Genomic DNA, 55505 nt, shown 5'->3' with positions numbered 1-55505 from the left:
ATGGTCTTGCGGACGCGCTGCTTCAGGTTGGTGGCGGCGACCACCGACAGGTAGACGTCCACCGGCATGCGGCTGGTCTGGCGGTCGCCCTCCGGCGATTCCACCGTCATGGTGAAGTAGTTGACGCGGTCGGCGTCGAGCAGGCCGGCGGCCAGACCGATCTTCTGCTTCCAGCCCGGACCGTATTCCGGGAACAGGCGGCGGATGGCGCTGTCGCGGCGGTCGTAGCAGCCGAGCGCGGTCAGCGGAGCGGTAAGGTTCTCCATGATCGGCTCGATGCCCAGGCTCTCGCAGAGCAACCGGCCCCGGCGGGTGCTGTCGGGCGAGGATTCCTTCTCCGGCATCAGGATGGCCAGGACGCGCTCCGGCCCCAGCGCGCGAACGGCCAACGCCGCGCAGACCGAGCTGTCGATGCCGCCGGACACGCCGAGCACGATGCCCTGGCGCTTCAGGTCGTGGGCGACGGTGCGCTGGATGAACTGTTCGATCTCCCGGGCCGCGGCCGCGCAGTCGAGCGAGAGGGCGTTGGCTCGAAGGGATGCAGGGCGTTCAGCATGGTGTCGGTTTTCCCGGTTGGCGTTGTTGCATCGACTGTGAGAAGGGGCTGTGAAAAGGACTGTGCCTTGGGGACCGCGCCGGTCCGCCGGGTCAGGCGGCAGCGGCGCTGTCCAAATGCTCTTCGAGAATGTGGATGGGCGCGGCGTCCAAGCGGGCGCGGAGCGTCGAGGCCCGGCCCGGCAGCTCGTCCAGCACATTCCGGGCGAGCATCTGGAGGGTGAGCACGCCGACCAGGGCCATCTCCTCGCGCTCGCCGGCCATGCGGCCGTCGGTGCGGTGGGCCTTGGCGGCCAGCGCGGCGACGCCGGCGGCGTCGACCAGCCCGTAGCGGTTCAGCGACTCCTCGGACAGCAGGTCCCGGACATAGGCCGGGGCCTGGGCGCCGAAGAGGGCGGTGGTCATCGGGGCGCGGTAGGGGCGCTTCGGGCGGTGGAAGATCTCCGCCGGCAGCAGGCGCGAGGCGACGCGGCGCAGCGCCAGCTTGTCGCGCAGCCCCAGCATCTTGACCCGGTCGGGCAGGGCGGCGCAGAGGTCGTCCACCTCCGGGTCGAGGAAGGGATAGCGGACCTCGATGCTGTTGGCCATCGCCACCCGGTCGCCCTGGCTGGTCAGCAGGTAGGGCGACATGAAGGCGGCAATCTCCGTCCACTGGGTGCGGGCGAGCGGGCTCCAGCGCGACCAGCCGGCGGGCAGATGGGCGGCGACGACCTCGTCGAAGGCCTGCGCGTTGGCGGTGGAACGCACATCCGGGGCCAGCAGGCGCTGGGTCCAGGCGGTGTTCTGCCAGCGGATGCGGTGGGCGTAGAAGGGATCGTCCGTTTCCGTCATGCCGCGCTTCCAGAAGGCCTGCCAGAGCGGGCTGTCCTTCTGGCCGCTGGTGGCAGCGTAGGGATGGATGCGGCTGAGCAGCTTCGGGCGCGCCGTGGAGTGCGGCTGCCGCGCCCAGAAGCGGCGGACCTTGTCCTCCTTGAAGATGTCGTAGCCGGCCAGCCACTCGTCGGCGCCCTCGCCGGACAGCACGACGCGGATGCCGCTGTCGCGGACGAGGCGGGAGAGCAGGAAGAGCGGCGCCGGGGCGGTGCGGACCAGCGGCGATCGCCGTGCCAGATCACGTCGGGCAGGGCGGCCTGGATGTCCTCCGCCGTGCAGAGAATGTCGTGATGCTCCGTCCCGACATGGCCGGCGACCAGCCGCTGCTGCGGCGTCTCGTCGAAGGCGTTGTCGGCGAAGCGCACGCCAAAGCTGTGCATCTGCGTGGTGTCGAGCTTGCGGGCCAGCGCCGCGATCACCGAGCTGTCCAGCCCGCCGCTGATGTAGACGCCCACCGGCACGTCGGCGCGCAGCCGCAGGCGGATGGCGTCGAGCAGCTTCTCCTCCAGCCGGTCCGCCGCCTCGTCCAGCGAGATGCCGGACAGGGCGGGATCGCCGGCCATGTCCGGCTCCCAGTAGCGGGCCTCATGCAGGCGCAGGTCGGCGTCGATGCGGATGGCGGTGGCCGGCGGCACGCTCTGCACCCCGGCGAAGACGCTGCCCTGGGGGCGACGCTCCAGTGGGTGAAGACCTGGGCGAGGCGGGCGGCGTCGAAGCGCGGCTCGATCCGCCCGCCACCGAACAGGGCCTTGGCCTCCGACGCGAAGGCGAGATGGTCGCCGCTGCGGGCGTAGAACAGCGGCAGGATGCCCAGCCGGTCGCGGACCAGCCACAGCTCGCGCTTCACCGCGTCCCACAGGCCGATGGCGAACTGGCCGTTCAGCTTGGCCCAGGCGGCGGGGCCGTATTCCTCGAAGGCATGGACGATCACCTCGGTGTCGGTGCGGGTGTAGAAGCGGTGCCCGCGCGCCTCCAGGTCACGCCGCAGCTCGACGTGGTTGAAGATCTCGCCGTTGAAGGTGATCCACAGCGTCCGCTCCTCGTTGTGGATCGGCTGGAAGCCGCCGGCCAAGCCGACGATGCTGAGGCGCGCATGGGCGAGCCCGATCCGCCCGTCGCGGTAGAAGCCGTAGCCGTCCGGGCCGCGGTGCCCGATCATGGCGATCATGCGCTTCAGTTCGTCGAGTCCGGCGGGCTCGGCACGCGGCCCGGCGAGAACTCCGGCGACACCACACATCGCACGCTCTCCTGTGTGTCTTGATCCGGCGGGAAAGGGATCGGCGGAAAAGGGTCAGGCGGTTTCGGCGAGCATCGCGCGCTTGATCTTGCCGGACTCGGTCTTCGGCAACTCGTCGCGGATCTCGATGAATTTGGGCACCAGATGGCTTTCCAGACGGCCCCGGCAGTGCTGGCGGATCGCCATCTCGGTCAGGGTGGCGCCGGGACGGACGACCAGATAGGCCTTCACCGCCATGCCGTCGGCGGAGTCGGGCACGCCGAGGACGGCGGCCTCGACCACGGCTTCCAGCTCGTAGAGGGCGTTCTCGACCTCCTTGGGGCTGACCTTCTCGCCGCGGCACTTGAACACGTCGTCCTTGCGGCTGACGAAGTAGAGGCAACCGTCGGCGTCCATGGTGAAGAGGTCGCCGGTGAAGAGCAGGGTCTCGCCCTGCGGCCCGCTGCGCAGGCGCTTGGCGGTTTCCTCCGGGCGGTTCCAGTAGCCGCGCATCAGGTTGGCGCCGCGGACCACCAGCTCGCCGACCTCGCCTGGGGCGGCGCGGTTGCCCAGCTCGTCCACCACATAGGCTTCGCAGTTGGGGATGGCCCGGCCCACCGAGGCGGTCTTGGTGCCGAGGTCCGCGGGTCGAGGTAGCAGATGCGGGTGCAGCATTCCGTCATGCCGTACATCGAGTAGAAGGCGGCATCCGGGAAGCGCTCGCGCAGGCGGTCGATGTGGGCGATTGGCAGGGGGGCCGCCGCGTTGGTCAGGTAGCGCAGCGAGGAGAGGTCGGCGGTCTTCAGCGCCTCCATCCCGAGAAGGGTGGAGAAGAAGGTCGGCACGCCGGGCAGGCCGGTGATGCGGTGCTTCACCATGCGCGCCAGCGTTTCCGCGGGGAAGGCGAAGGAGCGTTCCAGAACCACCGTGAAGCCGACCCGCGCCCCGGTCAGGATCTGCGACAGGCCGTACCCGAAGGTCAGCGGCAGGACGCACATCACGACGTCGTCGGGCGTGTTCTCCAGATAGGTGGAGATCGACCAGGTGGTGTTCACCAGCGCGGCGTGGCTGAGCATCACGCCCTTGGGCCGCCCGGTGGTTCCCGAGGTGTAGAGGATGGCGGCCAGATCCTGGTCGATCAGGCCGCGGTTCTGCGGCTTGGCGCCACCGGACTGGGGGTCCGGGTGGGTGGCCACGATGTCCGTGAAGGAGAGCCCGCCGGCCCCGGCCGGCACGGCGGGCCCAACCCACAGCGTGGTGGCGAGGTGAGGTGCCTCGCCAGCCGCCGGCACAACCTGCCGGGCGAGCGCGGAGGGCGCGATGAGCGCCCGCACGCCGGCGTCGGTCAGGATGTAGGCCAGCTTGTCCGCCTTGGTGGACGGGTTGACGGGGACGTAGACGGCCCCGGCCTTCAGCGCGCCGAACAGGCCCGCGACATACTCGATCGAGTTCTCCAGCATGACCGCCACACGGTCGCCGCGCACCACCCCGGCGGACTGGAGCGCGCAGGCGACGGCGTCGCTCTGGCGGTCCAGCTCGGCGAAGGTGACGGCGTTCTCCCCGCGATCAACGCGGTGTGGTGAGGCCGCCTTGCGGCGGTTTCGCTGAGGAACTGATGAAGCAGGTGCGCCATGACGCTGTTCCCTTGCCTGGCTTCGGTGACTGTCCCGATGGTCCGTTCCGTCCTGGCGGACGGATCAGGCCGCGTCCTTCAGGGTCCGCTTGCGCTCGACGTAGGCGGCGATGCGGCTGACCGACTCGAGGTTGTCGGCCACCATGTCCTCGTCCTCGACGATGATGCCGAAGTGCTCTTCCAGGAAGGCCACGACGTGCATGATGCCGGTGGAGTCGATGATGCCGGTCTCCAGCAGGGATTCGGCGTTGTCGAAGCCGGAGTCGCTGCCGAGCAGGAAGTTCTCCACGATGAAGGCGCGGATTTCCTGGGTGGCGGGTGCGCTCAGGGTCGTCGTCTCGGTGGTGATGGCGGTCCGCATGTCGCTGGCAACTCCTGTGGGTTTGATCGTCGATCCTTGGCCGGCAGTTCGGGACGGTGGTCGACCTCGTTGGGAGTTACTCCAAAGGGGCCGTTCCGTTCCTTTCGGTGTTACCGCCTCGTTGCGTGGGATTGGGAAAGGCATTTCCCGTTCTTTGCGGAGAGGCTTCGGCAACGCCGCCGAGTACGTCATTCTTTATTGCATTCGAATGCGGTGTTTTCGAGAGTGCAAAGGACGATCGGACGGTGAAGACAGTGGCTAACCACTCAGGGTCATTGCAATTGAGCAGGGAATACCTTCTCGTACTCTTGGAGAGCCCTCTCTGACTTGCGGCGTAGGCAGGCCTATCGCTCTCGTCATGGTTGCTGAGGGGCGGGCGTGCTTTCCCTCGCCCCTCCGGGGAGAGGGTGGCCCGAAGGGCCGGGTGAGGGGGTGCCCGTGGCGTCAAGTCCGGCAAGAGCGCAACCCCTCACCCTAACCCCTCTCCCCAGAGGGGAGAGGGGACATCGGAAGCGCTTGTCATAAAGCGAGGATCACGCCGCCGGCAGCGGATCGCCGTGCGTCGGAGCCGGGGCCGGCGTGACGCCGTCGCCTTTGCGCTTGCGCAGCCAAGCGGGAATGCCGGTCACCTGGACCGACAGCCAGTCCACCGCGGCGTCATCGGAAATGGGCACGGCGTGCAGCCGCAGCGGATCGGCCTTCGGGCCGTTCCAGCCCGGATCGATGGTGCGCGCGGTGCGGTAACCGGCCTGCCGGATGATCGCCACCTCGCGGTCGCTGAAATCGCCGTTGGGGAAGGCGAAATGGCGGCAGGGCAGGCCGGTGGCCTCCTCCAGCTCGGTCTTGCACAGCGCGATCTCCTCAGCGCAGCGCTGGTCGTCGCATTGCAGGAGGATCGGGTGGGTGCGGGTGTGGGCACCGTAATCGGTGACGGCGGCCAGATGCCGGACCTCGTCCCAGGTCAGCGACTGGGGGTCGGCGCCTTCCAGGTCGGGATCGTCACCGGCCTCGGCGAGCCGGCGGCGGCGCTCGGGGTCGGGGAGGCGCTTCAGCGTCTCGGTGCCGATTCGCCCGGCGGCGGCGGTCTTCCACCAATAGGGGCGGGCGGTGCCGACCACGCGGCTGCACAGGTAGATGGTTGGACGCACCCCGAATTCCTTGAACAGGGGTTCCAGGCGGGCGTTGTTGCGGTGGCCGTCGTCGAAGGTGACGACAAGCGGATAGGGCGGCAGGTCGCCCCACCGCCCGCTCTCCAGCGCGTCTGCCACCGCGTCCAGCGTGGTGAAGCTGTAGCGTTCGGCGTACCAGGCGAGGTGCGCGCGCATCACCTCCGGGTCCGGATCGTGATACACGACGATGGTCACGTTCCGGCGCGCGAACAGATTTCGGAACAGGGCACCGACTCCCGTCCAGCGCACGATCCGGCCGCGATGGCTTGCTTCATGGGGATTGGACCTCTGCTGTGTGTCCGGTCCTTTGTTCACGGCTGGCAAGGCGGTTGCGGACCGGTTGAAAGGCAGGACGGGCCCGGTTCGGACCGGGCCCGGATCGGCGGGGTCGTCAGCCGGAGCGAGCCCGGCGCGGCCCGATGGATGCCGTGGGCGCCGGCTCGGACATCCAACCGCGGGCGTTGCGGCGGTAGATCTCCACAATGCGTTCCCGGTAGACGGCGATGTCGAACTGGCGTTCGAAGCGGCGGCGGGCGCCCTCGCCCAGCCGGCGGCGCAACTCCGCGTCGTCGATCACGCGGGCCAGCGCCTCGGCCAGGGCCGTCCGGTCGCCCGGCGGCACCAGCAGGCCGGTCTCCTCGTCGGCGATGGCGTCGCCCACGCTGCCGACCGGAGTGGCGACGATGGTCAGACCGTTGGCCATGGCCTCCAGCACCGACATCGGCAGCCCCTCGAACATGGAGGGCTGGACCAGCACATGGGCCTGCACCAGCTCCTTGCGGCAGCCGGTCTGGTCGAGCCAGCCGGTGAAGCGCACGCGCTCCCCAACCCCAGCGCCTTGGCCTGCGCGCGGTAGGCCTCCAGGTCGCCGTCGCCGGCGATGGTCAGTTGCCAGGAGCGGCTGCGGCAGGTCTCCGACGCCAGGGCGTCCAGCAGGACGTCGATGCCCTTCAGCTTGATCAGGCGGCCGAGGAACAGCAGGCGCACCGGCCCGTCCTCCGCGCGCTCCGGGATCGTCTCCGGTCCCGGCACGGCGTTGTGCAGCAGGGTCGCGCGGCGCACGGCCGGGAAGGTGGTGACCACCCAGTTGCGCCAGTATTCGCCCAGCACCACCACCTCGCTGGTCATCTCCATCATGTGGCGGATGGCCCAGCGGGACAGCGGCTTGGCGTCCTCGTAATGCTTCGGGAAACGCCCGCCGTGCAGATGCAGAACGACCGGCACCCGGAACAGCGAGGCCATGGCGACGATCAGCCCCTTGCGCAGCACGCTGCCGTACTCGGCCATGTGGATGTGCACGAGCTGGGCCTTGCCGGTCGCGAAGCAGCCGAACAGGCGCAGCAGCGCGGCGGCGAAGTAGAAGGGCATCAGATGGAATTTCGCGTTCGGCCCGTAGCTGTCGATCACCTCGAACTTCACGTCGGGGCGGTTCTCCCGTAAGTCCGTCGTGAAGTTGTCGACGATCTGCCCCATGCCGCCCTTTTCGAGCGTGCCGCCGGGTGAAACGATGTAGATCATATCCGCTCCTGACTGTCGCGCTCCCTCGCGAAGCTTCAGGGAGGAAGGAATTAAAGGACCCCGCGGGAAAAATGGGTTCTTACTGTCGGCCCGCGCGGGTCAGCGATGGCTTGGCCGCCGCAGCGTCGGGCAGTGCCCCCAGCGAGGGGCGCCGAACGGCGTCGGGGCGGTTCAGCTCCGCATAGATGTCCTGAAGGCTGCGGCCATAGGACTCGATGACGAATTTCTCCAGGAACAGCCGACGCCCCTCCGCCGACAGGCGCGCGTAGAGCGCCGGCCGGGTGGCGAGGTCGCGGACCGCGTGGGCCAGCGCCTCCGGATCGTTGACCGGGACGATGCGCGCCGTCTCCCCGTCGGTCAGCACCTCCGGGATCGAGCCGACCGGGGTGGTGACGACGGGCATGCCGGTGGACAGCGCCTCCAGGATCACCATGGGCAACCCCTCGTGGGTCGAGGGCAGAAGCAGCATGTCGTGGTCGCGCAGGTGGGCGTGCGCCTGCTCGCGGGAGATCCAGCCCTCGAACCGGCATTCGCCGTCCACGCCCAGCTCCGCCGCCATGCGGCGGTAGCCCTCGACGTCGCCGCCGCCGCCGATGGTCACGCGGAAGCGGAAGCCCTGGTCCTTCATCAGCCGGCAGGAGCGCAGCAGCGTGCCTATGCCCTTGCGCTCCGACAGGTTGGCGAGCACCAGGAGCGACACGATCGCCCCCTCCGGCGGCGCCGCGCGGACCGGCAGGTCGGCGCCGATGTCCGGCACCGCGTTGTAGAGCACGCGCACCTTGTGCGGGTCCGTCCCGACCGACTGCACCAGGAAGTTCCGCCAGCTCGCCCAGCACCAGGGCGATGCCGCAGCGGTCGAACAGCCAGCGGCTGATCGCGCGGGACACCGGCCCCTTGTCGAAATACTCCATGAAGGACGCGCCGTGCAGATGCACGACCGTGGGGCAGGAGAACAGCCCGGCGAAGAGCTGGACCACCGCCTTGCGCCAGACGCTGGCGTTCTCCGACACGTTGATGTGCACGACCGACGGGCGGCGGCGCAGCATCAGGGCGCCCAGCCGCGCCAGCGTGCCGGCCAGATAGACCGGCGACAGAAGGGCGCTGCCGGTGCCGCGGGTGTCGAGCACCACGGTTTCCGGGGCGGCGGGGCTGTTCTGGAAGGCGTCGACGATGTAGCCCGTCATCCGCCCGATCCCCCCGCCGCCGTCGAGCGCGCCGGGGGTGGCGAAGACAATGCAGGCGCGGGACGCCTTTTTGCGCCGGAAACCCTGTCGATCAAACCCATTCTGCCCTCACGCCGCGCCGGGAGCCGAGAAGATGGCCTGACGCAGCCGGCGCCGCAGCCCGACCGGCATCAGCGAATGCATCAGGAAGGTGGTCAGCGCCATCGGGGTCGGCGCGCCGTCGCGCAGCGCCGATTTCAGGATGCGCTTGCGCACCGCCGGGGTGCGTGCCGCCTGCTCCCCGCCGGTGGCCTGGAGCAGCAGGCTGGCGTAGGCGCGGGGCGACAGCCGGGGCCGCACCGACTCCGCCCAGTTCAGGGCCATGTCGATGTTGTGGCAGGTCGACAGGGTGATGCGGTCGGATCGGTGTAGTGGATCGCCAACACCTCCGGCACGGTCACCAGGGCGCAGCCTTCGATCTGCCCGCAGGAGATCAGCCACTCCCAGTCGTCGAAGGCCGATTTCGGAATCGGCTGGCGCTGGAGCAGCGCCTTCGGAGCCAGCAGGGTGGTGGTGGGGGCGAAGGTCTCGCCCTTGAACAGCCCGTGGCGGACGAACAGATAGTCGCCAATCCGGTCCCGCGGGGTGCACAGGCGCCGCGGCCATTCGAAGTCGCCGCGGGCTGTCACCACCTTGCAGCGGCAGCTCATGATCGGATAGCGCACGCCGGGCGGGCGGGGCGGCCATCTGCAGGGCGATCTTGCCCGGCATCCATTCGTCGTCGTCGTCGAGGAAGGCGATCCAGGCGCCCTTCGCGCGGTCCACGCCCAGATTGCGGGCGCCGGCGGCGCCGCGGTTCTGTTCCAACGCGATCACGGTCAGCCGCGGGTCGCCGAACGCCCTCAGGCGCTCCTCGGTGGCGGGGTCGGGCCCGTCGATCACGACGACGACCTCAAGCGGGGCGTAGGTCTGGGCCAGGGCGCTCTCCACGGCCCGCGCGACCATGTCCGGCCGGTTGCGGGTGGGGATGACGACGGTGACCATCTCGTGTGGGGACGTCATGACATTACCTTCTGTCGCGACGGAAATTTCGGGGGCGGAACATGAGGGGGCCTCCTTCCGTCAGCCGGGCCTGGCCGGACCGCTCCAGCCGGCGGCCGGAGGCCCGCCGTAGGAGGTTCCGTAAGGGGAAGAACTGGCGAAGCCGGCGTTGTACGCCTGCTGCTGGTCCTGCATGCGGGCCTGCATCTTCGCCCAGCGGCGGCGCTGCACGAGACGGGTCACCGCGATCACCAGCACGATCCAGTTCAGGGAATGGCGCTCCAGGAACACGCTCTCCGACACCGAGATCAGCAGCAGGGCGCAGCCGACGGTGAAGATCCAGGCGGGCTCGGCGCGGTTCTCGCTGTAGCGGATGGCGCCAAAGCCCTGGATGAGCAGGCGGCCCATCAGCATTGCCGTCAGGATCACGCCGGGCAGGCCGAGGTCGAGCCATGCCTCCATCCACCCGTTGTGGGCGGAGTTGATGCCCCAGCCCTGGGTGAAGGTGCTGCCCGGACCGTAGGCCCCGTACCAGTAGGCGCCGTAGCCCCAGCCGAGCAGGAAGCGGTCCTGGATGGACATCAGCGTGTGTTCCCACAGCACCGTGCGCCCGGTCAGCGTCGGGTCGCGGCCCAGCATGTAGAGGATGTCGTGCCAGAAGGTCGTGCCGCTGGTGATGCCGACCACCGCGACCAGCAGGACGAAGGCCATGGCCGGCGCGAAGCTGCGGATGCCGCCGCGCACGAAGCCGCTGAACAGCAGAAGGCCGGCGACCAGGATCGAGGTCACCAAGCCGGTGCCCGACCGGCTCATCACGATCAGCAGCAGAGCCATCAGCAGCAGCGGGCGGACCACCCAGCGCTTGCCCTCGCGCGTCCAGTCGAGCCAGAGCAGGCAGAGCACCAGCCAGACCATCATGCGGCCCGTGACGTTCTTCTGCCAGAAGATGCCCTTCCAGGCGCCGACATGCTGCTCGTGGTCGAGCCCGACCGCCGGCATGGCGAAGACCGAGGCGTAGGACAGCACCATCAGGATCGACAGGCCCGTCGCCAGCATCCGGACGATCTCCGGGAAGGTGTAGCGCAGGGCGAGATAGACGGCGAAGGCGGTGGTGAACAGGAAGGCCACCGCGCGGCGCAGCGTCACGTCCGGGTAGATCGACCACAGGGCCGACAGGAAGGCCAGCGCCACGATCAGCGACACCGCCGGGCTTCCCGTCGGGATGCGGAAGGCCAGGCTGGCCGCAGCGCGATCAAGCCCAGGATCATGACGTAGACGGCCATGAAGTAGATCACCGCGCCCGGCGCGTCCGGATCGGTCGTGCCGCCGCCGGTCAGCAGCGCCGGGAGCACCGACCCGCCGAACGAGACGATGCAGAAGACGGTGATGCTCTTTTCCAGAACTTCGAGGACTTTCATGGGGCCGCTGTTCCGGTGAAAAGGGCTGCTATGGCAGTGAACGCCCATGACGGGCGCACCGCATCGTTCTCTGAAGATGCCAACCCGATGCCCGGACCTGTAGCCGGGCGGAGGCATTAGGCCTAAGGAGGCCGTCCCCGTCGGGGCTACCTCCGGTTGGGCCACCCACCCCGATCTTGCGGGTCCCGCAGGGCATATGCAGCCCAGGTCCGGAATGGACCCCAGAAAGGGAAAGCCCTCTCCCGGGTGGGAAGAGGGGCCTGGATGGGGCGCCGCAGGGTCATGACCCGTCGCCCTTGAGGACGATCACCGCGGTCTTGCACAGGATGTAGAAGTCGAACAGCAGGCCGCAGTTGCGGACGTAGAAGACGTCCATGGCGACGCGTTCCTGGAAGGTGGTGCGGTGGCGTCCCGACACCTGCCAGTAGCCGGTCAGGCCCGGACGGACAGAGCCGATGACGTCCGCGGAGGCGCCGACCTCCGGCAGTTCCTTCGGCATGTAGGCGCGCGGGCCGATCAGGCTCATGTCGCCCATCAGGATGTTCACCAGTTGCGGCAGCTCGTCGAGCGAAGTCTTGCGCAGGAAGCGGCCGACCGGGGTGATGCGCGGGTCGTAGGTCAGCTTGTGGTAGGTCATGTACTCTTCGCGCATCTTCGGATCGTTCTCCAGCAAGCGCTGGAGATGCTCCTCCGCGTTGATGTGCATCGAGCGGAACTTCAGCACGTCGAAGGTCTTGTCGCCGCCGGCCCAGCGCTTCTGGCGGAACATGACCGGGCCGGGGCTGTCCAGACGGATCGCCGCGGCGATGCCCAGCATCAGCGGCGCCACCGCCACCAGCAGGATGCCCGAGAGCAGGATGTCCAGCGCGCGGCGGATGCGCAGGTAGCTGGTCGGCGGACGGACCGAGACACGCAGGGCCAGCGAACCGTGCAGGTTGTGGTAGGTGGCGTCCACCGCGCTGACGTTGCCCTCGCCCAGCAGGCAGTAGACCTGCTTGAAGGGCAGCCGCTCGACCAGGGCGGTCAGCTCGTTCTTGTGGCGCCCGATGTCGGCGACGATGGCGGCCTGGGCCTGCTGGGCGTAGGCCGGGGACTTGGCGAGCAGGTCGGTCGAGCCGACCACCGGCAGGTTGGCGACGCGGGTCTGCCACAGCGTGTCGTCATCGTCGAAGAAGCAGACCGGACGCATCCCGAGCCAGGGCAGGCGCTGCAGCTTCTCGGCGATGGCCGCACCCTGCGGGCCGGCACCGACGATGACCACGGGGGTGCGCCAGTTCAGCGCGCTGGCCATCAGGCCGTGCACCAGCAGCAGGTCGGCGGCGTAGGTGATCGCGAAGCCGATCAGGGCGACCGACAGCGCCTCCACGAAGAAGGAGCGGAAGCCGTCCATCACGATGAAGGGCACGGCCAGCACGGCGACCGACAGCAGAGCCGCCTGGAAGGTGCGGCGTGTGCGCTCCAGATAGTCGAAGCGGCCCAGCGAATAAATTCCGAAAACCGATTTCACCAGCGGCACCAGCATCAGGCCGGTGACCAGGGCGCGCTGCGACAGGTCCGCTTCGGGGGTCAGGGTGTCGCTTCCGAACAGCTGGATGAGCGTCCAGCCGAGCAGGGCGAGCATGAAGCCGTCGGACAGCGCCAACAGCAGCCCGGGTCCCACCGTCGGCATGGCCGTCTTCTTCACCGGGGCCAGATTGATGACCGCTTCTGGGTCGAGTTTGCTCATCGCAGGTCCCATTTATGTGTGAAACGGAATGTCATCCGTCTCGCGCCTGACCCAACGCGCCGCAGCGAAAGACGGTTTCTCATCAGCTTTTTCTTTGAGTCTTTCTGTGTTCAGAAAGACACACAAATATCAGCGCTTTCTCCGCCTCTGTGCAGACAGATCAGAAGGTTGCGCTGTTCTCCACGAATTAGGATAAAGGCTGCCGTCAATCAACAAATCACAAGAGGCCTCCTCGGCCAGCGGCGATACCCCTTACATCCAGAATGGATTCCCCTGGGTGAGTTTGAAGAGATTAAGGAAAGTGGGTGACTTCGTCCGGATCATCCGGATCGGTGGCGGCGCTGCCACCGCCGCTCCCCAGCTACCCCTTTCCTTCCCGCAAATTGGAGGTATTCGGGGGATGTTCCGCGTCCCCTATGGTGGGGTGCGGCGCCGGGCGGTGGCGGCATGTCCCGAGTTGGTCTGCCTGTCCCGCCGAGACGGTGGCACGGACGTATCCCATAAGAAACCGACCGGCGATTTCGGATGAGATAGTGTCTCCAACGCCCCGTTGATCACGGTGGAGTGCCCTCGCAGGGTGGGTGGATTGCCCGCTGGGTCTTGCCCCCACCTTACCCTCCCCGCTATCGCAGGGGAGGGGACTGTCGTTGCTTGGCAGTAATCTCCCTCCCCTGCGTGGCGGGGGAGGGTCGGGGTGGGGGCACAGGTTGCCATCGGGATAAGTCCGAAGAGGACGACGACGGCACCAACGCGAAATTGAAACGTCCCGGTCCGGTTCCAATCATCGGAATTGCGTTCGCGGGTGCGGCAGTGCCGCCCCACCGGTGTTCTAGGCGGAGTTCCTGATGGCGTCCGAAGCAGCGACGATCTTGAAACACGGTTGGCTGTTCATGCTGGCCAACGTGGTGAACCGGGCTGCCGGGCTTCTGCTCCTGCCGCTCTACACCCGGCTTCTCAGCCCTTCCGAATTCGGCGTCTACGCGCTGGTGGTGGTGGTCGCCGACCTGCTGGCGGTCATGCTGATGATCGGCATGAACAACGCCTTCACCGCCGTCTATTTCGAACACGCCGAGGAAGGCGACCGGCGTCGCGTCGCCAGCACCTGCCTGCTGGCGGTGGTCGGCACGTCGGTGGCGATGGTCGGGCTGGCCTGGCCGCTGGGCATGGCGGGAAGCTGGGCGATGTTCGGCGACACCGGCCATGCGGCGGTGATGGCGATTGCGCTCGCCGGCGTCGCCCTGACCACCCTGTTCGAACTGGCGCTGGCTTACTACCGGGCGCGCAAGCGGTCGGGCCTGTGCCTGCTGGTGTCGCTGGCCAAGGTGGTGGCCCTGCTGGCCTTCAACCTGCTGTTCCTGTGGGCGCTCGGCCTCGGGGTGGAGGGCATCTTCCTGGCGAACGGCGCATCTTTCCTGGCGCTCGGCCTCCTGCTGGTGGTGGCGATCCTGAAGGACACGGGCTTCTCCTTCTCCTTCCCGATCCTGAAGCGGGTGGCGGCGCTGGGGTTGCCCTACGCGCCGCAGTCGCTGCTGGACATCGCCAACAACTTCGTCTCGCGCTGGCTGCTGAACATCCTGCTGTCCACGGCGGCGGTGGGCCTGTTCGCCTTCGGGATGCGGCTGTCGCAGATCCTCTTCATGTTCCTCACCGCCTCCTTCCTGCAGATCTGGTCGGTCAGCCGGCTGGAGTCCCAGCATGGCGCGGCGGACCACGGCCAGGCGGATTTCGTCTTCCACCTGTTCGTCGTCCTGCTGACCGGGGCCGGGCTGGGGCTGGCGCTGACCGCGCCGGAGATCCTCTGGCTGATCGCGTCGGCCGACTACACGCCGGTGCTGACCAGCATGCCCTTCCTGGTGCTGGCCTATGTGCTGCACGGGGTGCGCATGAATCCGGAGGTGGCGATCCTGAAGGCCAAGCGCGTCGGCGTGCTGCCCTGGATCTCCGCGGCCAGCCTCGCCGTGGGCTCGGCCCTGGCGCTGGCGCTGGTCTGGCAGTGGGGCCTGCTCGGCGCCGCGCTGGCCAACCTCGGGCGCGAGGTCTTCCAGATCGCCCTGACCGAGACGGTGCGCCGCCGCATCTGCCGCGACGAGGTGCCGTTGAACGCGGTGCGGATCGGCTGGATCCTGGTGCCGGCGGCCTTCGCCTATGCGGCAGGCTGGTACCTGTTCGGCACCGAGGTCGACCCGGCCTTCACAGCGGAAAAGGTGGTGCTGGTGCTGGTGTTCCTGGCGGCGGCGGTGTTCGGCCCGGGCATGGGATCGGCGGGCCGGGCGATGCTGGGCAAGCTGCTGCTGGGCCGCGTCCGCCGCCTGCAATCGGCGTCTTGAAAGCGCACGCTCTGAAAAGGAAAGGGCCGGCGGAGCAATCCGCCGGCCCTTCCTCATGGTCCGCTTTCGCGGTCGTTACGCGGCCTGATGCTCGAGCAGCAGGTTCGCGGCGTCCACCGTCATCATGTGCGAGAAGTCGATCGCCGACAGGTCGAGCGCGGACTGCACGCCCACCGACTGCACCGTCGCCGTGTCCTGGGCCAGGCTGTGGGCCAGCAGGTCCGCCGACAGGGCCTGGGCGGAACCCGGCGGGTTGATGGTGCCGATGCCGGTCCCGTCGGCAATGGTCGCCTGTGTCGGGTTGGAGAGCTTCAGGTTGAAGGTCTCGACGCCCTCCGTCACATCGTCGCTCAGCACCTTGACGGCGACCGTCTTGGTGGTCTCGCCGGCGGCGAAGGTCAGCTTGCCGCTGGTCGCCAGATAGTCCGACCCGGCCTTGGCCGTGCCGTCCGCCGTGGCGTAGTCCACCGTCACCGTCTGGTTGTAGGCCTGGGACAGCTTCACCGTGAACACGGCGTCGGTGGTGACCGGGCTGGCGGCGGTGCTGCTGTACAGGCCGGGCTTGATGGCGTTGTACTTGTTGTAGTCCACCTTCCAGCTGTCGTTCATGATGCCGCCGGTGTCGCCCGAACCGGGGCTCCAGGCCCAGTAGGTCCAGCTCGCCCCCTGGTCGCCGGCGGCGAGGTCGATCTTGCCGTCACCGTTCCAGTCGCGTTCATGTACTGGATCAGCTTGGGCATCCACGCCTTGTCAATGGCGGTTTCCATGCGACTGCCGAACTCGCCGACCAGGATCGGGGTCTCGTCATTCTGGATGAAGTGGCCCCACATCTGGTCCCACTTCGCCGGCATGTTGTTCGGGAAGTTGCCGGCCTTGAACCAGTCCATCATGTAGAGCGACGGGCCGTAATCGTGGACCGAATAGACCAGCTTGTCCGGCGTGTTGAACTTGACCTCGTAGTTCTTCTCGCCTAGCAGGTTGCCGCCCCACCAGTACCACTGGTTCTGATAGGTCTCGATGCCCTCGACGATCAGCAGCCAGTCCTTGTTGACCGACTGGATGGCGTTGCCGATGCGCTCCGCGGCGCGGGCCCAGTCGTTCGGGCCGCCGTCGCCCCAGGTCGCCGGGTTGTGCGGCTCGTTGTGCAGGTCGGCGCCGATGACGGCGTCGTTGCCCTTGTAACGGGTCGCCAGCATCTTCCAGTTCTCGATCATCTTCGATCCGGATACTGGCTGGTGTACCAGAGACCGTTCTCGTTGGCCGACGCGCCGTCGCCGGAGCGGTGGTGGTCGAGGATGATCTTCATGCCGATCTTGTCGGCGTAATCGATGATCTTGTCGAAGACCTCCAGCGAGGTCTTGCCGCGCAGGTCGGGGTTCTTCGAATAGTCGATGCCGGTCGGCATGCGGCCGTTGTCGAGCATCGCGTCGGAGTAGGGCAGGCGGATGGTGTTGAAGCCCAGATCCTTCATCTGGTTCATGTGGCTCTGGTAGCTGTCCATCCACAGCCCCTGCGGCGCGAAGGCGTAGCCCTCGGACCCGAACCAGTTCACGCCGGTCAGCTTCACGGCCTTGCCGCTGCTGTCCATGATCTGGCCGCCCTCGGTGTGCAGGAAGCCTGGCGCGATGCCGGCGGTCTTGCCGGTCGGCTCGGTCACCGACACGTCGCTGACCGACAGGGTCGGCTTCGTCGGGGTGGGGGCCGGCGGCGTGGTCGGCGTGGTGGGGTTGGTCGGGTTGGAGGAGCCGGGAAAGAAGCTCTTGTCGGCGTCGACCACCAGCGTGCCGTTCCACCACAGGCCGGACTGGCCCTTGACCACGTCCTTGCCGTCCAAGGCCCCCTTGTCATAGGTGACGTTGCTGTCGGTGGGCATGACCGACTTGCCGTTGATGGTGATCTTGTTGACCAGCAGGTTGCGGTCCTGGCCGTTCACCGTGGCGTCGTTGTCGTACTGGATCTGGACCTTGTGCGCCTGATCCGCCGTGGCGTTGATCGAGAAGGCGTAGTCCTTGGCCGACGCGCCGGCCACGCCCTCGCCGACCTTCTTGCCGTCGATCAGCAGGTTGAAATGCGCGTTGACGCCGCCCGCGGCGTTGCCCTGCAGGTTCAGGATGACCTGGGTGTTGCCGGCCGGGGCCGGCGGCGTCGGGACCGGGAAATAGTCCTTGGTCAGGGCGAAATCGAGCGAACCGTCCCACCACATGCCTTCCTGGCCGGGAATCACGTCCTTCCCGTCGGAGGCGCCGCGGTCGTAGCTGACCAGCGAGCTGGTGGAGGCGACGGGCTTGCCGTTCACTTCCAGCGACTTGACGAGCAGGTTGCGGTCCTGCCCGTTCACATAGCCGTCGTTGAAGTAGACGATCTGAAGCTTGTGCGCCTGATCCGGTGCGACCTGGGCCTTGAAGGTGTACCGGCCGTCGCTGGTCGAGCCGACCGTCGCCTGACCGAGGTTGACACCATCCAGGAGCAGCCGGAACTGCGGCCAGATCCCGCCGGCAGCCTGCCCCGAGGCGTTGACGACGAAGGTCGTGTCGACGAGACCCGTGGTGGTCGTTGCCATTGGAAGTAACCTCTCTCCATTTTCGGTGGAGCAAAGGTGAGGCCCAATTGGTTAACGAGATATTTCGGATTTTAGGGAAATGCTGCTCAAAAGCCACGGCGAGCTGTGAAAAGAATGAGGCGCGAAAAACCGCCTTTGCTGCGGTTTCCGCGCCACAGTGGGGCCTTGCGGCCACGGGGAGGGGAAAGTGTAAAGTCTTGTTACAGAAAGGTTTCTGAAATCCGCCGCCTCAGCCCTCGTGACTTTTGTGAGCCACCATGAAGACCTCCGGGCGGAACAGGTAGAGCTGGCCGAGCTTCCCGAGCTTGCGCCGCAGGGTTAACGGCATCGCCCCCATGACGGATTCCACGGCCTTCACGTAGGCGAGGTATCCGCGCCCGGACCCATGGATGTGCATGCGCCGGCGGACCGCCATTGGGGCGATGTAGACGGCCTCCATTCGGGTGAAGCCGGCCTCGCGCAGCGCGCGCTCCGTCTCGCTCCAGGTGTATTCGCGCAGGTGCATGCAGATCGGCTCGTCCAGCCCGAAGACCTCCGACAGGTCCATCGGCCCGGCGTGCTTGTGCGGCATGCTGAGCACGTAGCGGCCGCCCGGCTTGAGGATGGCGTGCACGTTGGACAGGTGCACGGACACGTCCTCGGGGTGGAGATGCTCGATGACGTGGGTGGAGACGACGGCGTCGTAATGGGCGCGCGGCTCGAATTCGGCGAGGTTGACGCCGTCGCAGCAGCGCCACGTCACGTTGGAGCGCTCGTCGGTCCAGCGCTCGCCGCGCTCGCGGGTGATTTCGGTGGCGACGCAGCGGTGGCCGTGGCGGGCCAGATAGCTGAGCAGCCGGCCTTTGCCCGACCCAACCTCGTAGACGTCCCGCGCGCCCTTGAGCAGCGTCAGGAAATGGCGGAAGTCCAGCTCGTCGTTCTGCGCCGCCGTGTCCACCGCATCGTTCAGCCAGGGGCATTCGCTGTAGAGGGTGGTGTAGTTCCGCTCGAACACCGTCCAGCGCTCTTCGCGGCGGGAATCGAGCAGCTCGCGGGCGAGCTGGCGTTCCAGGTCCCAATGCTGGCGGACCATGGTTTCGCTGAGGGGGTAGTTCGGGGCCAGACCGAACTTCCGCTTGTAGCGGGCGACCAGCTCATCCGACGTCAACGTGTCCACAGATCACCTCGTTGGGAGAAACGCCGCTGTTCCGCTAATCTAAGGTCGCTGTCGGAAATCCTTACAGGCGCGGACGGCGGAGCGGGTCGCGCGATCGGGCGGGGTAGCGGGGCCGGAAGGGGTACCGCGCCGCTTCCCGGCCGGAGACACCCCGACCCGCCTCAACCAGATTGGGCTCACCCGACCGGTTGCGCCCGCGCAGCGCCTGCACCGACGCCTCGTACAGCGGCAGCGGGCGCGACGCCGCGTCGTAGGGGAGGGGTGGGGCTTCAGCTCCGGCATCTCCCGCGCGATGTAGTTCAGGTCGGAGCGCAGGTGCCACCAGCACAGCTCGGCCAGCCGCGCGTTCCCGGCGATGTCGCCCAGATACTGCCCGGCCAGGAAGGCCATGGCGCGGTCCTTCTCCGCCCGTGACCAGGAGCGCGGCAGGTGCTTCTCGTTCACGTCGAACTCGGTGACGTGGATGGGCAGGCCCAGCCGGTCCATGGCCCGCAGGAAGCCCTTCATGCCCTCGCGGTCGTAGGGCTTGCCGGCCATCAGGTGGCTTTGCAGCCCGACGCCGTCGATCGGCACGCCGCGCTTGACCGCGTCGGTCAGCCAAGTCTGGAAATAGGCGCGCTTGCGCTGCTGCCAGCCCTCGTCGATCTCGATCCCGAACTCGTTGATGACCAGCTTGGCGGAGGGAAATTCCTTGCGGATGTGGTGGAAGAAGGGGTCGAGCCATTCCGGCCCCTTGGCGCCGCCCGCCACCACCCACCACATGCCCTTGCGGAAGCCGTAGCGGTCCTGCTCCTGGGGGTGGCTGCGCTCGGTCTCCCAGAAGAAAGCCTCGTTCATCACGTCGATGCGGTAGAAGCGGTCGCCGTAGCGCTGCTTGACCGCCGCGACCATGGCGGTGAAGCGCGGCCAGTAATTGTCCTCGGACAGCGTGCCGTCGGCCGAGAAATAGGCGCTCTCCCCGATGCCCAGCGCGCGCTGGCGGCTCGCCGGCAGCGTCATGTAGTCGGGCATGCCCATGTGCTGCCACAGGGCGCAGTGCCAGTTGGGCTTGGCGCCGATGCGGCGGGCCAGTTCCACCCCGGCGTCGAAGCGGCCCCAGTCGAAATTGCCCTCCTGCGGCTGGAAGACGGCCCATTTGCCGCCGTTCTCGGGCGTCACCACGTCGCATTCCCGCGCCATCAGCGTGTCGAGCATGGGGTCTTCCGGCTCGATCAGATGGTCGCGGGCGGCGCCGTGGAGGATGCCGGCGGCCCGGCAGGCGTCGCGCAGGGTGGGGTGGGGCACGACGTTCGCCCCTCTGGCCGACGCTGCCTCGGCGACGGACGGGCCGGCGGCGGCCTTGCAGCTTGCCAGCACCGCGGCGGCTGCGGCGGCGCGCAGCGCGTCCCGGCGCGTGAAGGAGAGGGTTTTCGGCGAGGTGGCTTTTGGCGAGGTCTGGGCCATGGGCGTCGGGCCTCGTGTGGTTTGATGAGAAATGGAAATTCCCTCTCCCCGCTCACGCGCAAACGGAGTTTGCGCTGACGCGACAGGCGGACCTTTGGTCCGCCGAAAGCGGGGAGAGGGTTAGGGTGAGGGGGCGCCCGTCAGGGCGTCCACGCACTGCAATGAGCCAGCGTGGTCGGCCTGCGGCCGCCCTCATCCCAAAGCCCTTCTCCCCGGAGGGAGAAGGGCTTTGGCGTCGCTTACGGCGCGGCGCGCAGGGTCTGGTCGCCGTAGTATTTCCGCGTGGCGACGTAGCTGTTGTACGGACCCTGGTAGCCCTTGCTGGCGGCCTTCTTCAGGTTCACGTCGGTCATCACGCAGACGAACTTGCTGTGGTCGATCGGCCCCAGGTCGGCCACCGCGTCCAGATCGCTCGCCGTGGTGTGGCCCCAGCGGGTGACGAAGAGAACCTTGGAGGCGGCGCCGCAGACGATGCGGGCATCCGACACGGCCAGCGCCGGGGCGGTGTCGAACACCACCAGATCGAAGCTGGGCGACAGGCCGGCCATCAGCTGCACCAAGCTGTCGACGTTGAAGCGGTCCAGCGTCATCGGGTTCAGCTTGCCCGCCGGAACCATGGCGAAGGGCACGTCGTCGGAGGTGTGGACGATCTCGTCCAGCGTGGCATCACCGGCGATCCAGTCCGACAGGCCCTTCTTGGTGGACAGGTCGAACAGCCCTTCCATGCGGGAGCGGCGGAAGTCGGTGTCCACCACCACCACCCGGCGGCCGGCCTGGCTGGCGACCTGGGCGACGGCCAGCGTCAGCGAGGTCTTGCCGTCCTGCGGGCGGGCCGAGGTCACCGCCAGCGCACCGACCGGACCGAGATCCGACAGATGGTTGCGGAACAGGGCGCGCAGGGATTCGCTGAACAGCGAGAAGGGGTGGCGCTGGAAGATCTTGTAGAGCCGGCCCTTGGCCCCGCGGTCGCTGTGGTGCGGCACGATGTGGACGGTGCCGACGCCCAGGATGCGGCGCACGGCGTCCGGGGTGTGGATGCGGCGCTGGAGAAGCTCCAGACCGAAGACGCTGAAGATGGCCAGCGCGAGGGCGGCGACGAAGCCGGCCAGCAGCAGGAGGACGCGGAAGGGACCCGACGGCTCGTGCGGCACCTGCGGCGCGGAGACCAGCTTACGGCGGCCGGGAAGGCGCGGCTGTCCTTCTGGGCCTCGACCTCTTCAAGACGGCCCAGCAGGCTATCGAGAAGCTGGCGCTTGGCGGTCGCCTCGGACTCCAGGGTGCGCAGCGGGATGGCCTGCTCCTGCATGGTGGCGTAGCTGCCCTCCATGCGGGTGATCATGGAGCGAAGCGCGGTCTCCTGCTCGACCGCGACCTGGGCGGCTTCGCGGACGCCGTTGATCTCGCGGCGGATTTCCTGCTGGAGCGAGGAGTTGGCCTCGTTCAGGCGGCCCTGGAGTTCAACGATGCGCGGGTGCTTCGGCCCATACTGGCGGGAAAGCTGGGCCATTTCCGTGGAGATGGCGGCGACCGTGGCGCGGAGCTGGGCGACGACCGGGGAGGCGATGCTGCCGCCGATGGCGTTCCAGTTGCCAGCCTTCAGGTTGCGCTCCAGCGTGTCGGCCTGGGCGACCGAGCGGGCGCGGATGGCCGACGCCTCGCTCAGGCGCAGGCGGGTCTGCTCAAGCTCGTTCTGGGCCATCAGGCCGGTGCCGCCCTTCAGCAGGCCGCCCTTGACGCGGGCCTCCTCGACCTTGGAGTCGGCCTCGGCAACCTCGCGGCGCAGCAGGACGATGCGGTCCTGCAGCCAGGAGATTGCGCTGGTCGACAGGTCGCGGTCCATCTGCTGACGGGTTTCCATGTACCGGCGGACGATGCCGTCCACCACGTCGCGGCTCAGCTGCGGCTCCTTGGAAGTGAAGCGCACCTGGATCACGCGCGACCGGCCGACGATGGCGACGTCGAGCTTGCGGTGGATGCGCGCGATGATCTGATCGTTGCCCAGCGCCGCGTGCGCCTCGCGCGCCCGGATGTCCTGCGCCACCTCGTCACCATGGCTCAGCAGCCAGGCGACCGGGGCCGGCGGGGCGCCGTCCCAGAAGCGCGAGGCGAGGTCACGGCCGTAGGCCACCGCGCGCTCGACGAGCGGGAGCGTCTCGTCCTCCTGCGCCGGCGGGTTGAATTCGGGATGCTGGGCGAGCTGGAGATCGTTGACCACCTGGTTCAGCACCTGGGGCGACTTCAGGATCTCGATCTCGCTCAGGATGGCGGCGTCCTCGGTGGAATCGCGCCCACCACCTGCTCGACCTCGCGGACGACGCGGACCTGCCGGTTGTCGACCAGCAGAAGGGCTTCGGAGGTGTACTGGTCCTTGAGCGTGGAGACGCCCAGGGCCGACAGACCGGTCAGCACCACCACGATGGCCGCGATCAGCCACTTGTGGCTGCCCAGCACGCGCAGGATGAAGCGGAAGTCGGGACCCATGGACGGGGTCTGGGATTCGAACTCGCTGCGCCGGGACGGGCCGGGGCGGCGGGCCATGCCGGAACCGGAGCCGGCGGACCGCCGTGATGGCCGCCATGATTGACTTGGGGCAGATTTTCCACGTCTCAAAGCTCCTTATGCATGGGCGCTGGTGCTGGGGCGCTGGACGAACGCATGGCGGCACGGCGCATAAGCATGACGGTGTGGGCGAAGCCGAAAGCGCCGACGCAATAGCGGCGAAACAGACGGCGGGGCTCCTGGACCAGCCGGAACGCCCATTCCAGCCCGATGCGCTGGACGGCGGCGGGGGCCCGGGTGAAGCGCCCGGCGAGGAAATCGATGATGGCGCCGCCGTTGACGATCAGCACCTTATGATCCAGCGCGCGCTTGAGTTGCACCGCGACCTCCTCCTGGCGGGGCATGCCCATGGCCAGGATGATGACGTCGGGCTGAAGCTCCCGCGCACGGGCGATGTAATGCTCCACGGAATGGAACCCGTGCTGGGCATCGACATAGTCGTGCGGGGTCCGCTCCTTCAGCCGCTCGATCCCCTCGTCCAGCCAGGGCGCCGCGGTGCCGTAGACGGCGACCCGACGGGGCGACAGGTGGCGGAGGAGGAGCGGGATGAAGTCGGTCCCGTTCATGTTCAGCCCGACCGGCTGGTCGAGCCACGGCAGGGCCGTCTCCAGCGCCACCCCGTCCCGCAACAGGACGTCGGAGGCGCGGAAAGCCGACCACGCGGCGGAGGACCCCGCGCAGAGGTTCACGCCGTGAGCGTTGAGGAACGACAGGATGGTCGGTCGCTCGACGGCTGACAATGTCTTTATCAATGCATAGCGCTCGTCCTCGCAAGAAATACACCGTATTCTCTCGATCAGTGCCAGGACGTCACGAGGGGTCGGCATGCACATCTCCTAACCAAATCTGCGAAGCGACGACGGTTACGTTGTCTCTGCAACGATGATGCCCGACGGTTTGCGGTGCAGTAAGACGATATTGCTTGCTAACACTTTCGATTGGTGGCAGCCGGTGAAACCGTTACCGGGTACCCCTTTCGACACGACCGTCGGACAACAGGGAATGATGTGGCTGGCACCGCCCCTTTTTCGCAGCGGTGGGATGGGAGAGGGGAAAGTTCAGGCGAATTAGCCCGGCCACGCCGGTAGAACCCCTGAATCGGCTTGCCCTATCCTATGGCTCCGACCATATAGGTACACCCGTGGGGTGCCGGTGTGCAGAATAGGGGGTGGGCGTCCGCCCCGTGGCACGGCACTGTTCGAGGTCCGGCAAAGCCCCCTCAAGACCGCCAGCCCCAACCAGTTCCTTGAATCCCCAGGCCGATCTCTCCGGGGGCGGCGACGGAAGAAGACCAGTCCATGAGCAACGACGAAACCACCCCCGCCAACCGGGCACCGCCCCAGGGACTGCTGACGAATTCGACCGCCGCGACGCGTTGCGCGCCATCGCCGCGGTGGTGCGCGGCGACGGGATCGAGGTGGACGCCGACAGCACCCCGGCCCGCTGGTCGGTCGCCGTCGTCCACGAGGTGGTCGTTCCCGGAACCGACCGGAAGCTGAAGCTGCGTTTCCGCGTGGCGCTCGGCCCGCTGCCCGACATCGAGGCGGAGCTGTGGGGGCTGATGACCGCGGAGGAGGGCTTCGGCCGTCCCCAGGCGAAGACGCTGGGCAAGCGGGTCAAGGCGGCCTGCCTGTCCTCCGCCGCCATCGAGAAGGCGCGCGGGCGGGTGGACGGCTGGTTCGCTTCCATGGCGCAGCGCGCCAACGGCTTCGGCGAGGCGTGGCGGCCCAAGGGCTTCGCCGACGAGCTGGGCCGGGTGATCGGCTTCGGCGGCCGTATCCCGCGCCTGCAAACCCTGCTGGACGCGCTGGAGGAGGCCTTCTCCACCGCCGCCGCCCGCGCCGGTCTGAAGGTCCGGCGGGAGCGGCTGGAGAACGCCTCCGGCCTCGGCGTCTATCTCGACAGCTTCGCCACGGCCCGCGCCATGGTGCGCAAGCTGCGGCTGTTCGTCGGCCCGACCAACTCCGGCAAGACCCACGCCGCCATGGACCGGCTGGCCGAGGCGCAGAGCGGCTGCTACCTCGCCCCGCTGCGCCTGCTGGCGCTGGAGGGGCAGGAGGCGCTGGAGACGCGCGGTCGGGCCTGCAGCCTGGTGACCGGCGAGGAGCGCGACGTGCGGCCCGGCGCCTCCTTCACCTCCTCGACCATCGAGATGGTCAACACGTCCAAGGTCTGGGGCGCCTGCGTCATCGACGAGATCCAGATGATCGGCGATCCCGACCGCGGCTGGGCCTGGACCCAGGCGGTGGCCGGCGTGGCCGCCCCGGAAATCCTGATGACCGGCTCCGCCGACGCCATCCCCTACGTGCAGCGCCTCGCCACCGCGCTGGGGAGGAACTGGAGGTCGTGGAGTTCACCCGCAAGTCGCCGCTGCGCGTGCAGGAGGAGCGGGTGGCGCTGGAGAATGTCCGCCGCGGCGACGCGGTGATCGCCTTCTCGCGCAAGGACGTGATGGGGCTGCGGCGCGAGCTTCTGGCCCGCGACCACACGGTGGCGGTGATCTACGGCGCGCTGTCGCCGGAAGTGCGGCGGGCCGAGGCGCGGCGCTTCCGCGACGGCACGGCGGACGTGCTGGTGGCGACCGACGCCATCGGCATGGGGCTGAACCTGCCGGTCGCCCGCGTCGTCCTGTCGACCACCCGCAAGTACGACGGGCGGGAGGAGCGCGATCTGAACTCCTCCGAAATCCGCCAGATCGGCGGGCGGGCGGGACGCTTCGGCATGCACGAGGAAGGCCGCGTCGCGGTGCTGGAGGGGAGAACATCAACCCGGTGCGCCGGGCGCTGACCACTCCGCCGGTCCCGCCCGAGGACCCGCGCGCCTGGATCAGCCCCAACCTGACCCATGTCGAGGCCATCGCGCGGGAGCTGGACACCGACAGCCTCGCCAAGGTGCTGCGCACGGCGGGGCAGGAACTGCTGCGCGCCAACCAGACCTTCCGCATGACCGACCTGGAGCAGCGCATCCAGGCCGCCACGGCGGTGGACCGGGCGAAGCTGCCGCTGGCGGAGCGCGACATGCTGGCGCGCTGCCCCATCGACGTGCGCGACCAGAACAACCTGCGCCTTCTGGCGCTGTGGGCGACGAACCAAGGCAAGGGCGTTCCCAATTCCGCCCCCGACGCCGCCGAGCGCTTCCACCACCGCGTCGGCACCGACGTGGAACTGGAGAAGGCCGAGCGCGCGGTGAAGGAGCTGACTGCCTACGCGTGGCTGGCCTACCGCTTTCCCGACGCCTATCCGGACATGGACCTGTGCCAGGAGCGCCGGGCCATGCTGAACGCCTTCATCGAGCGCACGCTGGCCGAACGCTCGCTGGCCCGCGCCTGCCCGGTCTGCGGCACGCGGCTGAAGGCGAACCACCGTTTCCGTGTCTGCGACAACTGCTACGCCGGGCGGGTGGAAGAGCGGCAGGGCGAGCGGCGCGGGCGCCGTCCGGACGGAGCGCGCGGCCCTCAGCCGCCGGCAAAGAGCGGTGCGGAGAGCGGCCACCCGCCGTTCCACCACACGCTGCCGGGCCGCAAGGGCGGCAAGGGCGGGCGGGGCATCGCGGGCGACGCCCCGCCGGGGTGAGTCCTATTTCCCTCGCCCCTCCGGGGAGAGGGAAATAGGACCCACGCCGCCACGACGCCGCTTTGACCGGCGTCGTCCCGGCGGGTCCAGGTGATCTCCTCGGTCCCGCCGCCTTCGGTCAGGAAATAGCGGCGCAGCGGCACCAGATCGGCGCCCAGCTCATAGACCAGCGGGCGGCTGGTCGGGATCTCGAACAGCGGGATGTCCTGGTCGGGCACCTTGTCGAGATGCTTCACGAGGCCGCGCAGGCTGTTGCCGTGGGCCGACACCAGCACCCGCGCGCCCAGCCGCAGGGCCGGGCAGATGCCTTCCTCCCAGAAGGGGATCACCCGGTCCGTGGTGTCCTTCAGGCTTTCGCCACGGGGCAGGTTCGCGCGGCCGATGCCGGCGTAGCGCCGGTCCGACACCGCGGAGCACGGGTCCTCGGGCTCGACGGGCGGGGGTGGGACGTCCCAGCTCCGCCGCCACAGGAAAACCTGATCGGCGCCGTGGCGGGCCGCCGTCTCCGTCTTGTTCAGCCCCTGGAGCGCGCCGTAATGGCGCTCGTTCAGGCGCCAGTGCTTGTGCACCGGCAGCCACATCCGGTCCATCTCCTCCAGCACGATGTCGAGCGTCCTGATCGCCCGCTTCAGGACGGAGGTGAAGGCCACGTCGAAATCGAATCCGGCCTGCTTCATCAGGCCGGCGGCGTGGCGGGTTTCGGCCACCCCCTGTTCGGTCAGATCGACGTCGGTCCAGCCGGTGAACAGATCCGAGCGGTTCCAGACGCTCTGACCGTGCCGCAGCAGCACGAGCCGATGCATTGGGTCCCCTCCTCCTCACGTGACGGTAGCTCCTTCGGGGAACGGGAGGGTGAGGGGAAGGGTTCCGGCGGAGGCGTCACAATTGGCGCGGCTTTGTGTCAATTTCGAAACGCGCGCGACACATTCGGACAACAAAGGCGGGGTAACCTGCGGAGCAGGCGAAATTATCCGTCCGGCGCTTGCGCAGCCGGACTGCGACGCCGAGCCAACTTGCGTTCCGAGGCCGCCATGCAGCATCATGACCTCCTCTCCAGGACCGTTTCGACCGATCGGGACATCACCCTGGAGGCGCTTCGTGTGTTCACCTACCTGAGCCGGCGGCTCCATTTCGACCGTCCCGTGCCGGTGCTCCAGTCCGAACTGGCTGATGCGCTCGGCATGCAGCGGCCCAACGTCAACCGGGCCATCAAGCTGCTGGAAACCAAGCAGATCCTTCTGCGGGATTCCAAACTGGGGCGTGCGATCACGTTCCGGTTGAACCCGGAACTGGAGGGCGGCCGGGCCTGAAACTGGTCCGGAATGATTTTCGAAACGCGTCACCTTGTCTTTACGAACTCGGCCCTCAAGAAAGCCTTCGGCTGGTACCAGAAGGTGCCGAATCAGACCGATCTTCCCTTGGGCCTGATCGCCTCCGTCGTTCCGAAATCGGACGGGGGCGTGGTGGTCATGGTGCAGCAGGGGGCCGCGAAGGTGCGGGATGTCGCCTTCATGCCCAGCAAGACGCTCGGCGTCCTCCTGCTCTTCTGCCGCCGCCAGAAAATTCCCATTCCGCGCGACGCCGACAAGGACATCTTTCCGTCCGACGATGGGATCATGTTGACGATCCGCGGCAGTTGCAGCACGACGGCGCCGCCGCCGTGATCACTCCCGCGTGATCGCTCCCGGCTGATTCAGTCGGTTCCGCAGGCGGCGGGCTGGGCCACGGCCAGGGGAATGTCCGCCTCGGTGAAGCGAAAGCCGTGACCGGCAGCGAAATCCACCAGATCGCCCAGGGTCAGCAGGCCGCGCGATGCCCGCCGCAGCGCCGAGCGCAGGGCCGGGTCGGCCTCGGTGGCAACCAGGAATCGGATGTAGTCGCCATGACACATGCCCAAACCTCCTGGAATCGTTGTGGTCGTTCCTTGCCCTGGAGCGCGGGAATGCGGCCGATGCGGCGTTGCGCGCACAAGCAATGGTCCGGGGCAGACAGTCCGATGCCTTGATAGCGCCGATTTGCCTAAAATTGTAGATAAAAATGAGAATGGAACGATGCGGCGTCCTGCCGCACCGTTCCTTGACGGTCTGTCGGGACCCGGCGATCACTCGCCCGGCTGCTGCACCGTCTCGGCCGGGCTGGCGCCCGACGCGATGCTGTCCGGCGTGATCGCCGCCACCGGCTCGCCCGGCCCGGAGGCGGCGCGCAAAGCCCGCGCGGCGGCCTTCAGCCCGATGTCGGAGCGGCGGTCGGGCATCAGCTCGAACAGCAGCAGGGAGCGCCCGTTGACCGGGATCTCGTCGCCGGTCTGGGCGGTGGCGACCTCCAGCCGGTCGGGCTCCGTGGTGTCCACCAGCGTCAGCCAGCGGCTGCCACCCGCGACCTCCGGCAGCTTGAAGGGCACCACGTCGTGGTAGGCGTTGATGATGAGCAGCAGCGTGGCATCCGACGCCACCTTCTTGATTCCGGTGGCCTGCGCCCGCCCGTCGAGCAGCATGCCCAGGCAGCGCGCCATGGGGTCCTGCCACTGCTCGGTCGTCTTCTCCTCGCCGGCGGGGGTGATCCAGGTGAGGTCCTTCACCTCCAGGTCGGGGTTGTAGGCGCCGGTGAAGAAGCGCCCGCGGCGCAGCAGCGGGTGGCTCTGCCGCAGCCCGATCAGGTGGCGGACGAAGTCGGTCAGCGCCCAGCCCTCGTCGCTGACGCCCTCCCAGTCGATCCAGCTGATCTCGTTGTCCTGGCAATAGGCGTTGTTGTTGCCGTTCTGGCTGCGGGCGAACTCGTCGCCGGCCAGGATCATCGGCGTGCCCTGGGACAGCAGCAGCGTGGCCAGCAGGTTGCGCATCTGGCGGAAGCGCAGGGCGTTGATTTCCGGATCGTCGGTCGGCCCCTCCGCCCCGTGGTTCCACGAGATGTTGTGGGAATGGCCGTCGCGGTTTTCCTCGCCGTTCGCGTCGTTGTGCTTGTCGTTGTAGGCGACGAGGTCGTGCAGCGTGAAGCCGTCATGGGCGGTGACGAAGTTGACGCTGGCCCAGGGCTTGCGTCCCCGCCGGTTGAACACGTCCGCCGAGGCGGCCATGCGGGTCGCCAGCTCGGGCAGCTTGCCCTCGTCGCCCTTCCAGTAGGAGCGCACGGTGTCGCGGAACTTGTCGTTCCACTCCGCCCAGCCCGGCGGGAAGCCGCCGACCTGATAGCCGCCGGGGCCGCAATCCCACGGCTCGGCGATCAGCTTGACGCGCGACAGCACCGGATCCTGGCGGCAGGCGTCGAGGAAGCCGCCGCTGTGGTCGAAGCCGTAGGTCTCCCGCGCCAGGATGGTGGCGAGGTCGAAGCGGAAGCCGTCCACATGCATCTCGGTCACCCAGTAGCGCAAGGAATCGGTGACCATCTGGAGGACGCGCGCATGCACGAGGTTCAGCGTGTTGCCCGTGCCGGTGTCGTTGATGTAGTAGCGTGGGTCCGGCGCCAGCCGGTAGTAGGAGGCGTTGTCGATGCCCTTGAAGGACAGCGTCGGCCCCATCTCGTTGCCTTCGGCGGTGTGGTTGTAGACGACGTCGAGGATCACCTCGATCCCGGCGTCGTGCAGGCGGGCGACCATCTCCTTGAACTCGTGGATCGCCCCGGTCGCCATGTAGCGCGGGTCGGGCGCGAAGAAGGAGATGCTGTTGTAGCCCCAGTAGTTGCGCAGCCCCTTTTCCAGAAGGTAGCGGTCGTCCACGAAGGCATGGACCGGCAGAAGCTCCACCGCCGTGACGCCCAGCGAGCGGATGTACTCCACCACCTCCTGCTGGGCGAAGCCGGCGAAGGTGCCGCGGTACTGCGGCGGCACCGCCGGGTGCCGCATGGTGTAGCCGCGCACGTGGGTCTCGTAGAAGATCGACTTCTCCCAGGGGATCGCCGGGTGGCGGTCATGGCCCCAGGTGAAGGCCGGGTCGATCACCACGCATTTCGGCATGCCGGGGGCGCTGTCGCGCCGGTCGAAGGACAGGTCGCCGCGCGGCGAGCCGACGCGGTAGCCGAAATGCGCGTCCGACCAGCGCAGCGGCCCGACCATATGCTTGGCGTAGGGGTCGAGCAGCAGCTTGTTCGGGTTGAAGCGGTGGCCCGCCTTGGGCTCGTAAGGTCCGTGCACGCGGTAGCCGTAGACCGTGCCCGGCCGGGCGTCCGGCAGATAGCCGTGCCACACCTCGTCGGTGTATTCGGGCAGCTCGATCCGTTCCAGCTCGCGGCGTCCGTCCTGGTCGAACAGGCACAGCTCCACCTTGGTGGCGTTGGCGGAAAACAGCGCGAAGTTGACGCCCAGCCCGTCCCATGTGGCGCCGAGAGGGTAGGGAAGACCTTCCCGGATGCGGGACTGGCGGAAAACCTTAGGAGCGAACGGCGGCTTCTTCACGGTTGAACCTCGGTGTGGGCGCGTTGCGGCATGAAGCAGCACAGGAACGCGCAAGCCGCCCCGGTGATCCCGTCATCGGCGCAATTTCCGATGTTTGAGGGAGCTTCAACTCCTGGCCGAACCATTTCGTGCCACCTCACCCAAAGAGTGGGTCTGGTATGAGCATGGTCATAGTCGTCATGGCGGGTCGCGCCGATAACTATCGCGTGCTATCATCGGTTCCAGACAATAAAGGCAAATAAACTTCTGGGGGAGGTCCGGGAGATTTCCGACAAAGGGCCAAGAAACCGGGTGTAACGCAGATGTCGAATTTTGCCTTTCGGTGCCACCGCCGCTTCTTCAGCGCCGAAAAGGCGGAAAGATCAATGAAGGGCAGAGCCAACCACCATGTCTCTGCGGCTTCTCCGGCCCAACGGCGATCTGCCGCCGCGAAACCCGCAAGCGCCGCATTCTGAATCACCCACATCGGTCATCGCCCCAGGCGCCGGCTTCGCCGGTGCCCGGCGGCATTGTGCATCCGGTGGATCGGTGGCACCGCTCCCGATCCGCCTCACCAAGACGCCCCCGCCCATGATCCGGCTTTCGGTCAACGCCCTGCTCAACTTCCATCCGAAGGCCATCCTGGCGGCCATCGTCCTGGTGATGACGCTGCTGGGCGGTGCGGCCTGGGGTGCGCTGTCGCTGGTCGATTACGTCAGCACGCTCGACCGGGCGGAACGCGGCAGCCGGCAGGCCGCGGCCTTTCTGGAGGGTCACGCCGACGCCGTGCTGGATGGCGGCGCGGCTGCCCTGGCGCGGGTCGCCGACCGCCTGGAGGCGGGCGGACTCGCGTCGCTTCCCGACAGCGCCCTGGGTGAGGCGCTGTCAGCGTCGCGGTTCGGTGTGCTGTCCATCCTTGACGCCGAAGGCCGGACGGTGTTCGGCCCCACCATCCATCCCGACGGGGGCATCGCCAGTGTGCTCCAAGGGGCGGGCGGCCAAGGGGGAGGCGGCGGGCTGGAACTGTTGCACGGGCAGGTGGACGGGCTGGATTCCATCCTGATGGTCCGCGGCATTCCGGGACGCGGGGGTGCCCTGGAGGGCATGGTCCTGCTGGCGCTTCCCTCCTCCAGCCTGCACACGGTTCTTGATGTCTTCAGCGACGGGCGGCACAGCGTCGCCGGCCTGTTCCGCCTGGACGGCACGCGGCTCGCCGGCAGCGGCGGCAGCGGGATCGGTCCGCTCCCCGCGCTGGACCCCGGGGCGGAGCGCGGTGAGAGCGACTGGTCGCTCGGCGGGCAGGGCGTGGTCATCGGCCTGAAGCGGATGCGCGACTTCCCGGCGGTGGCGGCGGTCGCCCTGCCGCGCGCCGTCGTTCTGGAGCCGTGGAGCAGCCGCCTGCAGCACGGCTTCATGATGGTGGGCGTCAGCGTCATCGCCCTGTTCGGGCTGGCGGCACTCGGCTGGGCCAGCCTGCGGCGCGAGGCGGCGGCCCGCGACGCCCTGCGCGACGCCAACGCCCGGCTGGAGCAGCGGGTTGAGGAGCGCACCGCCGACCTGCGCTCCCTCAATCAGAAGCTGGTCCGCGCCCTGGCCGAGAAGGAGCGCGCCAATCAGGCCAAGGCCCGTTTCCTGTCGGCGGCCAACCACGATCTGCGCCAGCCCTTCCAGGCGCTGCGCCTGTTCCATCATCTGCTGATGGAGCGACTGAAGGAACCGCGCGAGCGGTCGATCGCCGAGAAGATGGGCGAGGCGCTGGACAGCGGGGAGAAGCTGCTGCACGCGCTGCTGGAGGTCGCCACGCTGGACGCCGGGGTGGTCCGCCCGAACATCGCCGAGGTGTCCATCGCCACCGTCCTGGGCGGCGCGGCGTCGGAGTTCCGGGGGCTGGCGGCGGACAAGCAACTGGATTTGCGGGTGCGGGCGTGCGACGCCATGGTGCGCACCGACGCCACGCTGCTGACCCGCATGCTGGGCGACCTGCTGCGCAACGCCATCGCCTACACGCCGGCGGGCGGGGTGGTGGTCGGCTGCCGGCGGCGTGGCCAATGGCTGCGCATCGAGGTGTGGGACACCGGCCCGGGCATCGCGGCGGAGCATCTGGACGCCATCTTCGAAGACTTCGTGCAGTTGGGCAACCCGGAGCGCGACCGCCGCCGCGGCCTGGGGCTGGGGCTTCCCAAGGTGCGCCGCAAGGCCGCTCTGCTGGGCCACGCGGTGGAGGTCCGGTCGCGTCCGGGCCAGGGTTCGGTCTTTTCCATCATGGTCCCGCTGGCGGCCAGCGAATCGCGGACGGACGCGGCGGCCCCGGTGCCCGCCGACCGTGCGGAGGATCCGGCGGCGCGCCTGATCCTGATCGTCGAGGACGACCCGGTGCAGAGTTCCGGGATGCAGCTCCTCCTGGAAAGCTGGGGGCACGACGTGATGGTGGCGGCGGACGGGCCGGCGGCGCTGGCGGCGCTGCGCGCGGCCCCGCGCTGTCCGGACCTCATACTGTCGGATTTCCGCCTGCCGGGTCCGCTGACCGGCGCCGAGACGATCACCCGCGCAGCGGAGCAGGTAGGACGGCCCATTCCCGGCATCATCCTGACCGGCGACACCGGCCCCGAACGCATCCGCGAGGCGGTGGCCGCCGGCTGTCGCCTGCTGCACAAGCCCGTCACCCCCGACGTGCTGCGCGACGCGCTGAACGCGCTGGGGGCGGAGCGCGTGCCGGTGCGGCAAAGCCAGTCGTCCGCGGCGTGAAGGCCGGAAGGCGTTTTCCCCGGCAGGAAAAGCATCCCATTGTGGGTTGCATTAATCATTCGTGAAGGCTGCCAAGGGTACTCTGAAACCGTGATCGGAGGCGAACACGGCCATGCAGCAGCGTCCTCTCACCCGTCTGGATCAGGTCCAGCTCGACGCGGTTGTGCGCCGGCACGAGATGTTCCGGAACGCCCGCATCGGCGGGGCGCGGGCGACGCTGTCCTTTTTCGACCTGAACGGGTTGGACCTCACCGGGCGTGACCTCGCCCACGCCGATTTCGTCGGGGCCAGCCTGCGCGGCGCCAATCTGGCCGGGGCGCGGCTGGATTGCGCGTCGATGTTCGCCACCGACCTGCGGCTGGCCAATCTGGAGAACGCCAGCCTCATCAAGACCGACCTGCGCGGCGCCTGCCTGCGCGGGGCCATCCTGATCGGCGCCAACCTGTTCGAGGCGGACCTGCGCGACGGCTCGCTGGCGGAGAAGGACCGTGACGGCAGCCTGCGCATCATCCAGGTGGAGGACCGGCCGACCGAGGCGTCGGGGGCCGACCTGTCCGGCGCCAATCTGACCAACGCCCGGCTGTCCGGGGCCATGGCAATCCACACCGACTTCACCGACGCGCTGATGCGCGGGTGCAAGCTGGTCCGCGCCACCATGCGCGGGGCCAATTTCACCGGATCGAACCTGGAAGGGGCGGACCTGTCCGGGGCCGACCTGCGCGGCGCCTGCCTGCGCGGCGCGGTGCTGACCGGTGCCACCATGGTCATGACGGAGCTGGCCGACGCCGACATGGAGGACGCCCTGACCGACGATCCGGTCGGCCGCGTCGTCGCCGAACTTGGGCGCCCGCTGGACGAGCTTCTGCACGAGCACATCCGCTGGGTCGGGTCCAGCGGGGCAGAGGGGACGGCGCTCGACCTCTCGGGCTTCGACCTGCGGCACGCCCCGTCGCTGGCCCACACCTGCCTGACCATGCTGCGGGCGGTCGGGGCGACCCTGTACGGGCTGGACCTGACCAGCGTGCAGCTTCAGGCCGCGGTGCTGGAGAAGGGCGACCTGCGTCTGGCCAAACTGATCAACGGCGACCTGCGCGGCGTGAACCTGCGCCTCGCCAAGCTGAACAACGCCGACCTGCGCAAGGCCAACCTGCGCCCGCTCTATTTCGACGAGAGACGGTCAATGGCCTCCGACCTGTCGGGCGCGCGGCTGCGCTACGCCGACCTGCGCGGCGCCTGCCTGCGCGAGGTGAATTTCGCGGGGGCCGATCTGTCCTTCGCCAACCTGTCCGGCTGCGACCTGACCAACACGGACCTGACCAACGCCCGCATGTTCGGGGCGAAGCTGGAGCGTCGCGCTCTTTCCGACGGGGCGATTCTAGACGGTGTGGCGGGGCTCAAGTTTTAAGAAGAAAGGCCCTTCCTCCGGCGGGAGGAAGGGCCTTTCTTGCGGAGCCGGCGGCGATTACCAGGCCGGAACCACCGCACCCTTGAAGCGGTCGAGGATGAACTGCTTCACCTCGTCGCTCTGGTAGACCTTCACCAGCGTGGCGACCCACGGCTTGTCCTGGTCGACCTTGCGGATGGCGATGACGTTGGCGTAGGGGCTCTCGCTGGCCTCGCGGGCGATGGCGTCCTTGTTCGGGTCCAGGCCGGATTCCATGGCGAAGTTGGTGTTGATGACCGCCACGGTCACGTCGTCCAGCGAGCGCGGAAGCTGGGCGGCGTCCAGTTCCAGGATCTGGAGCTTCTTCGGGTTCTCGGAGATGTCGAGCGGCGACGCCTTCAGGCCGGCGCTCTCCTTCACCTTCAGCAGCCCCTTGGCCTGGAGCAGCAGCAGGGCGCGGCCGCCGTTGGTCGGGTCGTTGGGGATGGAGATCTTGGCGCCGTCGGGCAGCTCGTCCAGGCTCTTCACCTTCTTCGAGTAGACGCCCATCGGGAAGATCACCGTCTTGGCGACGCTGACCAGCTCGTAGCCGCGGTCCTTCACCTGGTTGTCCAGGTAGGGCTGGTGCTGGAAGGAGTTGGCGTTCAGGTCGCCCTGCGACAGCGCCTGGTTCGGGATGACGTAGTCGGAGAACTCCAGCACCGTCAGGTCGAGGCCCTCCTTGGCGGCCAGCGGCTTGACCTTCTCCAGGATCTGGCCGTGCGGGCCGGGGGTGACGCCGATCTTCAGGGCTTCGGCCGACGCGCCGACGGCGGTCGCCAGGGTCGCGATGCCGGCCACCAGACCAAAGGCCGCGCCGAGCACACGGTTACGGAACATCTCCAACTCCTCAGGACTTCAGGTTGCGTTTGTTGACGCGGCGGGCGATCCAGTCGCCCGTCGATTGAACGATCTGCACCAGCACGATCAGCACGATGACCACGGCCAGCATCACCTCCGGCAGGAAGCGCTGGTAGCCGTAGCGGATGCCGAGGTCGCCCAGCCCGCCGCCGCCGACCGCACCGACCATGGCCGAATAGCCGATCAGGCTGACCACCGACAGGGTCAGGCCGAGCGCGATGGCGGGCATCGCCTCCGGCAGCAGGACCTTGCGGATGATCTGGAAGGGCGTGGCGCCCATGGACTGCGCCGCCTCGATCAGGCCGCGGTCGACCTCGCGCACGGCGCCCTCGACGATGCGGGCGATGAAGGGCACGGCGGCGACCGTCAGCGGCACGATGGCCGCGGCGGTGCCGATGGAGGTGCCGGCGATCAGCCGGGTGAAGGGGATGATCGCCACCACCAGGATGATGAAGGGGGTGGAGCGCGTCATGTTCACCAGCACGCCGGCGACCCGGTTGAAGGCGAGGTTCTGCAGCAGCTCCCCCCGGCCGGTGACGGCCAGGAGCACGCCCAGCGGAAGGCCCAGCGCCGTGCCCAGGAGGCCCGACACCGCCACCATGTAGAGCGTGTCGAGAAGCGCCTTAAACAGCAGCGCGTAGATTTCCGGGGACAGCATGACCGAGCACCTCGACACCGAGCTTGTTGACGTTCAGGAGGCTGATGGCCGCCTCGATGGACTGCGGGTTGCCGATGGCCTCAACCACCAGCGTTCCGAAGGGCGCGCCCTGGATCTCGTCGATCTGGCCGTGCCAGATGTTCAGGTCCAGGTTCAGCTTGCGGCTGATCGCGCTGATCACCGGGGAGGTCGCGCGCTCGCCCGTGAAGGTGATGCGCAGCACCATGTTCGACCCCGGCACCGGCGTGGCCGACAGGCGGGCGCGCAGACTGTCCGGGATGCCGCGGTTGATCACCGGATCGACGAAGGTCTTCGTCGTCTCGTGCTTCGGGTGCGCGAAGATGTCGAAGACCGGCCCCTGCTCGATGATCCGACCGTTCTCCATCACCGCCACCTTGTGGCAGATCTCCTTGATGACGGCGATCTCGTGGGTGATCAGGACGATGGTCAGCCCCAGCCGCTTGTTGATGTCGGCCAGCAGATGGAGGATCTGGGTCGTCGTCTCCGGATCGAGGGCGGAGGTCGCCTCGTCCGACAGCAGCACCTTGGGCTTGCTGGCCAGCGCGCGGGCGATGCCGACGCGCTGCTTCTGCCCGCCCGACAGCTCCGCCGGGTAACGGTCGCGCTTGTCGGTGAGGCCGACGAGGTCGAGCAGCGGCTCCACCGTCTCGCGGATCTGCGCCTTCGCCACCCCGGCCAGTTCCAGCGGCAGGGCGACGTTGTCGAACACCGTACGCGAGGACAGCAGGTTGAAGTGCTGGAAGATCATGCCGATGCTGTGCCGCGCTTCGCGCAGATCGCGCGGCGACAGGGCGGTGACGTCCACCCCGTCGACCAGCACGCGGCCCGACGTCGGCTTTTCCAGCAGGTTCACGGTGCGCAGCAGCGTGGATTTGCCGGCGCCCGAGCGCCCGATGATTCCGTAGATCTCGCCGCGCCCGATGGTGAGGTCGATGTCGGCGAGCGCCTGGACCGGCTGCCCGGTGCCGCGGGACGGATAGGTTTTCTGAAGCTGTTCGAAGGTTATCATACGCTCTTGGCCTCCCGACGTGCGCCCAGATCGCGGGCGGCGTCGCGCAGGACGGTCTTCTGGATTTTACCGGTCGATGTCTTCGGCAGGTCGCTGAACACGACGGTGCGCGGCACCTTGTAGTGCGCAATGCGGTCGCGGCACCATTGAATTATGTCGGACTCAGAGGGGCGCTCCGCGCCGGGCTTCACCGTGACGAAGGCGCAGGGGCTCTCGCCCCAACGGTCGTCGGGGCGGGCGACCACGGCGGCCTCCAGAACGGCGGGGTGCCGGTACAACGCTTCCTCCACCTCCAGGGACGAGATGTTCTCGCCGCCGGATATGATGATGTCCTTGCTGCGGTCCTTCACCTCGATATAGCCGTCGGGGTGCAGCACGCCCAGGTCTCCGGTGCGGAACCAGCCGTCCTTCAGCGCCTCCTTCGTCGCCGTGGGGTTCTTCAGATAGCCCTTCATCACCGTGTTGCCGCGCAGCGCGATCTCGCCGATGGTCTGGGCGTCGGCGGGGACCGGCCGGCCGGTCTCGCGGTCGAGCACGGTGGCATCCTCCACCGCGACGTGGTTCACCCCCTGCCGCGCGAATTGCAGCGCCAGCCCGTCGGCGTCGAGATGCTCCCAGCCGTCCTGCGGGGCGCAGACGGTGGCCGGGCCGTAGCATTCGGTCAGCCCGTACATGTGCACCACGTCGAAGCCCAGCGCCGCCATGCCGGCCAGCACGGCGGACGGCGGAGCGGCGCCGCCGGTGCCCACGACGACGCGGCGGGGGGCGGGCCGCCGCACCGATGCCGGGGCGTGGATCAGCATGTTCAGCACGATCGGCGCGCCGCACAAATGGGTGACGCCCAGCTCCGCGATGGCGTCGAAGATCGCCGCCGGCTCCACCCGGCGCAGGCAGACATGGGTGCCGCCCGCGGCGGTGACCGCCCAGCTGTAGGTCCAGCCGTTGCAATGGAACATCGGCAGCGTCCACAGGAAGACGCTCTCGGGCCGGACGTTCAGGGTGAAGGCGTTGCCCAGCGCGTTCAGATAGGCGCCGCGGTGGTGATAGACGACGCCCTTGGGGTTGCCGGTGGTGCCGCTGGTGTAGTTCAGCGCGATGGCCTGCCACTCGTCGTCCGGCCCGTGCCAGGGGGCGGGGTCGGCGGCGGCGAGGAAGTCCTCATACTCCACGGCACCCAGCGACGGCGCGTCAGGCGCCTGCTCGTCGGCGATCTCCACCAGCGTGACGGGGCGCTCCGTCCGGGCGAGCGCGGCCCTGGCGACCGGCGACAGTTCGCGGTCGACGAGCAGGAGCGCCGTCTCGCTGTGGTCCAGGATGAAGGCGATGGCCGCGGCGTCCAGCCGCGTGTTCAGCGCGTTCAGGACCGCGCCGGCCAGCGGCACCGCGTAATGGGCCTCCAGCAGCGCCGGGACGTTGGGCGCCAGCACCGACACCGTGTCGCCGCGCCTCACCCCGGCCCGCAGCAGCGCCCCGGCGAAGCGCCGCACCCGGTCGTGGAACTGCGCGTAGGTGATGGTGCGGCGGCCGTGGCGGATGGCCGGCTTGTCCGGATAGACCTTCGCCGCGCGTTTCAGGAAGCTGAGCGGGCTGAGCGGGACGTGGTTCGCGGGGTCGGGGGCGAGGCCACGGTCGAAGATCGAGGCGGTGCGGCTGAACTGGCCGGTCATGACGGAGCTTCCTGAAAAGAAAGGCCCCTCTCCCCTTCAAGCGGGGAGAGGGGATGGACAGAGGGCAATCACCAAGTCGGGATGATGGTGCCGTTGAAGCGCGTGTTGATGAAGTCGCGCACCTCGGCGGAGCGGTACAGTTCGATGAAGCGCTTGATCGCCGGGTCCTCGGCGCGGTCCTTGCGGACGGCCCAGATGAGGTGCCATTTCGACTGGTCGTCCTCCAGGACCAGGGCGGTCTTCGGAGACAGCCCGGCCAGGACCGCGTAGTTCAGCGTGATGACCGAGGCGTCAACGTCGTCCAGCGAGCGCGGAAGCTGAGCGGCGTCCAACTCCACCAGCTTGATCTTCTTCGGGTTGGACGCGATGTCGGCGATGGAGGTGTTCAGGCCCGCCCCGTCCTTCAGCCCGATCACCCCGGCCTTGGCCAGCAGGAACAGCGCACGGGCGCCGTTGGTGGGGTCGTTGGGGATGGAGACGCTGGCCCCCTCCTTCAGGTCGGCCAGCGACGACACCTTCTTCGCGTAGATGCCCATGGGTACGACGATGCTCTTGGCGACCGGCACGATGTCGTAGCCACGCTGCTTGATCTGGTTGTCCAGGAAGGGCTGGTGCTGGAAGTTGTTGGCGTCGATGTCGCCGGACTGGAGGGCGGCGTTGGGCATGTTCCAGTCGGTGAACTCGATCACCTCCGCCTTCAGGCCCTCCTTGGCGGCGATCTTCGCCGTGTACTCCAGGATCTCGCCATAGGGGCCGGCGGACACGCCGAGCTTCAGAGCCGCGGCGCCGGCGCCGGTGGAGACGGTGAGAAGGGCGGCGGTGACAATGGACGTCAGAAAGGCTTTCACGGAACGGGTCCTCTATGCGCGGTGTGGAATGGCCTGGTCGGGCGATGGAGTGTTGTGAAATGCAGGCGCGCGTTCAGCGCCGCCGCACGCCGGAGCGTCGGGCTGCCAACTGCTTGGCGGCGCGCTCGGCTTGTCCGACGTTGCGGAAGGTCTTGCGGTCCAGATCCTTGAAGGACCAGTCGGACACGAAAAAGGTGAAGCCGCCCTGGCCGGCGACGACGATGCCGGCGGACCGGCCCTGGACTTCGATGGCGTAGGCGTTGGAGGTGCTCATGACGGCGTTCTCCCTCGGCCCGCGGCGCTGCGGCGCGCGGGATTCTTGCGGATCGGATGCTGGACTGGATGGCTTGGCGCGCTGGAGTCAGCGGCGACACGAGGCGTTGCGCATTCGGCAACACAAGCCCATCGCGGTGCCGGTCCGATCGGCGGAGGAGGGGAGGGTCATCATGGTCATTCCGGTCACTCCTGTCAGAGTTCCACGACCGGTATCGTGGCGCTTTAGCGTTTGGTGACGCGGCGCAAGCTGGCGATCAAATTGCCGCGGGGCGCCCCCCTTGGGCGTCCGGGGATTTATCTACAATGTTAATGGGCATTCGGTCAAGGAGAAAAATGAAAAAGAATATGTGAAATGACGTGTACAACAAAAATTATAAGTTCAATATTTTTGGGGGGGAGATAGGGAAGGGGTGCCCTGCCCCGATGGATGGAGTTCCCGATTTCCGCGCCCGACAAAGCCGCCCTGCGCCGCACTACGCCTCCTAAGACCGTGACGGCGGCGCGGAATGTGGTATATCCGGGCAGCGGTTCAGCCCGAGGAGAGTTCTTTGCCCGCCGATACCCGTGCTCTTGGCGCGTCAGCGCCCAGCACGCCGGCCGATGCGTCGTCGAACGTGTCGGCCAGTCAGCCGCTGGTTCTGGCCCTGCCCAAGGGACGCATCCTGAAGGAGCTGCGCCCGTTGCTCGCCCATGCCGGCATCGAGCCGGAAGCGGCGTTCGACGACGCGGACAGCCGGCTCCTGCGCTTTGCGACCAACATCCCGAATCTCAGCATCATCCGCGTCCGGTCCTTCGACGTGGCGACCTTCGTCGCTTTCGGCGCCGCCCATCTGGGCGTGGCCGGCAACGACGTGCTGATGGAGTTCGACTATCCGGAAATCTACGCGCCGCTCGACCTTGGCATCGGAAAGTGCCGCCTGTCGGTCGCCGAACCGGTCGAACTGGGGGAGAGCGACGATCCGTCGCGTTGGAGCCATGTGCGCGTCGCGACCAAATACCCGGAGGTCACCAGGAAGCATTTCGCGGCGCGCGGGGTGCAGGCGGAGTGCGTGAAACTGAACGGCGCGATGGAACTTGCCCCGACCCTCGGCCTATGCCGCCGCATCGTCGATCTGGTGTCCACCGGCTCGACGCTGAAGGCGAACGGTCTGGTGGAGATCGAGCACATCGCCGACGTCACCTCCCGCCTCATCGTCAACCGGGCCGCCTTCAAGACGCGGCCCGAGGAGATCTCCGGCTGGATCGACCGCTTCCGGGAGGCTGTGAATGCCCGTCAGGCTTGATGCCCAGGACCCCCGCTTCGCCGAAGGCTTCGAGGGGCTTCTCCACGCCAAGCGCGAAACCAGCGAGGACGTGCAGGTCCTGGTCGCCGGCGTCATCGACGACGTGCGCAAGCGCGGCGACGCGGCGCTGATCGACTACACCGCCCGCTGGGACCGCCAGACGCTGACCCCCGCCACCCTGCGCATCTCCCAGGAGGAGGTCGACGCGGCGGTCGGAAAATGCGGCGACGACCTGCTGCGCGCGCTCGACACCGCGGCGGAGCGCATCGAGAGCTTCCACCGCCTCCAGGTGCCGGAGACGACCGACTACCGCGACGCCCAGGGCGTGCGGCTGGGCGCCCGCTGGACGGCGGTCGGGGCCGCCGGCCTCTATGTGCCGGGCGGCACGGCGTCCTACCCCAGCTCCGTCCTGATGAACGCGCTGCCGGCCAAGGTCGCGGGAGTGGAGCGCATCGTCATGGTGGTGCCGACCCCGGACGGGGCGATCAACCCGCTGGTCCTGGCCGCCGCCAAGCGCTGCGGCATCACCGAGATCTACCGCATCGGCGGCGCCCAGGCCGTGGCCGCGCTGGCCTACGGCACGGAGACCATCGCGCCGGTGGACAAGATCGTCGGCCCCGGCAACGCCTTCGTCGCCGCCGCCAAGCGGCTGGTCTACGGCACCGTGGGCATCGACAGCATCGCCGGCCCGTCGGAGATCCTGGTGGTCGCCGACAACCGGAACGACCCGGCCTGGATCGCCATGGACCTGCTGTCCCAGGCGGAGCACGACACCTCGGCCCAGTCGATCCTCATCACCGACGACCCGACTTTCGCCGACGCGGTGGCGGCGGCGGTGGACCGGCATCTGGAGACGCTGCCCCGCGCCGCCATCGCCGGGGAGAGCTGGCGAGAGCACGGCGCCATCATCGTGGTGCGCGACCTGCTGGCCGAGTCGCCGGCCCTGATCGACCGGCTGGCGCCGGAGCATCTGGAACTGGCGGTGGAGGACCCCGACGCGCTGGCCGCGAAGGTGCGCAACGCCGGTGCCATCTTCCTCGGCCGCTACACGCCGGAGGCCATCGGCGATTACGTTGCCGGCCCGAACCACGTCCTGCCGACGGCGCGCTCCGCGCGCTTCTCCTCCGGCCTGAACGTGCTCGATTTCATGAAGCGGACGACCTTCGTCGCCTGCGATGCGGACAGCGTGAAGGCGATCGGTCCGGCGGCGGTGACGCTGGCCCGGTCGGAGGGTCTGGACGCGCACGCGCTGTCGGTGGCGCTGCGCCTGCCTGGGGGAGGTCAGGGGTGAGCACGAAGGGCAACCGCCGCATCGTCCACGTGACGCTCGACGAGAAGACGGTGATCCGGCGCAAGCCGGAGGTGGAGCACGAGCGCGCGGTTGCCATCTTCGACCTGCTCGAAGACAACGAGTTCTTCCCCTGCGACCATGCCGACTCCGGCCCCTATCACCTGCATCTGTCGATCGAGGACAACCGGCTGGTCTTCGACGTCCGGCGCGACGACGACAGCGCGCTGGACAGGATCACCCTGCCGGTGACCGGCTTCCGGTCCGTCGTCCGGGACTATTTCCTGATCTGCGAAAGCTACTATCAGGCGATCAAGCGCTCCACGCCCTCGCAGATCGAGGCGATCGACATGGGGCGCCGCGGCCTGCACAACGAAGGATCGGAGATGCTGCGCGAACGGCTGGCCGGCAAGGTCGAAATGGATCTCCAGACGGCGCGTCGGCTGTTCACGCTGATCTGCGTCCTCCACATCCGCGGCTGACGGGGTCGGGCGGCGCATGGCCCCGGTGCTGCAACCGCTCCCCGTGACGAGCGTGTTGTTCGCCTGCACCTACAACATGATCCGCTCGCCGATGGCGGCGGCGATCATGCGGCATTTCCATGGCACGCGCGTCTATGTCGACTCGGTCGGCGTGCGCGAGGGGGACGAGGTCGACCCCTTCGCCGTGGCGGTGATGGAGGAGATGGGCATCGACCTGTCCCGCCACCGCTGCCGCAGCTTCGAGGATCTGGAGGACACGAATTTCGACCTGATCGTGTCGCTGTCGCCGGAGGCACAGCACCGCGCCATCGAGATGACCCGCACCATGGCGTGCGACGTGGAGTTCTGGAACACCTTCGACCCGACCCTGGTGGACGGCAACCGCGAGGCCATGCTGGAGGCCTACCGCAAGGTCCGCGACGGGTTGCTGGGCAGGATCAAGGAACGGTTTCCATTGTCCCGCGGCCCGATGGTGTGACCATCCGCCGGTTTGACGGCGGGATTATGTGAAGTCCTTTTTCAAGGATGGGTTGAGGTGCTATTGAGATGGGTCATCGAACGACGTGTGCCCCTCCACCTAGTCTCTAGAGACCCTTGAGAGGTTCTCCGCCTGATGCTCGCCGGTTTGCCGTCCCGCCTGTTTCGTGCCACCGGTCTGCGGAGTCTCCGTCTGCGTCTGATGGGCGTCGTGCTGGCGTCCCTGGCTCTGCCGTTGGCCGGGGCGCTGTACTTTTTCGACCAGCAGCTCGACCAGCGCCTGAGCAGCGCCCAGGAACTGGCGCGGCACCTGACCGAGGACGGGGTGGAGCGGCAGCGCGACCTGATCGGCGAGGCGCGGAACCTGCTGAGCGTTCTGGCCCTGGTGCCGGCGGTCCGCGACGCCGACCACAGGGACACCGACGCCTGCGTCGCCACGCTGGCGCCGATGCCGCGGCAGCACCGCTGGACGACCGGCGTGTGGGTGACCGACCCGAACGGCCTCCTCATCTGCGACACGACCGGCCCCGGCTCCGGGATGAGCCTGCGCGAGCGCGAGTATTTCCAGCGGGCGCTGGACACCAAATCCTTCGTGCTGAGCGAGGTGGTGATCGGCAAGCGTTCGGGGAAGCCGCTGATCCTGGCGGTGCAGCCGGTGCTGGTGAATGGTGAGGTTGAGCGGGTTCTCGGGGTGGCGATCGACCTCGCTTGGTTGACCGATCTGGTGAAGGTGACGAAGCAGGACGATGCGCGCATTCTGGTGCTCGACCGTCGCGGGGTGCTGATCGCCCGCCAGCCCGATCCGGAAGGCTGGGTCGGGCGCAGTCTGATGGATTTCCCATACATCAAGCGCATGCTGACCGAGGGCAGCGGCGTGTTCGAAAGCGAAAGCGCTGACGGGCGCACCCGCATCTGGGCTTTCCGCCATTCTCCGGAAACCGATACCGTCTTTGCCGTGGGCATGCCGACCGAGCCGATCGTGGCGGACGCCCAACGTGACCTGCTGCGCGGGCTGGTTCTGCTCGGTATCGCCGGGCTGTTCAGCGTGGCCGCGCTCTGGTCTCTGCTCCACGCCTCGGTCCTGCGCTGGATGCGCGTTCTCAGCCAGGCGGCGACCCGGATCGGGGCCGGCGACGTCGGGACCGTGGTGGAGGCCCACGGCGCGCCCGACGAGATTCGGCTGGTGGCCAACGCCTTCAACGACATGTCGGGCCGGCTGAAGCGGCGCGAGCAGGAGCTGCGCGCCGCCATGGAGGAGGCCCGCGCCGGCAGCCGCGCCAAGGAGGATTTCCTGGCGACCATGAGCCACGAGATCCGGACGCCGATGAACGGCGTGATCGGATTCGCCGACATGCTTCTGGAAACGCCGCTGACGGCGGAGCAGCGGCGCTACGCCTCCCAGGTGCGGGAGGCCGGGCGTTCCCTGCTGACCGTCATCAACGACGTGCTGGACCTGTCGAAGCTGGAGGCGGGCAAGCTCGATCTGGTCCGTGTGCCGTTCCGACTGGACGATCTGGCCGACCGCTGCCAGGCCATCGTACGGCTGGCCGCCGAGCAGAAGGGGCTGGAGATGCACACCTCCGTCTCCGCGGCAGCGCGCGGCTACGTGCTGGGCGATCCCGATCGGGTGCGCCAGATCCTGCTGAACCTGCTCGGCAACGCGGTGAAGTTCACCGACACGGGCAGCGTCCGCCTGACCGTCAAGGCCATGGGGGACGAGGCCGGCCCGCGCCGCTACACCTTCACCGTCAGCGACACCGGCATCGGCGTGCCCGAAGACCGCCAGCGCGAACTGTTCCAGCGCTTCAGCCAGTTGGACCGCGGGCGCGGCGGCACCGGGCTGGGGCTGGCCATCTGCCACCGTCTGGTCGAGCTGATGGGCGGCGAGATCGGCGTGGAAAGCCGCCCCGGCGTCGGCAGCACCTTCTGGTTCAGCCTGCCGCTGCAACCCGCCAGCGCCCCGGAACGGGACGACCAGGACGGCGGCGCGCTGAACCACCAGCCGCCGAGCCGCGGCGCGCGCATCCTGCTCGCCGAGGATCTGGCGATGAACCGCGATCTGGTGATCGCCATGTTGACCCGAGCCGGTCACCATGTGGACGCGGTGCCCGACGGCGCCGCCGCCGTGACCGCGGTGCAGGAGCGCGTGTACGACCTCGTCCTCATGGACGTGCAGATGCCGGTGATGGACGGGCTGGAGGCGACGCGGCGCATCAGGGCGCTTCCCGGCGTGCTGGGCCGCATCCCGATCCTGGCCCTGTCGGCGGGCGTGCTGGCCGTGGAGGTGGAGCGCTGCCGACAGGCCGGGATGGACGATCATCTGGCCAAGCCCTTGGAGAAAAGCCGGCTTCTGGCCGCCGTCGACCATTGGAACGGCGAGGGGCGGCGAACGGAGGTTGATGTCGGCCCCATCCGCATGGCCGACACGCCAAGCGATTGAATCCTCCGCGCCGATCCCGGCCAATGATTAAGAAAAATTAAGGCCTTTGTGCTAAAGCTGCGGCGAAGGGTTCCGCGGGAGCGGTTCCGGTCTGACGGTTCCGGTGTTCCATGAAGGTCGCGCTGCCTCCACTCGTCCCGCTTCCCGAGCGCAAGCCGGATGTTCCCGCGCCGCCGTCCTCCACGGGCGCCGCGTCGGGCGGGTCGTTCCAAAGCGCGCTGGCGGATGCCCAGCCGGTTCCCCGCGGGCGATTGACCAACGGGCAGAAGGTGCCGCCCCTGCCGGCCGCGAAGCCGGAGGCGCCGATCCAACTCGCCGACGGAACCCGCGTGCCGTTTCCCGCCCGCAAGCCCGAGGCCGCCGCGATGGCTGCTGCGTCAGGCACCCAATCGACGGTGATCGGCGCCGCGCTGGCGAACAGCCCCGCCGCCGGGCAGGTGGTTCTGGCGGCCCAGCAGGTCGCCGGCCTGTCGGGCCACAGCTTCACCGCCATTCTCGCCCAGGCGACCCAGGAAAGCGGGCTGGATCCGGCGGCCCGCAACCGCTCCAGCTCCGCCGCCGGTCCGTTCCAGTTCCTGGAGCGCACCTGGCTCGACCTGTTCCGCCGCCATGGCTCCGCCTACGGCCAGGGAGAACTGGCGAGCGCGATCCAAAGCCGCAACGGCATCCCCTCGGTCAAGGACCCGGCGGTGCGCCGCCAGATCCTGGCGCTGCGCCACGACGTCGACCTTTCCGCCGGCATGGCCGCGCGCTACCTGTCCGAGGGCCGCGACCGGCTGGAGGAGCGGCTGAAGCGCCCGGTGTCGGAAACCGAGAGCCGCATCGCCTATGTGCTGGGCGTCGGCGGAGCGGCCAAGCTGATCCGTGCCGCCGAGTCGTCGCCCAGGGCCGCCGCGGCGGAGCTTCTGCCCGCCGCGGCGCGGAGCAACCGCGGCCTGTTCTACGACCGCGCCTCGGGCCGGGAGCTCACCGCGTCGGAGACCGTCGCGCGGCTGACGCGGCGCATGGACACCGACCAGAAGGAGATGTTCGAGCGCATCGCGCAGGCCGCGGAACCCCGTCTCCGGCTCGATGGCGGCCCGTCTCCGCTCAGTTCTTTCCAGTCGGCGGCGCTTGGCGGCACCGCGGGCATGGACGCGGGCGGCGCGTCGGAGTATGAAAACGGCGACGGAAACCCGCTCGGCTGAACCGCCGGCTGTTTCCGTCCCATCTGGAAGGCTTTGGCCAACCCCCACGCCGGAGGCTCACTGCCCCCGGTGGAATCCCCCTTGACCGGGCGGCTTCGGGAGGTCAGTTATTGCCTCGAAACTGTTACGGACTTAAGGGGCTATGGCTAAGGAAGATCTGATCGAGTTCTCCGGAACCGTCGTCGAGCTGCTGCCGAACGCGATGTTCCGTGTGAAGCTCGACAATGAGCATGAAGTGCTGGCGCACACCTCCGGCAAGATGCGCAAGAACCGCATCCGCGTGCTGGCCGGTGACCGCGTCAACGTCGAGATGACGCCCTACGACCTGACCAAGGGCCGGATCACGTTCCGGTTCAAGTGATTGAACCGGTTTCCCGCGTTGAACCGGTTTCCACCGTCGGCCATCCTCCCCGCGTTATGAGCACCGAAACCACCCACCGGCTCGTGCTGGCGTCCGCCTCGCCCCGCCGGCTCGACCTGTTGCGCCAGATCGGCGTGGTGCCCGACGCGGTCGACCCCGCAGACATCGACGAATCGCCCCTGCCGCGGGAGCTTCCGCCCCAGCACGCGCTGCGTCTGGCCGGCGAGAAGGCCTCTGCCGTGGCCGCGCGCCATCCCGGCGCCTTCGTGCTGGCCGCCGACACGGTGGTCGCCTGCGGCCGCCGCATCTTGCCCAAGGCGGAGGAGGAGAAACAGGCGCGCGCCTGCCTCGCCCTGCTGTCCGGACGGCGACACCGGGTGTTCGGCGGGGTCGTGCTGCTGTCGCCCACTGGGGACGGGGAGGCGCTGCGCCGGTCGGATCGGCTGGTGCGCACCGACGTGACCTTCAAGTCGCTGTCCCACGAGGAGACCGAGTCCTACATCGCCTCCGGCGAATGGCAGGGCAAGGCCGGCGGCTACGCGATCCAGGGACGGGCGGCGGTCCATATCCGCTGGATCGGCGGTTCCTACAGCAACGTGGTCGGGCTGCCCCTGTTCGAGGTGGCGGCGCTGCTGCGCGGCGCGGGGTTCCCGCTGCCGTGAGCGGCCCGGCGGGCGGGACCGGATCGGACATCCTCATCGACCGCGATGGTCCACTGACGCGGGCCGCCGTGCTGACCGGCGGCCGGTTGACCGACCTCTACATCGACCATGCCGAGCGTCCGTCCCTGCTGGGCCATGTGTTCCTCGGCCGGGTGGAGCGCATCGCGACGGGGCTGGATGGCGCTTTCGTCGATCTCGGCACCGGCAAGTCGGGCCTGCTCTCCGCACTGGACGCCCGCGGGCCGAAGGGGCGCCCCAAGGCCAAGGGCGAGCGGATCGGCAACCTGCTGCGCACCGGCCAGACCGTGCTGGTGCAGGTGAAGGCCGACGCCACCGGGTCCAAGGGTCCGTCCCTGACCATGGACATCACCCTGCCGGGCCGTTTCCTGGTGCACGCGCCGCTGGGACGCGACGTGGCGGTGTCGAAGCGGCTGGGCAGCGGGCCGGAGCGCACCGAGCTGGCCCGCCGCATCCAGGACATCGCCCCCGGCGCCGGCTGGATCGTCCGGGCGGGCGCCGCTACGGCACCGGACGGGCTGCTGGCCGCGGAGTCGGACGCGCTGCATCTGGCGTGGCGGTCGATCCGCGACGCGGCGGAGCGGGGCGGCGGACCCTCATTGCTGCTGACCGGCCCCGACGCGCCGCGCCGCGCCCTGATCGAGCATGGGGCGGCTGCCCCGTCGCGGATCATCGTGGACGACGCGGCTCTGGCCCGCGACCTCGCCGGCTGGTGCGCCGACCGCGCGCCGGATCTGGAGGAGCGGGTGGAGCCGTTCGACGCCCGCCTTCTTGCCGCGCCGTCAGACGGTCGGCAACGGCTGTTCGACCTGCGCGACCTCGACGCTGAAATCGAAACGCTGCTCGGTACGCGGGTGCCGCTGTCCGGCGGCGGGTCGCTGGTCATCGAGCGAACCGAGGCGATGACCGTTGTGGACGTCAACGCGGGGGAACGCGGCAACCCGCTGGACGTCAATCTGGAGGCGGCGGTGGAGATCGCCCGGCAACTGCGCCTGCGCAACGCCGGAGGGATCGTCGTCGTCGATTTCGTCAACATGCGCAACCGGGGCGACGCCGAACGGCTGCTGAACGCCCTGTCCCGCGCGGTGGAGGACGATCCGGCGCAGACCCAGGTCTATGGCCTGTCCAAGCTGGGTCTGGTGGAGATGACCCGCGCCCGGCGCGGCACGGCCCTGGCCGAATTGCTGGGAACCGTCCGCACGGCCGCGGCGGAGGATTAAACGATGAACGACAACCAAAAGCCTTCTGAGAAAGCCTGCCCGATCTGCGGCCGCCCGGCGGCGGAGGAAACCAAGCCCTTCTGCTCCAAGCGCTGCGCCGACGTGGATTTGTCGCGCTGGCTAGGGGGCGTCTACCGCATCGAAAGCCCCGACCGTCCGGACGCCGAGGAGGCCGACGAGCGGGAGTGACGGGGCGGCGGATTTCTGCATTTTAGGGCTGGACAGGCCCGGCGAATTTGCCTACAAAGCGCGCCTCGACGCGCCTCGACGCGCCGCGGTCTCCGCCGCGGCCTCGGTGCCCAGGTAGCTCAGTTGGTAGAGCAGGGGACTGAAAATCCCCGTGTCGGCGGTTCGACTCCGTCCCTGGGCACCACTTCTTCCCTTCGTGGGGTTGTGGTGTTTCGAACGCTCCGTCATCCGCGGGGCGTTTTTTTGTTGTCCGCGCCGCGTCACCCGGCCCCGCCGGCGCGCGGAAGGGGTGGCGTTCGCGTCGCGGCGACCGTATCGTGCGTCGCGCAACGATCCGGCACGGATGGCGGGATGCTCGATCAGCGGACAAGCGCGTTTCTTGAGGAATTCCTGGCGAAGCCCGGAGGCGACCCGGAACGGCTTGACCGTTTCCTGCTCCATGGCCCGTACCGCGGCCGGCGCGGCGGCCGGACCCGGCTGAAGCTGGCCTTCCACGACTTCTGGCCGGAGTTCGACAAGGGGACGAACTTCTTCATCGAGATCCTGTCCAGCCGCTTCGACCTGTCGGTGGTCGAGGACGACAGCGACCTCGCCATCGTGTCGGTCTTCGGCGGGCGGCACCGTGAGGCGCGCAGCCGGCGCACCCTGTTCTTCACCGGGGAGAATGTGCGCCCGCCGTTGGACGGTTTCGACATGGCGGTGTCCTTCGACCGCGTCGAGGACCCGCGCCATTACCGCCTGCCGCTCTACGTCATGCACGCCTATGAGCACATGCGGGAGGGGGCGGTGCCGCATTTCTGCTCGCCGGTCCTGCCGCCGGTGCCGCCGACGCGGGCGACCTTCGCGGAGCGCGGCTTCTGCGCCTTCCTCTACAAGAACCCGAACGGCGAACGCCGCAACCGCTTCTTCCCGGCGCTGGACGGGCGGCGGCGCGTCGATTCGGTGGGCTGGCACCTGAACAACACCGGCAGCGTCGTCAGGATGGGCTGGCTGGCGAAGATCCGCGTCTTCGAGCGCTACCGCTTCGCCTTCGCCTTCGAGAATGCCAGCCATCCCGGCTATCTGACGGAGAAGATCCTCGACGTCTTCCAGGCCGGGGCGGTGCCGCTTTACTGGGGCGATCCCGACATGGAGCGGGAGGTGGCGGCCGGCAGCTTCATCGACGTGTCGCGCTTCGCCACGGACGAGGAGGCGGTGGACCACATCCTGGCGGTGGATGACGATTACGACGCCTATTGCGCCCACCGCGCCGTGGCGCCCTTCCTGGGGACGGAGGAGTTCCATTTCGACGCCTACCGCCTCGCCGACTGGATCGAAAGCCGGCTGTGACGGTCGGGGAGGGGGAGCGATGGCGCGGGTGCTGCTGAACTACGCGGACGGGGACTTTCTGGCGGCGCAGAAGCGCAACGCCCGCAGCGGGATGGAGATAGGCGGCTTCGATTCGGTGGCCATGCTGGGCCGAAGCCACATCGATCCGGCCTTCGTCGAGCGCAACCGCTTCATCCTCGACCAGCCGCGCGGCGCGGGCTATTGGCTGTGGAAGCCCTGGGCCATCTGGACCCTGCTGCGCGACCATCTGAAGGACGGCGACGTGCTGTTCTACTGCGACAGCGGCGCCCATTTCGTGCACCGCGCCGACCCGGTGATCGACCTCTGCCGGGGGCGGCGCGATCTGCCCATCCTGCTGTTCACGCTGCAGGACGAGTTCAAGAACCGCGGCTGGACCAAGCGCGACTGCTTCCATTTCATGCGGCTGGACCGGCCCGAATACACCGACGCCACCCAGATCCTGGCGAGTTTCATCGTCTGCGAACGGACGTCGGACACCATCGCCTTCGTCTCCGAATGGCTGCGCTTCGCCCAGGACGAACGCATCCTCACCGACGCTCCGAACGAGTGTGGCAAACCCGACTACCCGGAGTTCCGCGACCACCGGCACGACCAGAGCATCCTCAGCCTGCTGGCCCGCCGCCGCGGGGTGAGCACGATTCCCGACATCTCGCAATGGGGCGACGACCGCCGCCCGCCGGAGATCCCACGCATCCTGCTGCACACCCGCCAGCGGGACTGAGAGGGCGCATGGACCTTTCCGAAACCGCCGAACGGGCCGCCGCGCTGCACCGGCAGGCCGTTGCCGCCCAGCGCGAGGGCCGCGTCCGCGAGGCCGTGGCGCTGTTCCAGCAGGCGTTGGCGCTGCGCAAGGACGTGGACATCTATCTGGATTTCGGCGGCCTGCTGGCGGGGCTGTCGCAATGGGGGCCGGCGGGGGCGGTCTACGCCGCGGCGTTGAAGCTGGCGCCCGACTCCCTCGACGCCCATTACGGGGTGGCGCTGTCCCTTCACGCCCAGCGCCGCCCGGCGGAGGCCGAGCCGCACTACCGCACCGTCCTGGCGGCATGCCCCGGGCTGGGTGAGGTGTGGAACAATCTGGGGGTGGCGCTTCAGGATCAGAACCGCCCCGAAGCGGCGGAGGCCGCCTACCGCGAGGCTCTGCGCCATCGGCCGGAGGACGCCGGCACCTGGAAGAATCTGGCGGTCGCGCTGGACGCTCTGGGCCGGACCGGCGAGGCCGAAACCGCCTACCGCGCGGCGCTGGCGCGCAACCCGGAGCACGCGGTGTCCCTCAACAATCTCGGCGTTCTCGTCCTGGCCGCCGGGCGCCGGGACGAGGCGTCGCGGGTCGGCCGGCGCATGGCGACGCTGAACCCGGCGGACCGGCATGGTTGGATGCTGCTGGGCAACGTCGCCCATGCGGCCGGCCGTTGGGGCGAGGCGGTGCGGGTGAACGCGGTGGCGGTGCGGCTGGCGCCGGACGATCCCGCGTTGCGCCGCAACCTCGCCAACGCGCTGTCCGCCGCCGGCCGGCGGGAGGAGGCGGTGGCGGAGTACCGGATGGTTCTCAGGTTCCAGCCCGACTCCCTGGCGGCGGTCGATCTGGCGGTGGAACTGCTCGGCCAGCACGACACGGTGGGCGCCCAGGCGGCGCTGCGCGGCGCGATCGGGCGGCATCCCGAGAATGCCGTGGCGTGGCGAACTCTCGGGCAGACGCTGACCGGCGCCTTGCGGCCGGACGCCGCGCTGGACGCGCTGCGCCGGGCGGTCGCCCTCGATCCCGGCGGACGGGCGGGCTGGGAGGATCTGGCCGCCGCCGCGACGCTGGCGGACCGGATCGCGCCGTCGATCGACGCCCTCCGCCGCGTCCGGCGGCTTTCCCCCGCCTACAACCCGGCGCTGGCGCAGCTCGTGCAGCAGCAGCGGCACGCTTGCGACTGGCGCGACCTGCCGGCGCTGGAAGGCGACCTGATCGAGCGGCTGCGCGCCGGCGCCCTGGGCGTGCCGCCCTTCGGCCTGCTGGCGGTGGACACGACCCCGGCGGACCAGCGGGCGGCGGCGGAGCGCTGGGCGCGGCAGAAGGCGCATGGCGTGCCGACAATGGCGCGTCCCACCGTTGCCGGAGACGGTCGCCTGCGCGTCGGCTACCTCTCCGCCGACTTCCACGAGCACGCCACCGCCTATCTGATGGCGGAACTGCTGGAGCGGCACGACCGCACGCGCTTCGCCGTCACCGCCTATTCCACCGGCATCGACGACGGCAGCCCCATGCGCCGACGCCTGACCGCGGCGGTGGAGCGTTTCGTGGACCTGCGCGACCGCTCCGACCGCGACGCCGCGCAAGCCATCGCCGCCGACGGCATCGATATCCTGGTGGACCTGAAGGGCTACACGGCCTTCGCCCGCACGGCGATCCTGGCGGCCCGGCCCGCCCCGGTGCAGGTGAACTGGCTGGGCTATCCCGGCACCATGGGGGCGGACTTCATCGACGTGATCCTGGCCGACGCGGTCACCATCCCGCCGGGCGAGGAGGGCTTCTACAGCGAGGCGGTGGTGCGGCTCCCCCACGGCTACCAGCCCAACGACCGCCACCGCGCCATCGCGGAGCGCACCCCAACGCGCGCCGACTGCGGCCTGCCGGAGGACGGCTTCGTCTTCTGCTGCTTCAACAGCCCCTACAAGCTGACGCCCGCCCTGTTCGATGTCTGGGCGCGGCTGCTGCGCGCCGTGCCGGGGAGCGTGCTGTGGCTCTACGCCGGCAATCCGCTGGTGGCCGGCAACCTGCGGCGCGAGGCGGCGGCCCGCGGGGTGGCGCCGGAGCGCCTCGTTTTCGCGCCGCCGCGCCCGCTGGCGGAGCATCTGGCGCGGCACCGGCTGGCCGACCTGTTCCTCGACACGCTGCCCTACAACGCCCACACCACGGCCAGCGACGCGCTGTGGACCGGGCTTCCGGTGGTGACCTGCCAGGGCGCGACCTTCGCCGGGCGGGTGGCGGCCAGCCTGCTCGACACGGTCGGCCTGCCGGAGCTGGTGACGGACTCGCCGGCGGCCTACGAGGCGCTGGCGCTGAACCTCGCCTGCGATCCGGAACGGCTGGCCGGGCTGAAGGCGCGCTTGGCATTGGCGCGGACGGCCAGCCCGCTGTTCGACGGCGACCGCTTCGCCCGCGATCTGGAGGACGCCTATCGCGCCATCTGGCAACGCTTCGCACCGGCAGGAGACTCGCGATGACGACCACGGACCGGCGGCTTCACATCGTCGTGCCCTACCGCGACCGCGCGGCGCATCTGCGGGCCTTCGTGCCACGGGTCGGCGCTTACTTCGCAACGCTCGCCGATCCCATCGACTACCGCGTCACCATTGTCGAGCAGGAGGCCAGGCTGCCTTTCAACCGGGGCGCCATCAAGAATGTCGGCTTCCTGCTGGGCGAGGCGGAGAGCGGATACACCTGCTTGCACGACATCGACTATCTGCCCGTCGACGCCGATTATTCCTGGGTCGACCGGCCGACGCCCATCCTGTCCTTCGGGGCGGAGCAGCGGCCGGTGGCGCCGGGCCGCTCGGACCAGACGGTGACCACCGACCTGGAGAGCACGATGGGCGGCGTGCTGCTGATGCCGAACGACGTGTTCCGGCGGATCGACGGCTATTCCAACGCCTATTGGGGCTGGGGCTACGAGGATTTCGACCTGTCGCTGCGCATCCGCTCCCGCCGCATCCCGACCGCGCGGCGGCCCGGCCGGTTCGAACCGCTGGACCACGACAACGAGGGCTTCAACCCCGACGCCTCGGCCTCGCCCATCTCGCGGGTCAACAAGCGGGTCTTCCAGGCGAACTGGTCCGGCGGGACGATCCCGGAGGAGGACGGCCTGTCCAGCCTGTCCTTCGAGATTCTCGACCGCCGCCCCTGCGATGGCACCCATCCCGGCGCCGAGGGACGATGGGAGATCGTGCGCGTCCGCCTGACCATGGCGCCGCTGCCCGGCCAGTTGGCGGCCTTCAAGGCACGCTGAACCTGTTACCTTTCGGGACACCCGCGCATCTGCGGGAAGACACCGGCGCGTTCCAATGCGTATAGTGCGCCGCTTTCGGCGGCTCTTGGCCCGCAGGACGAACACCCGCGAAACGACGAAGCGGAATGGACATGACCAGCCACGAAGACGTCTTCGACGCGCCGGAGACGCGGCAGCCGACCATCCTGGCGGTGTACAACCAGAAGGGCGGCGTCGGCAAGACGACCACCTCCGTGAACCTCGCCCTGGCGCTGGCCGCGCTGGGCAAAAGCGTCGTCCTGATCGACTTCGATCCGCAGAGCAGCGCCACCAGCAACTTCCTGCTGCGGGAGAAGGCGCGCGTCGGCATCAACGACCTGCTGAGCCAGGACACCTTCGTCGAGGACGCC

52 protein-coding genes, 1 tRNA gene and 5 pseudogenes (2 of these 58 cut by a window edge) are annotated in these 55505 nt (G+C 68.6%); 25 read left to right on the top strand and 33 right to left on the bottom strand.

All coding sequences use genetic code 11. The features are described 5' to 3' along the window. From nadE to ACWPXE_RS06730, 10 genes and pseudogenes are all read right to left on the bottom strand, one after another. Positions 1-755 carry the 5' portion of an NAD(+) synthase gene (gene nadE, locus ACWPXE_RS06775; RefSeq protein ID WP_454017184.1) on the bottom strand. 451 nt of this gene lie to the left of the window's left edge, so only the first 755 of its 1206 coding nucleotides appear in the window; the start codon lies at positions 753-755; the stop codon falls past the left edge of the window. After that, a pseudogene (locus tag ACWPXE_RS06770) lies at positions 649-1883 on the bottom strand (asparagine synthetase B family protein). The gene nadE and the pseudogene ACWPXE_RS06770 overlap by 107 nt, the downstream one beginning before the upstream one ends. After that, a complete protein-coding gene (locus ACWPXE_RS06765) occupies positions 1844-2665 on the bottom strand; it encodes an asparagine synthetase B family protein (RefSeq protein WP_454017183.1) in 822 nt (273 codons plus the stop codon). Before ACWPXE_RS06765 ends, ACWPXE_RS06770 begins: the two are co-directional and overlap by 40 nt. Positions 2666-2719: 54 nt before the next feature. After that, complete coding sequence (locus ACWPXE_RS06760) at positions 2720-3061, bottom strand: AMP-binding enzyme (RefSeq protein ID WP_454017908.1); 342 nt, start codon at positions 3059-3061, stop codon at positions 2720-2722. Between the two features lie 141 nt (positions 3062-3202). Further along, a pseudogene (locus ACWPXE_RS06755) lies at positions 3203-4179 on the bottom strand (class I adenylate-forming enzyme family protein); the annotation flags it as partial. A 162-nt stretch (positions 4180-4341) separates the two neighbouring features. After that, positions 4342-4638 carry an acyl carrier protein gene (locus ACWPXE_RS06750; RefSeq protein WP_014198153.1) on the bottom strand — a complete coding sequence of 99 codons (297 nt, stop codon included), beginning with the start codon at positions 4636-4638 and terminating at the stop codon, positions 4342-4344. 533 nt (positions 4639-5171) lie between these two features. After that, positions 5172-6002 carry a polysaccharide deacetylase family protein gene (locus ACWPXE_RS06745; protein WP_454017182.1) on the bottom strand — a complete coding sequence of 277 codons (831 nt, stop codon included), beginning with the start codon at positions 6000-6002 and terminating at the stop codon, positions 5172-5174. 196 nt (positions 6003-6198) lie between these two features. Further along, positions 6199-6794: pseudogene (locus ACWPXE_RS06740) on the bottom strand (glycosyltransferase family 4 protein). Positions 6795-6896: 102 nt separating this feature from the next. After that, positions 6897-7280 (bottom strand): annotated as a pseudogene (locus tag ACWPXE_RS06735) (glycosyltransferase); the annotation flags it as partial. A gap of 124 nt (positions 7281-7404) precedes the next feature. Further along, the gene (locus tag ACWPXE_RS06730; protein WP_454017181.1) at positions 7405-8133 is read right to left on the bottom strand and encodes a glycosyltransferase family 4 protein; all 729 of its coding nucleotides are present in this window, start codon (positions 8131-8133) and stop codon (positions 7405-7407) included. A gap of 35 nt (positions 8134-8168) precedes the next feature. On the opposite strand from ACWPXE_RS06730, the gene ACWPXE_RS06725 reads away from it, so the two are divergent. After that, complete coding sequence (locus ACWPXE_RS06725) at positions 8169-8408, top strand: hypothetical protein (protein WP_454017180.1); 240 nt, start codon at positions 8169-8171, stop codon at positions 8406-8408. Between the two features lie 209 nt (positions 8409-8617). Here the strand turns inward: ACWPXE_RS06725 and ACWPXE_RS06720 are convergent, their stop codons facing one another. The 6 genes and pseudogenes from ACWPXE_RS06720 to ACWPXE_RS06695 form a co-directional block, all read right to left on the bottom strand. Beyond that, positions 8618-8872 (bottom strand): hypothetical protein, encoded by a 255-nt coding sequence (locus tag ACWPXE_RS06720; protein ID WP_454017931.1) that lies wholly within the window; start codon positions 8870-8872, stop codon positions 8618-8620. After that, on the bottom strand, positions 8863-9198 hold the full coding sequence (locus tag ACWPXE_RS06715) for a hypothetical protein (RefSeq protein ID WP_454017930.1): 336 nt from the start codon (positions 9196-9198) through the stop codon (positions 8863-8865). Before ACWPXE_RS06715 ends, ACWPXE_RS06720 begins: the two co-directional genes overlap by 10 nt. Positions 9199-9247: 49 nt before the next feature. Further along, positions 9248-9532, bottom strand: a pseudogene (locus tag ACWPXE_RS06710) (glycosyltransferase family 2 protein); the annotation flags it as partial. 78 nt (positions 9533-9610) lie between these two features. Continuing rightward, the gene (locus ACWPXE_RS06705) at positions 9611-10732 is read right to left on the bottom strand and encodes an O-antigen ligase family protein (protein ID WP_454017179.1); all 1122 of its coding nucleotides are present in this window, start codon (positions 10730-10732) and stop codon (positions 9611-9613) included. Then, positions 10723-10947 (bottom strand): hypothetical protein, encoded by a 225-nt coding sequence (locus tag ACWPXE_RS06700; RefSeq protein WP_454017178.1) that lies wholly within the window; start codon positions 10945-10947, stop codon positions 10723-10725. Before ACWPXE_RS06700 ends, ACWPXE_RS06705 begins: the two co-directional genes overlap by 10 nt. Positions 10948-11227: 280 nt before the next feature. Then, positions 11228-12673: an exopolysaccharide biosynthesis polyprenyl glycosylphosphotransferase gene (locus tag ACWPXE_RS06695; RefSeq protein ID WP_454017177.1), complete on the bottom strand. Its 1446-nt coding sequence runs from the start codon at positions 12671-12673 to the stop codon at positions 11228-11230. 845 nt (positions 12674-13518) lie between these two features. On the opposite strand from ACWPXE_RS06695, the gene ACWPXE_RS06690 reads away from it, so the two are divergent. Continuing rightward, positions 13519-15000: a lipopolysaccharide biosynthesis protein gene (locus ACWPXE_RS06690; protein ID WP_454017176.1), complete on the top strand. Its 1482-nt coding sequence runs from the start codon at positions 13519-13521 to the stop codon at positions 14998-15000. Between the two features lie 75 nt (positions 15001-15075). Here ACWPXE_RS06690 and ACWPXE_RS06685 read toward each other — a convergent pair whose 3' ends face one another. From ACWPXE_RS06685 to ACWPXE_RS06650, 8 genes are all read right to left on the bottom strand, one after another. After that, a complete protein-coding gene (locus tag ACWPXE_RS06685) occupies positions 15076-15609 on the bottom strand; it encodes a Calx-beta domain-containing protein (RefSeq protein WP_454017907.1) in 534 nt (177 codons plus the stop codon). Further along, positions 15606-16214: a glycoside hydrolase family 5 protein gene (locus tag ACWPXE_RS06680; RefSeq protein ID WP_454017175.1), complete on the bottom strand. Its 609-nt coding sequence runs from the start codon at positions 16212-16214 to the stop codon at positions 15606-15608. The genes ACWPXE_RS06685 and ACWPXE_RS06680 overlap by 4 nt, the downstream gene beginning before the upstream one ends. After that, on the bottom strand, positions 16211-17560 hold the full coding sequence (locus ACWPXE_RS06675) for a carbohydrate-binding domain-containing protein (RefSeq protein WP_454017174.1): 1350 nt from the start codon (positions 17558-17560) through the stop codon (positions 16211-16213). Before ACWPXE_RS06675 ends, ACWPXE_RS06680 begins: the two co-directional genes overlap by 4 nt. Before the next feature lie 229 nt (positions 17561-17789). Beyond that, complete coding sequence (locus tag ACWPXE_RS06670; protein ID WP_454017173.1) at positions 17790-18716, bottom strand: class I SAM-dependent methyltransferase; 927 nt, start codon at positions 18714-18716, stop codon at positions 17790-17792. A 39-nt stretch (positions 18717-18755) separates the two neighbouring features. Next, positions 18756-20159 carry an endo-1,4-beta-xylanase gene (locus ACWPXE_RS06665; RefSeq protein ID WP_454017172.1) on the bottom strand — a complete coding sequence of 468 codons (1404 nt, stop codon included), beginning with the start codon at positions 20157-20159 and terminating at the stop codon, positions 18756-18758. A gap of 838 nt (positions 20160-20997) precedes the next feature. Further along, positions 20998-22386 (bottom strand): GumC family protein, encoded by a 1389-nt coding sequence (locus tag ACWPXE_RS06660; RefSeq protein ID WP_454017171.1) that lies wholly within the window; start codon positions 22384-22386, stop codon positions 20998-21000. A gap of 29 nt (positions 22387-22415) precedes the next feature. After that, a complete protein-coding gene (locus ACWPXE_RS06655) occupies positions 22416-22697 on the bottom strand; it encodes a Wzz/FepE/Etk N-terminal domain-containing protein (protein ID WP_454017170.1) in 282 nt (93 codons plus the stop codon). 68 nt (positions 22698-22765) lie between these two features. Beyond that, positions 22766-23458 carry a WecB/TagA/CpsF family glycosyltransferase gene (locus ACWPXE_RS06650; RefSeq protein WP_081863175.1) on the bottom strand — a complete coding sequence of 231 codons (693 nt, stop codon included), beginning with the start codon at positions 23456-23458 and terminating at the stop codon, positions 22766-22768. 635 nt (positions 23459-24093) lie between these two features. On the opposite strand from ACWPXE_RS06650, the gene ACWPXE_RS06645 reads away from it, so the two are divergent. Genes ACWPXE_RS06645 through ACWPXE_RS06635 form a run of 3 tightly spaced genes read left to right on the top strand, consistent with a single transcriptional unit; the run spans position 24094 to position 26290 of the window. Continuing rightward, entirely contained in the window at positions 24094-25146 is a 1053-nt protein-coding gene (locus tag ACWPXE_RS06645; protein WP_454017169.1) for a hypothetical protein, read from the top strand. Beyond that, positions 25065-25505, top strand: a complete 441-nt coding sequence (locus tag ACWPXE_RS06640; protein WP_454017168.1) for a helicase-related protein — start codon at positions 25065-25067, stop codon at positions 25503-25505. Before ACWPXE_RS06645 ends, ACWPXE_RS06640 begins: the two co-directional genes overlap by 82 nt. After that, the gene (locus ACWPXE_RS06635) at positions 25490-26290 is read left to right on the top strand and encodes an SUV3 domain-containing protein (RefSeq protein WP_454017167.1); all 801 of its coding nucleotides are present in this window, start codon (positions 25490-25492) and stop codon (positions 26288-26290) included. The genes ACWPXE_RS06640 and ACWPXE_RS06635 overlap by 16 nt, the downstream gene beginning before the upstream one ends. Here ACWPXE_RS06635 and gpmA read toward each other — a convergent pair. Further along, the gene (gene gpmA, locus ACWPXE_RS06630) at positions 26173-27093 is read right to left on the bottom strand and encodes a 2,3-diphosphoglycerate-dependent phosphoglycerate mutase (RefSeq protein ID WP_454017166.1); all 921 of its coding nucleotides are present in this window, start codon (positions 27091-27093) and stop codon (positions 26173-26175) included. The two genes, ACWPXE_RS06635 and gpmA, sit on opposite strands and share 118 nt — an antisense overlap. 210 nt (positions 27094-27303) lie before the next feature. Here gpmA and ACWPXE_RS06625 point away from each other — a divergent pair, with 210 nt between their 5' ends. Together ACWPXE_RS06625 and ACWPXE_RS06620 are read left to right on the top strand one after the other, a co-directional pair. Beyond that, the gene (locus ACWPXE_RS06625; RefSeq protein ID WP_014198175.1) at positions 27304-27600 is read left to right on the top strand and encodes a cyclic nucleotide-binding domain-containing protein; all 297 of its coding nucleotides are present in this window, start codon (positions 27304-27306) and stop codon (positions 27598-27600) included. A 108-nt stretch (positions 27601-27708) separates the two neighbouring features. Further along, the gene (locus ACWPXE_RS06620; RefSeq protein WP_237905307.1) at positions 27709-27954 is read left to right on the top strand and encodes a hypothetical protein; all 246 of its coding nucleotides are present in this window, start codon (positions 27709-27711) and stop codon (positions 27952-27954) included. Positions 27955-27983: 29 nt separating this feature from the next. Here the strand turns inward: ACWPXE_RS06620 and ACWPXE_RS06615 are convergent, their stop codons facing one another. Further along, positions 27984-28181 carry a Nif11-like leader peptide family natural product precursor gene (locus tag ACWPXE_RS06615; protein WP_454017165.1) on the bottom strand — a complete coding sequence of 66 codons (198 nt, stop codon included), beginning with the start codon at positions 28179-28181 and terminating at the stop codon, positions 27984-27986. 210 nt (positions 28182-28391) lie between these two features. Beyond that, the gene (glgX, locus tag ACWPXE_RS06610; protein ID WP_454017164.1) at positions 28392-30677 is read right to left on the bottom strand and encodes a glycogen debranching protein GlgX; all 2286 of its coding nucleotides are present in this window, start codon (positions 30675-30677) and stop codon (positions 28392-28394) included. Positions 30678-31247: 570 nt separating this feature from the next. On the opposite strand from glgX, the gene ACWPXE_RS06605 reads away from it, so the two are divergent. Further along, positions 31248-33401, top strand: coding sequence for an ATP-binding protein (locus ACWPXE_RS06605; RefSeq protein ID WP_454017163.1), 2154 nt, complete (start codon positions 31248-31250; stop codon positions 33399-33401). Between the two features lie 112 nt (positions 33402-33513). After that, positions 33514-34806 carry a pentapeptide repeat-containing protein gene (locus ACWPXE_RS06600; protein ID WP_454017162.1) on the top strand — a complete coding sequence of 431 codons (1293 nt, stop codon included), beginning with the start codon at positions 33514-33516 and terminating at the stop codon, positions 34804-34806. 57 nt (positions 34807-34863) lie between these two features. On the opposite strand, the gene ACWPXE_RS06595 is transcribed toward ACWPXE_RS06600, so the two are convergent. The 6 genes from ACWPXE_RS06595 to ACWPXE_RS06570 all read right to left on the bottom strand — a co-directional run bounded on the left by ACWPXE_RS06595 (position 34864) and on the right by ACWPXE_RS06570 (position 40162). Beyond that, a complete protein-coding gene (locus ACWPXE_RS06595) occupies positions 34864-35664 on the bottom strand; it encodes a MetQ/NlpA family ABC transporter substrate-binding protein (RefSeq protein WP_454017161.1) in 801 nt (266 codons plus the stop codon). A gap of 10 nt (positions 35665-35674) precedes the next feature. After that, entirely contained in the window at positions 35675-36343 is a 669-nt protein-coding gene (locus tag ACWPXE_RS06590; RefSeq protein WP_104675398.1) for a methionine ABC transporter permease, read from the bottom strand. Next, a complete protein-coding gene (locus tag ACWPXE_RS06585) occupies positions 36309-37373 on the bottom strand; it encodes a methionine ABC transporter ATP-binding protein (protein WP_454017160.1) in 1065 nt (354 codons plus the stop codon). Before ACWPXE_RS06585 ends, ACWPXE_RS06590 begins: the two co-directional genes overlap by 35 nt. Further along, a complete protein-coding gene (locus ACWPXE_RS06580) occupies positions 37370-39040 on the bottom strand; it encodes an acyl-CoA synthetase (protein WP_454017159.1) in 1671 nt (556 codons plus the stop codon). The genes ACWPXE_RS06585 and ACWPXE_RS06580 overlap by 4 nt, the downstream gene beginning before the upstream one ends. A gap of 68 nt (positions 39041-39108) precedes the next feature. Beyond that, the gene (locus ACWPXE_RS06575; RefSeq protein WP_454017158.1) at positions 39109-39888 is read right to left on the bottom strand and encodes a MetQ/NlpA family ABC transporter substrate-binding protein; all 780 of its coding nucleotides are present in this window, start codon (positions 39886-39888) and stop codon (positions 39109-39111) included. 73 nt (positions 39889-39961) lie between these two features. Then, positions 39962-40162, bottom strand: coding sequence for a hypothetical protein (locus tag ACWPXE_RS06570; RefSeq protein ID WP_014198188.1), 201 nt, complete (start codon positions 40160-40162; stop codon positions 39962-39964). 616 nt (positions 40163-40778) lie between these two features. Here ACWPXE_RS06570 and hisG point away from each other — a divergent pair. From hisG to ACWPXE_RS06490, 16 genes are all read left to right on the top strand, one after another. Further along, positions 40779-41447, top strand: coding sequence for an ATP phosphoribosyltransferase (gene hisG, locus ACWPXE_RS06565; RefSeq protein ID WP_041812864.1), 669 nt, complete (start codon positions 40779-40781; stop codon positions 41445-41447). Then, on the top strand, positions 41431-42738 hold the full coding sequence (hisD, locus tag ACWPXE_RS06560) for a histidinol dehydrogenase (protein ID WP_454017157.1): 1308 nt from the start codon (positions 41431-41433) through the stop codon (positions 42736-42738). The genes hisG and hisD overlap by 17 nt, the downstream gene beginning before the upstream one ends. Beyond that, positions 42735-43217, top strand: a complete 483-nt coding sequence (locus ACWPXE_RS06555; protein ID WP_454017156.1) for a UPF0262 family protein — start codon at positions 42735-42737, stop codon at positions 43215-43217. The genes hisD and ACWPXE_RS06555 overlap by 4 nt, the downstream gene beginning before the upstream one ends. Positions 43218-43233: 16 nt before the next feature. Continuing rightward, positions 43234-43695, top strand: coding sequence for an arsenate-mycothiol transferase ArsC (locus ACWPXE_RS06550; RefSeq protein WP_237905298.1), 462 nt, complete (start codon positions 43234-43236; stop codon positions 43693-43695). 135 nt (positions 43696-43830) lie between these two features. Further along, positions 43831-46134: an ATP-binding protein gene (locus tag ACWPXE_RS06545; RefSeq protein ID WP_454017155.1), complete on the top strand. Its 2304-nt coding sequence runs from the start codon at positions 43831-43833 to the stop codon at positions 46132-46134. 110 nt (positions 46135-46244) lie between these two features. Further along, entirely contained in the window at positions 46245-47321 is a 1077-nt protein-coding gene (locus ACWPXE_RS06540; RefSeq protein WP_454017154.1) for a lytic transglycosylase domain-containing protein, read from the top strand. A 142-nt stretch (positions 47322-47463) separates the two neighbouring features. Continuing rightward, positions 47464-47682 carry a translation initiation factor IF-1 gene (gene infA / locus ACWPXE_RS06535; RefSeq protein ID WP_014198195.1) on the top strand — a complete coding sequence of 73 codons (219 nt, stop codon included), beginning with the start codon at positions 47464-47466 and terminating at the stop codon, positions 47680-47682. A gap of 56 nt (positions 47683-47738) precedes the next feature. Continuing rightward, positions 47739-48344: a Maf family protein gene (locus ACWPXE_RS06530; protein ID WP_454017153.1), complete on the top strand. Its 606-nt coding sequence runs from the start codon at positions 47739-47741 to the stop codon at positions 48342-48344. Beyond that, positions 48341-49582 carry a ribonuclease E/G gene (locus ACWPXE_RS06525; protein ID WP_454017152.1) on the top strand — a complete coding sequence of 414 codons (1242 nt, stop codon included), beginning with the start codon at positions 48341-48343 and terminating at the stop codon, positions 49580-49582. Before ACWPXE_RS06530 ends, ACWPXE_RS06525 begins: the two co-directional genes overlap by 4 nt. Positions 49583-49585: 3 nt before the next feature. Continuing rightward, on the top strand, positions 49586-49771 hold the full coding sequence (gene yacG / locus ACWPXE_RS06520) for a DNA gyrase inhibitor YacG (RefSeq protein ID WP_454017151.1): 186 nt from the start codon (positions 49586-49588) through the stop codon (positions 49769-49771). Positions 49772-49879: 108 nt separating this feature from the next. Beyond that, positions 49880-49955: transfer RNA gene (locus ACWPXE_RS06515), tRNA-Phe, on the top strand. Positions 49956-50122: 167 nt separating this feature from the next. Next, positions 50123-51100: a glycosyltransferase family 10 domain-containing protein gene (locus ACWPXE_RS06510; RefSeq protein WP_454017150.1), complete on the top strand. Its 978-nt coding sequence runs from the start codon at positions 50123-50125 to the stop codon at positions 51098-51100. 19 nt (positions 51101-51119) lie between these two features. Beyond that, positions 51120-51842 (top strand): hypothetical protein, encoded by a 723-nt coding sequence (locus ACWPXE_RS06505; protein WP_454017149.1) that lies wholly within the window; start codon positions 51120-51122, stop codon positions 51840-51842. 8 nt (positions 51843-51850) lie between these two features. Next, positions 51851-54334: a tetratricopeptide repeat protein gene (locus tag ACWPXE_RS06500; protein WP_454017148.1), complete on the top strand. Its 2484-nt coding sequence runs from the start codon at positions 51851-51853 to the stop codon at positions 54332-54334. Further along, positions 54331-55116, top strand: coding sequence for a galactosyltransferase-related protein (locus ACWPXE_RS06495; protein WP_454017147.1), 786 nt, complete (start codon positions 54331-54333; stop codon positions 55114-55116). The genes ACWPXE_RS06500 and ACWPXE_RS06495 overlap by 4 nt, the downstream gene beginning before the upstream one ends. 131 nt (positions 55117-55247) lie before the next feature. After that, on the top strand, positions 55248-55505 hold the 5' portion of the coding sequence (locus tag ACWPXE_RS06490; RefSeq protein WP_454017146.1) for a ParA family protein. 822 nt of this gene lie beyond the right edge of the window; 258 of the gene's 1080 nt are visible here — the first part of the coding sequence; the start codon lies at positions 55248-55250; its stop codon lies off the right edge, out of view.

Source organism: Azospirillum sp. Marseille-Q6669, assembly GCF_965111635.1.
The sequence above is the reverse complement of the archived record's forward strand: the minus strand, read 5'-3'. Positions and strand labels throughout refer to the sequence as shown.

What these genes read in the sequence shown, in the direction of transcription:
- ACWPXE_RS06700 (WP_454017178.1), bottom strand. Translation starts at nt 10,947, where the DNA reads ATGAAAGTCCTCGAAGTTCTGGAAAAGAGCATCACCGTCTTCTGCATC.
- ACWPXE_RS06550 (WP_237905298.1), top strand. Translation starts at nt 43,234, where the DNA reads ATGGCCCCGGTGCTGCAACCGCTCCCCGTGACGAGCGTGTTGTTCGCC.
- ACWPXE_RS06720 (WP_454017931.1), bottom strand. Translation starts at nt 8,872, where the DNA reads ATGGCCCTGAACTGGGCGGAGTCGGTGCGGCCCCGGCTGTCGCCCCGC.
- ACWPXE_RS06615 (WP_454017165.1), bottom strand. Translation starts at nt 28,181, where the DNA reads ATGTGTCATGGCGACTACATCCGATTCCTGGTTGCCACCGAGGCCGAC.
- ACWPXE_RS06695 (WP_454017177.1), bottom strand. Translation starts at nt 12,673, where the DNA reads ATGAGCAAACTCGACCCAGAAGCGGTCATCAATCTGGCCCCGGTGAAG.
- ACWPXE_RS06590 (WP_104675398.1), bottom strand. Translation starts at nt 36,343, where the DNA reads ATGCTGTCCCCGGAAATCTACGCGCTGCTGTTTAAGGCGCTTCTCGAC.
- ACWPXE_RS06505 (WP_454017149.1), top strand. Translation starts at nt 51,120, where the DNA reads ATGGCGCGGGTGCTGCTGAACTACGCGGACGGGGACTTTCTGGCGGCG.
- ACWPXE_RS06540 (WP_454017154.1), top strand. Translation starts at nt 46,245, where the DNA reads ATGAAGGTCGCGCTGCCTCCACTCGTCCCGCTTCCCGAGCGCAAGCCG.
- ACWPXE_RS06750 (WP_014198153.1), bottom strand. Translation starts at nt 4,638, where the DNA reads ATGCGGACCGCCATCACCACCGAGACGACGACCCTGAGCGCACCCGCC.
- ACWPXE_RS06580 (WP_454017159.1), bottom strand. Translation starts at nt 39,040, where the DNA reads ATGACCGGCCAGTTCAGCCGCACCGCCTCGATCTTCGACCGTGGCCTC.
- ACWPXE_RS06600 (WP_454017162.1), top strand. Translation starts at nt 33,514, where the DNA reads ATGCAGCAGCGTCCTCTCACCCGTCTGGATCAGGTCCAGCTCGACGCG.
- ACWPXE_RS06690 (WP_454017176.1), top strand. Translation starts at nt 13,519, where the DNA reads ATGGCGTCCGAAGCAGCGACGATCTTGAAACACGGTTGGCTGTTCATG.
- yacG (WP_454017151.1), top strand. Translation starts at nt 49,586, where the DNA reads ATGAACGACAACCAAAAGCCTTCTGAGAAAGCCTGCCCGATCTGCGGC.
- ACWPXE_RS06715 (WP_454017930.1), bottom strand. Translation starts at nt 9,198, where the DNA reads ATGAGCTGCCGCTGCAAGGTGGTGACAGCCCGCGGCGACTTCGAATGG.
- ACWPXE_RS06500 (WP_454017148.1), top strand. Translation starts at nt 51,851, where the DNA reads ATGGACCTTTCCGAAACCGCCGAACGGGCCGCCGCGCTGCACCGGCAG.
- hisD (WP_454017157.1), top strand. Translation starts at nt 41,431, where the DNA reads ATGCCCGTCAGGCTTGATGCCCAGGACCCCCGCTTCGCCGAAGGCTTC.
- ACWPXE_RS06595 (WP_454017161.1), bottom strand. Translation starts at nt 35,664, where the DNA reads ATGTTCCGTAACCGTGTGCTCGGCGCGGCCTTTGGTCTGGTGGCCGGC.
- ACWPXE_RS06530 (WP_454017153.1), top strand. Translation starts at nt 47,739, where the DNA reads ATGAGCACCGAAACCACCCACCGGCTCGTGCTGGCGTCCGCCTCGCCC.
- infA (WP_014198195.1), top strand. Translation starts at nt 47,464, where the DNA reads ATGGCTAAGGAAGATCTGATCGAGTTCTCCGGAACCGTCGTCGAGCTG.
- ACWPXE_RS06655 (WP_454017170.1), bottom strand. Translation starts at nt 22,697, where the DNA reads ATGGCCCGCCGCCCCGGCCCGTCCCGGCGCAGCGAGTTCGAATCCCAG.
- ACWPXE_RS06495 (WP_454017147.1), top strand. Translation starts at nt 54,331, where the DNA reads ATGACGACCACGGACCGGCGGCTTCACATCGTCGTGCCCTACCGCGAC.
- ACWPXE_RS06545 (WP_454017155.1), top strand. Translation starts at nt 43,831, where the DNA reads ATGCTCGCCGGTTTGCCGTCCCGCCTGTTTCGTGCCACCGGTCTGCGG.
- ACWPXE_RS06510 (WP_454017150.1), top strand. Translation starts at nt 50,123, where the DNA reads ATGCTCGATCAGCGGACAAGCGCGTTTCTTGAGGAATTCCTGGCGAAG.
- ACWPXE_RS06675 (WP_454017174.1), bottom strand. Translation starts at nt 17,560, where the DNA reads ATGGCAACGACCACCACGGGTCTCGTCGACACGACCTTCGTCGTCAAC.
- ACWPXE_RS06760 (WP_454017908.1), bottom strand. Translation starts at nt 3,061, where the DNA reads ATGGACGCCGACGGTTGCCTCTACTTCGTCAGCCGCAAGGACGACGTG.
- ACWPXE_RS06665 (WP_454017172.1), bottom strand. Translation starts at nt 20,159, where the DNA reads ATGGCCCAGACCTCGCCAAAAGCCACCTCGCCGAAAACCCTCTCCTTC.
- ACWPXE_RS06680 (WP_454017175.1), bottom strand. Translation starts at nt 16,214, where the DNA reads ATGATCGAGAACTGGAAGATGCTGGCGACCCGTTACAAGGGCAACGAC.
- gpmA (WP_454017166.1), bottom strand. Translation starts at nt 27,093, where the DNA reads ATGCATCGGCTCGTGCTGCTGCGGCACGGTCAGAGCGTCTGGAACCGC.
- ACWPXE_RS06570 (WP_014198188.1), bottom strand. Translation starts at nt 40,162, where the DNA reads ATGAGCACCTCCAACGCCTACGCCATCGAAGTCCAGGGCCGGTCCGCC.
- ACWPXE_RS06765 (WP_454017183.1), bottom strand. Translation starts at nt 2,665, where the DNA reads ATGTGTGGTGTCGCCGGAGTTCTCGCCGGGCCGCGTGCCGAGCCCGCC.
- ACWPXE_RS06685 (WP_454017907.1), bottom strand. Translation starts at nt 15,609, where the DNA reads ATGAACGACAGCTGGAAGGTGGACTACAACAAGTACAACGCCATCAAG.
- ACWPXE_RS06725 (WP_454017180.1), top strand. Translation starts at nt 8,169, where the DNA reads ATGCCGCAGCGGTCGAACAGCCAGCGGCTGATCGCGCGGGACACCGGC.
- ACWPXE_RS06585 (WP_454017160.1), bottom strand. Translation starts at nt 37,373, where the DNA reads ATGATAACCTTCGAACAGCTTCAGAAAACCTATCCGTCCCGCGGCACC.
- ACWPXE_RS06605 (WP_454017163.1), top strand. Translation starts at nt 31,248, where the DNA reads ATGATCCGGCTTTCGGTCAACGCCCTGCTCAACTTCCATCCGAAGGCC.